The sequence below is a fragment of the Kitasatospora aureofaciens genome, from assembly GCF_001188955.3.
Lineage (GTDB): Bacteria > Actinomycetota > Actinomycetes > Streptomycetales > Streptomycetaceae > Kitasatospora > Kitasatospora aureofaciens.
The window spans coordinates 1-57,384 of record NZ_JPRF03000037.1; the positions used below are offsets into that span (position 1 = coordinate 1).

General features: G+C 72.8%; 48 protein-coding genes, 4 tRNA genes and 1 pseudogene (1 of these 53 only partly in view). 27 read left to right on the top strand and 26 right to left on the bottom strand.

Going from position 1 to position 57,384, the window contains the following annotated elements; all coding sequences use genetic code 11:
- A partial coding sequence (locus HS99_RS47880; protein ID WP_170066674.1) for an AAA family ATPase occupies positions 1-1,492 on the bottom strand: 1,492 nt, incomplete at its 3' end.
- Between the two features lie 224 nt (positions 1,493-1,716).
- Between HS99_RS47880 and HS99_RS24370 the strand changes: the two genes are divergently transcribed.
- The 7 genes from HS99_RS24370 to HS99_RS24400 all read left to right on the top strand — a co-directional run bounded on the left by HS99_RS24370 (position 1,717) and on the right by HS99_RS24400 (position 12,877).
- Complete coding sequence (locus HS99_RS24370) at positions 1,717-3,993, top strand: TOMM precursor leader peptide-binding protein (RefSeq protein WP_030555334.1); 2,277 nt, start codon at positions 1,717-1,719, stop codon at positions 3,991-3,993.
- 21 nt (positions 3,994-4,014) lie between these two features.
- Positions 4,015-5,523 carry a SagB family peptide dehydrogenase gene (locus HS99_RS24375; protein ID WP_050366650.1) on the top strand — a complete coding sequence of 503 codons (1,509 nt, stop codon included), beginning with the start codon at positions 4,015-4,017 and terminating at the stop codon, positions 5,521-5,523.
- The gene (locus tag HS99_RS24380) at positions 5,520-6,332 is read left to right on the top strand and encodes a biotin/lipoyl-containing protein (protein WP_030289804.1); all 813 of its coding nucleotides are present in this window, start codon (positions 5,520-5,522) and stop codon (positions 6,330-6,332) included. The genes HS99_RS24375 and HS99_RS24380 overlap by 4 nt, the downstream gene beginning before the upstream one ends.
- A gap of 12 nt (positions 6,333-6,344) precedes the next feature.
- Positions 6,345-8,612 carry an NHLP family bacteriocin export ABC transporter peptidase/permease/ATPase subunit gene (locus HS99_RS24385; RefSeq protein ID WP_046385445.1) on the top strand — a complete coding sequence of 756 codons (2,268 nt, stop codon included), beginning with the start codon at positions 6,345-6,347 and terminating at the stop codon, positions 8,610-8,612.
- Positions 8,609-11,551 carry an NHLP bacteriocin export ABC transporter permease/ATPase subunit gene (locus HS99_RS24390; protein WP_141763796.1) on the top strand — a complete coding sequence of 981 codons (2,943 nt, stop codon included), beginning with the start codon at positions 8,609-8,611 and terminating at the stop codon, positions 11,549-11,551. Before HS99_RS24385 ends, HS99_RS24390 begins: the two co-directional genes overlap by 4 nt.
- A 33-nt stretch (positions 11,552-11,584) precedes the next feature.
- Positions 11,585-11,938 carry a YciI family protein gene (locus HS99_RS24395; RefSeq protein ID WP_030289807.1) on the top strand — a complete coding sequence of 118 codons (354 nt, stop codon included), beginning with the start codon at positions 11,585-11,587 and terminating at the stop codon, positions 11,936-11,938.
- Positions 11,939-12,157: 219 nt separating this feature from the next.
- Positions 12,158-12,877, top strand: coding sequence for a G1 family glutamic endopeptidase (locus HS99_RS24400; protein WP_030289808.1), 720 nt, complete (start codon positions 12,158-12,160; stop codon positions 12,875-12,877).
- A gap of 51 nt (positions 12,878-12,928) precedes the next feature.
- On the opposite strand, the gene HS99_RS24405 is transcribed toward HS99_RS24400, so the two are convergent.
- Positions 12,929-14,119, bottom strand: a complete 1,191-nt coding sequence (locus tag HS99_RS24405; RefSeq protein ID WP_232543061.1) for an MFS transporter — start codon at positions 14,117-14,119, stop codon at positions 12,929-12,931.
- A gap of 143 nt (positions 14,120-14,262) precedes the next feature.
- Here HS99_RS24405 and HS99_RS48470 point away from each other — a divergent pair, with 143 nt between their 5' ends.
- Positions 14,263-14,355: a DUF397 domain-containing protein gene (locus tag HS99_RS48470; RefSeq protein WP_157846584.1), complete on the top strand. Its 93-nt coding sequence runs from the start codon at positions 14,263-14,265 to the stop codon at positions 14,353-14,355.
- A gap of 55 nt (positions 14,356-14,410) precedes the next feature.
- Positions 14,411-14,578, top strand: coding sequence for a hypothetical protein (locus tag HS99_RS45170; RefSeq protein WP_157846583.1), 168 nt, complete (start codon positions 14,411-14,413; stop codon positions 14,576-14,578).
- A 60-nt stretch (positions 14,579-14,638) separates the two neighbouring features.
- Here HS99_RS45170 and HS99_RS24415 read toward each other — a convergent pair whose 3' ends face one another.
- The 7 genes from HS99_RS24415 to HS99_RS24445 all read right to left on the bottom strand — a co-directional run bounded on the left by HS99_RS24415 (position 14,639) and on the right by HS99_RS24445 (position 21,075).
- Positions 14,639-15,412, bottom strand: a complete 774-nt coding sequence (locus HS99_RS24415) for an alpha/beta fold hydrolase (RefSeq protein ID WP_030555320.1) — start codon at positions 15,410-15,412, stop codon at positions 14,639-14,641.
- Positions 15,405-16,346, bottom strand: coding sequence for a Rieske 2Fe-2S domain-containing protein (locus HS99_RS24420; protein WP_030555318.1), 942 nt, complete (start codon positions 16,344-16,346; stop codon positions 15,405-15,407). Before HS99_RS24420 ends, HS99_RS24415 begins: the two co-directional genes overlap by 8 nt.
- An 11-nt stretch (positions 16,347-16,357) precedes the next feature.
- A complete protein-coding gene (locus tag HS99_RS24425; protein WP_141763797.1) occupies positions 16,358-17,554 on the bottom strand; it encodes a flavin monoamine oxidase family protein in 1,197 nt (398 codons plus the stop codon).
- Positions 17,551-18,741 carry a cytochrome P450 gene (locus tag HS99_RS24430; RefSeq protein WP_050366651.1) on the bottom strand — a complete coding sequence of 397 codons (1,191 nt, stop codon included), beginning with the start codon at positions 18,739-18,741 and terminating at the stop codon, positions 17,551-17,553. Before HS99_RS24430 ends, HS99_RS24425 begins: the two co-directional genes overlap by 4 nt.
- A gap of 19 nt (positions 18,742-18,760) precedes the next feature.
- Complete coding sequence (locus HS99_RS24435) at positions 18,761-19,624, bottom strand: ABC transporter permease (RefSeq protein ID WP_078867625.1); 864 nt, start codon at positions 19,622-19,624, stop codon at positions 18,761-18,763.
- Positions 19,621-20,613, bottom strand: a complete 993-nt coding sequence (locus tag HS99_RS24440) for an ABC transporter ATP-binding protein (RefSeq protein WP_046385443.1) — start codon at positions 20,611-20,613, stop codon at positions 19,621-19,623. Before HS99_RS24440 ends, HS99_RS24435 begins: the two co-directional genes overlap by 4 nt.
- Positions 20,614-20,706: 93 nt before the next feature.
- Positions 20,707-21,075 carry a hypothetical protein gene (locus tag HS99_RS24445; RefSeq protein ID WP_223886012.1) on the bottom strand — a complete coding sequence of 123 codons (369 nt, stop codon included), beginning with the start codon at positions 21,073-21,075 and terminating at the stop codon, positions 20,707-20,709.
- Positions 21,076-21,440: 365 nt separating this feature from the next.
- Between HS99_RS24445 and HS99_RS24450 the strand changes: the two genes are divergently transcribed.
- From HS99_RS24450 to HS99_RS24460, 3 genes are read left to right on the top strand one after another with little or no spacing between them, the layout of a single operon-like run.
- On the top strand, positions 21,441-22,817 hold the full coding sequence (locus HS99_RS24450; protein ID WP_141763798.1) for a cytochrome P450: 1,377 nt from the start codon (positions 21,441-21,443) through the stop codon (positions 22,815-22,817).
- Entirely contained in the window at positions 22,814-23,677 is an 864-nt protein-coding gene (locus HS99_RS24455; protein ID WP_030289435.1) for a class I SAM-dependent methyltransferase, read from the top strand. Before HS99_RS24450 ends, HS99_RS24455 begins: the two co-directional genes overlap by 4 nt.
- A 38-nt stretch (positions 23,678-23,715) precedes the next feature.
- Positions 23,716-23,901, top strand: a complete 186-nt coding sequence (locus HS99_RS24460; RefSeq protein WP_030289436.1) for a hypothetical protein — start codon at positions 23,716-23,718, stop codon at positions 23,899-23,901.
- Positions 23,902-24,002: 101 nt separating this feature from the next.
- Here the strand turns inward: HS99_RS24460 and HS99_RS24465 are convergent, their stop codons facing one another.
- Positions 24,003-26,012 carry a carbamoyltransferase C-terminal domain-containing protein gene (locus HS99_RS24465; RefSeq protein WP_051747224.1) on the bottom strand — a complete coding sequence of 670 codons (2,010 nt, stop codon included), beginning with the start codon at positions 26,010-26,012 and terminating at the stop codon, positions 24,003-24,005.
- 296 nt (positions 26,013-26,308) lie between these two features.
- Here HS99_RS24465 and HS99_RS24470 point away from each other — a divergent pair, with 296 nt between their 5' ends.
- Positions 26,309-26,884: a TetR/AcrR family transcriptional regulator gene (locus HS99_RS24470; RefSeq protein WP_030289438.1), complete on the top strand. Its 576-nt coding sequence runs from the start codon at positions 26,309-26,311 to the stop codon at positions 26,882-26,884.
- A gap of 314 nt (positions 26,885-27,198) precedes the next feature.
- Positions 27,199-27,357 carry a hypothetical protein gene (locus HS99_RS45175; protein WP_157846582.1) on the top strand — a complete coding sequence of 53 codons (159 nt, stop codon included), beginning with the start codon at positions 27,199-27,201 and terminating at the stop codon, positions 27,355-27,357.
- Positions 27,358-27,795: 438 nt separating this feature from the next.
- On the opposite strand, the gene HS99_RS24475 is transcribed toward HS99_RS45175, so the two are convergent.
- From HS99_RS24475 to HS99_RS24485, 3 genes are all read right to left on the bottom strand, one after another.
- Positions 27,796-28,314 carry a F0F1 ATP synthase subunit B family protein gene (locus HS99_RS24475; protein WP_043388541.1) on the bottom strand — a complete coding sequence of 173 codons (519 nt, stop codon included), beginning with the start codon at positions 28,312-28,314 and terminating at the stop codon, positions 27,796-27,798.
- Between the two features lie 120 nt (positions 28,315-28,434).
- A tRNA-Lys gene (locus HS99_RS24480) sits at positions 28,435-28,507 on the bottom strand.
- A gap of 49 nt (positions 28,508-28,556) precedes the next feature.
- Positions 28,557-29,363, bottom strand: a complete 807-nt coding sequence (locus HS99_RS24485) for a nucleotidyltransferase domain-containing protein (protein WP_078938997.1) — start codon at positions 29,361-29,363, stop codon at positions 28,557-28,559.
- 155 nt (positions 29,364-29,518) lie between these two features.
- Here HS99_RS24485 and HS99_RS24490 point away from each other — a divergent pair, with 155 nt between their 5' ends.
- From HS99_RS24490 to HS99_RS24500, 3 genes are all read left to right on the top strand, one after another.
- Entirely contained in the window at positions 29,519-30,736 is a 1,218-nt protein-coding gene (locus tag HS99_RS24490) for a DNA glycosylase AlkZ-like family protein (RefSeq protein ID WP_030289448.1), read from the top strand.
- Between the two features lie 10 nt (positions 30,737-30,746).
- Entirely contained in the window at positions 30,747-31,508 is a 762-nt protein-coding gene (locus tag HS99_RS24495; RefSeq protein ID WP_030289450.1) for an SDR family oxidoreductase, read from the top strand.
- Positions 31,509-31,594: 86 nt separating this feature from the next.
- Entirely contained in the window at positions 31,595-32,290 is a 696-nt protein-coding gene (locus HS99_RS24500; RefSeq protein ID WP_030289451.1) for a tyrosine-protein phosphatase, read from the top strand.
- A gap of 23 nt (positions 32,291-32,313) precedes the next feature.
- Here the strand turns inward: HS99_RS24500 and HS99_RS24505 are convergent, their stop codons facing one another.
- On the bottom strand, positions 32,314-32,787 hold the full coding sequence (locus tag HS99_RS24505; protein ID WP_046386984.1) for an RICIN domain-containing protein: 474 nt from the start codon (positions 32,785-32,787) through the stop codon (positions 32,314-32,316).
- Positions 32,788-33,186: 399 nt separating this feature from the next.
- Between HS99_RS24505 and HS99_RS46910 the strand changes: the two are divergent.
- Positions 33,187-33,372 (top strand): annotated as a pseudogene (locus tag HS99_RS46910) (hypothetical protein); the annotation flags it as partial.
- A gap of 11 nt (positions 33,373-33,383) precedes the next feature.
- Here HS99_RS46910 and HS99_RS24515 read toward each other — a convergent pair.
- The 6 genes from HS99_RS24515 to crcB (HS99_RS24540) form a co-directional block, all read right to left on the bottom strand.
- Complete coding sequence (locus HS99_RS24515) at positions 33,384-34,217, bottom strand: TIGR02452 family protein (protein WP_030289457.1); 834 nt, start codon at positions 34,215-34,217, stop codon at positions 33,384-33,386.
- 163 nt (positions 34,218-34,380) lie between these two features.
- On the bottom strand, positions 34,381-36,642 hold the full coding sequence (locus tag HS99_RS24520) for a DEAD/DEAH box helicase (protein ID WP_046386983.1): 2,262 nt from the start codon (positions 36,640-36,642) through the stop codon (positions 34,381-34,383).
- A 195-nt stretch (positions 36,643-36,837) separates the two neighbouring features.
- Positions 36,838-37,503 (bottom strand): hypothetical protein, encoded by a 666-nt coding sequence (locus tag HS99_RS24525; RefSeq protein WP_141763799.1) that lies wholly within the window; start codon positions 37,501-37,503, stop codon positions 36,838-36,840.
- A gap of 185 nt (positions 37,504-37,688) precedes the next feature.
- Positions 37,689-38,063: a fluoride efflux transporter CrcB gene (gene crcB / locus HS99_RS24530; protein WP_030555289.1), complete on the bottom strand. Its 375-nt coding sequence runs from the start codon at positions 38,061-38,063 to the stop codon at positions 37,689-37,691.
- Positions 38,060-38,416 (bottom strand): DUF190 domain-containing protein, encoded by a 357-nt coding sequence (locus HS99_RS24535; RefSeq protein ID WP_030289470.1) that lies wholly within the window; start codon positions 38,414-38,416, stop codon positions 38,060-38,062. The genes crcB (HS99_RS24530) and HS99_RS24535 overlap by 4 nt, the downstream gene beginning before the upstream one ends.
- A complete protein-coding gene (gene crcB / locus HS99_RS24540) occupies positions 38,413-38,880 on the bottom strand; it encodes a fluoride efflux transporter CrcB (protein ID WP_232543059.1) in 468 nt (155 codons plus the stop codon). The genes HS99_RS24535 and crcB (HS99_RS24540) overlap by 4 nt, the downstream gene beginning before the upstream one ends.
- A 70-nt stretch (positions 38,881-38,950) precedes the next feature.
- Between crcB (HS99_RS24540) and HS99_RS24545 the strand changes: the two genes are divergently transcribed.
- The 4 genes from HS99_RS24545 (at position 38,951) to HS99_RS24560 (ending at position 39,697) form a co-directional block, all read left to right on the top strand.
- Entirely contained in the window at positions 38,951-39,292 is a 342-nt protein-coding gene (locus HS99_RS24545; RefSeq protein ID WP_030289472.1) for a metallopeptidase family protein, read from the top strand.
- 101 nt (positions 39,293-39,393) lie between these two features.
- Positions 39,394-39,466, top strand: a tRNA-Glu gene (locus tag HS99_RS24550).
- 55 nt (positions 39,467-39,521) lie between these two features.
- Positions 39,522-39,595, top strand: a tRNA-Asp gene (locus tag HS99_RS24555).
- A gap of 28 nt (positions 39,596-39,623) precedes the next feature.
- Positions 39,624-39,697, top strand: a tRNA-Phe gene (locus tag HS99_RS24560).
- Positions 39,698-39,971: 274 nt separating this feature from the next.
- Here HS99_RS24560 and HS99_RS24565 read toward each other — a convergent pair.
- On the bottom strand, positions 39,972-42,395 hold the full coding sequence (locus HS99_RS24565) for a helicase-associated domain-containing protein (protein WP_141763800.1): 2,424 nt from the start codon (positions 42,393-42,395) through the stop codon (positions 39,972-39,974).
- 429 nt (positions 42,396-42,824) lie between these two features.
- Here HS99_RS24565 and HS99_RS24570 point away from each other — a divergent pair, with 429 nt between their 5' ends.
- Entirely contained in the window at positions 42,825-44,543 is a 1,719-nt protein-coding gene (locus HS99_RS24570) for an RICIN domain-containing protein (protein WP_223886015.1), read from the top strand.
- Between the two features lie 137 nt (positions 44,544-44,680).
- Here the strand turns inward: HS99_RS24570 and HS99_RS24575 are convergent, their stop codons facing one another.
- The gene (locus HS99_RS24575; protein WP_141763801.1) at positions 44,681-46,195 is read right to left on the bottom strand and encodes a glycoside hydrolase family 28 protein; all 1,515 of its coding nucleotides are present in this window, start codon (positions 46,193-46,195) and stop codon (positions 44,681-44,683) included.
- 289 nt (positions 46,196-46,484) lie between these two features.
- Here HS99_RS24575 and HS99_RS24580 point away from each other — a divergent pair, with 289 nt between their 5' ends.
- Entirely contained in the window at positions 46,485-48,920 is a 2,436-nt protein-coding gene (locus tag HS99_RS24580; protein ID WP_050366653.1) for a non-reducing end alpha-L-arabinofuranosidase family hydrolase, read from the top strand.
- A 318-nt stretch (positions 48,921-49,238) separates the two neighbouring features.
- The gene (locus HS99_RS24585) at positions 49,239-49,784 is read left to right on the top strand and encodes a Uma2 family endonuclease (RefSeq protein WP_030289478.1); all 546 of its coding nucleotides are present in this window, start codon (positions 49,239-49,241) and stop codon (positions 49,782-49,784) included.
- Between the two features lie 149 nt (positions 49,785-49,933).
- Here the strand turns inward: HS99_RS24585 and HS99_RS24590 are convergent, their stop codons facing one another.
- The gene (locus HS99_RS24590; protein WP_078867630.1) at positions 49,934-50,977 is read right to left on the bottom strand and encodes an alpha/beta hydrolase family protein; all 1,044 of its coding nucleotides are present in this window, start codon (positions 50,975-50,977) and stop codon (positions 49,934-49,936) included.
- A 23-nt stretch (positions 50,978-51,000) separates the two neighbouring features.
- A complete protein-coding gene (locus HS99_RS24595; protein WP_030555279.1) occupies positions 51,001-51,921 on the bottom strand; it encodes a zinc-binding dehydrogenase in 921 nt (306 codons plus the stop codon).
- A gap of 264 nt (positions 51,922-52,185) precedes the next feature.
- Between HS99_RS24595 and HS99_RS24600 the strand changes: the two genes are divergently transcribed.
- Positions 52,186-53,145 (top strand): LysR family transcriptional regulator, encoded by a 960-nt coding sequence (locus HS99_RS24600; RefSeq protein WP_030556702.1) that lies wholly within the window; start codon positions 52,186-52,188, stop codon positions 53,143-53,145.
- A 199-nt stretch (positions 53,146-53,344) separates the two neighbouring features.
- On the opposite strand, the gene HS99_RS24605 is transcribed toward HS99_RS24600, so the two are convergent.
- Positions 53,345-54,352, bottom strand: a complete 1,008-nt coding sequence (locus HS99_RS24605; RefSeq protein ID WP_030556701.1) for a hypothetical protein — start codon at positions 54,350-54,352, stop codon at positions 53,345-53,347.
- Positions 54,349-54,867, bottom strand: coding sequence for a SigE family RNA polymerase sigma factor (locus tag HS99_RS24610; RefSeq protein ID WP_030289489.1), 519 nt, complete (start codon positions 54,865-54,867; stop codon positions 54,349-54,351). The genes HS99_RS24605 and HS99_RS24610 overlap by 4 nt, the downstream gene beginning before the upstream one ends.
- Positions 54,868-55,043: 176 nt before the next feature.
- Here HS99_RS24610 and hrpA point away from each other — a divergent pair, with 176 nt between their 5' ends.
- Positions 55,044-57,384, top strand: the 5' portion of a protein-coding gene (gene hrpA, locus HS99_RS24615) for an ATP-dependent RNA helicase HrpA (RefSeq protein WP_030556699.1). The gene runs 1,640 nt beyond the window's last position; the window shows 2,341 of its 3,981 coding nt (coding positions 1-2,341); the start codon lies at positions 55,044-55,046; the stop codon falls past the right edge of the window.

The following is a 57,384-nucleotide window of genomic DNA, read 5'->3' on the forward strand; positions in this document are numbered from 1 at the left end:
CGGCGAAGGGGACGGCGGCGGCGCCGGCCGCGCTGAGCGCGAGCACCGGGCCGGCGAACGGCCGTAGCAGTCGGGCCCGTTCGGCCGGGTCGGGGGCGTTCGCGGCGAGCCCGGCGGCGCAGCGGGCGGCGGCGGCCACGTCGCGGTGGAGTTCGACGGTGCCGAGCTGGCCGGTGAGCGAGCGGACCAACTCCGGGTCGGCGGCGTCGGCGAGGGCGCGCTGGAGGTAGCGGGCGGCGTCGTCCCAGTGGCCGTCGGCGGCGGCCTCCCGGGCGGCGGTGCGCAGCACCGGGACGGCCCAGTCCAGTCCGGTGGTGCCGGAGGACATCAGGTGTTCGGCGGTGCGGGCGGCGGGGGCGCCGAGCCGGGCCAGCAGCGCGGCGGCCCGCTCGTGCAGGGCGACCAGGACGCGCGGGTCGGTGCGGGCCAGGACGGCGGTGCGGACCAGCTCGTGCCGGAAGGTCTCGGGCGGGCCGGGCTCGATCAGGTCGGTGCGGTGCAGCGCCTCGCGGGCCTCGTCGGCGAGCAGTTCGCCCTGTCCGGTGAGCAGGGCCGCGGTGGCGAGGTCGGCGTCGGCGCCCAGCACGGCGAGGCCGGTGAGCAGTTCGGCGGCCCGGGGGTGGCTCTGCCGCAGCCAGCTGAGGGTGGTGTCGGCGAGGGTGCCGGCGCCGATCCTGAGCACCTTGTCGAGGTCGGGCGAGCCGGGCGAGATCCGGGCGGCGGCCAGCCGGGCGGTGAGTTCCTCGACCACCAGCGGGTTGCCCCGGGAGAGGTTGTGGCAGACGGCGGCGAGTTCCGGGTCGACCGGGGCGTCGAACTCCTCGGCGACCCGCTCGGCCACGCAGCTGTCGCAGAGCGGGCCGGGGGTGAGGGTGCGGGCGTGGCGCAGGGCGGCGAGTTCGGCGGCCAGCGGGTCGGCGGCCTCGTCGGCGGTGCTGGCGAGCAGGGCGACCGGGAGGCCGTCGAGCCGGCGGGCGAGGTAGGAGAACCACTGCCGGGACTCCTCGTCGGCCAGGTGGAGGTCGTCCACGGCCATCACCACGGGTGTCCGGGATGTGAGCGAACGGGCCGCGTGGAAAAGGTTGTTCAGCACCCGTTCGCGCCCGTTTCCGGTGCTTTCGGAACCTGCCGGGAGGGCCCCCGGGTCGACGCCCGGAAGGGCCGCCGGAAGGGCTTCGGCGAGGAATTCCCCGGGTGATTCGCCCAGGAATTGCGAGGCCGCCGCCGAAGTTCTTGTCATGCGCATGAAAGGATCGAAGAGCTGGCGCACGACGCCGTACGGAAAGTCCCGCTCGTTGTCGTGGCAGCGGGCCCGCAGCACCACCGCCTCGCCCGGCATCCGGGCCAGCGCGGCCCGCAGCAGAGCACTCTTCCCGATCCCCCGCGGGCCCCTGACCAGCACGACCGCGGACCGGCCGGCGCCGGCACCCGCCACCGCACGTGCCAGCTCCGCCAGCTCCGTCTCCCGGTGCAGCAAAACCCCAGTCGGCACCGCAACCCCCCGTCGTACCTTCGCGCGGACACACCAGTATCGCCCTCCGCACCCCCCTGTCAACGCTCCGGCCGAATACGTACGGCACTACGTACCGCCCCAGTGGAATACGCAATTCCGCGCGATGCGTAGGTCGACGGCCCCGCCGAATATGCAGTATGTACATCGCTTTTGACGCCGTGTTCGAATACTCGCAACGACTTGTGAACACAGGGGGATGACTTATGGAGCGTCCGCGGCTCAAGGCCCATTTCCTCACCGAGACGGTGGGAGAAAAGGTCTTCCTGCTCGGAGAGGGGCAGGACTACCTCGTCCCGGGAGCCGCCGCGGTGCGCCTCCTGCCCTACCTGGACGGACGGCGCACCGTCGCCGAGATCCTCCAGGAGCTCGGCGGCGAGGTCGGACTCGGCCAGGCGCTGACCGCGCTGCGCCGCTACGAGGCGGCCGGGCACCTCGCCGAGGGCCGGCCCGCCCTGCCCGACCACGTGCTCGCCTACTGGGACGCCCAGGGCGTCGACCCGGCCGTCGCGCTGGAGGCCGCCCGGGCCACCGAACTGCTGGTGCTCGCACTCGGCGCCGCCGAGGCCGCCCCGCTGGTCGACGCGCTCACCGCCACCGGCCTGCGAGCCCGCGCCGTCACCGAGGACGACGCCGTCGCGGCCGGCCCGGACACCCTGGTCGTCGCCCTCACCGACGACTACCTCGACCGTGCCCTGGAGCGGCTGAACACCGCCCGGCTCGCCGACGGCCGCCCCTGGCTGCTCGCCAAGCCCACCGGCACCTCCCCCTGGCTCGGCCCGCTGCTGCGCCCCGGCGAGACCGGCTGCTGGAGCTGCCTGGCCCAGCGGATCAGCGGCAACCGCCAGGTCGAGCGCTACCTGGCCGGCAAGCGCGGCGAGACCGTGCCGCTGCACCCCACCCGCGCCGCGATCCCGGCCGGCCCGGCGATGACCGCCCAGCTGCTCGCCACCGAGGCCGCCCGCATCCTGGCCGACGAGTGCTGCTCCGCGCTCTCCGGCACCATGGTCAGCCTCGACCTCAACACCCTGCAGACCACCGAGCACACGCTGGTCCGCCAGCCCCAGTGCCCGAGCTGCGGCGACCCGAAGCTGCTCACCGAGCGCAGCCCCAAGGTCGTCCTGCAGCCCAGCCCCGCCCGGCACACCACCGACGGCGGCTACCGCGTCCAGGCCCCGCAGTTCACCTACGACCGGCTCAAGCACCACATCAGTCCGCACCTGGGCGCGATCACCCGCCTCGGCGCGCACGAGGACACCGGCAACGGCATCACCTACAGCTTCACCGCCGGCCACAACTTCGCCATGGTCAACGACAACATGGACCTGCTGCGCCGCAACATGCGCGGCCAGAGCGGCGGCAAGGGCCGCTCCGAGATCCAGGCCAAGGTCAGCGCGATCTGCGAGGCGATCGAGCGCTACTCGGCGGTCTGGCGCGGCGAGGAGCCGGTGGTGCGGGCCGCCTACCGCGACCTCGACCCGGCCGTCGCCGTCCACATGGACGCCCTGCTGCAGTTCTCCGACGCCCAGTTCGCGAACCGCGCCGAGTGGAACGCCGACCCCAAGCACCGGCTCCACCTGGTCCCCGACCCGTTCCCGGTCGACGCCGAACTGGACTGGACCCGTGCCTGGTCGCTCACCCACGACGAGGAGCGGCTCGTCCCCTCCGGCTACGCCTGGTACGGCCACCCCGACCTCCAGCAGCACTTCTACTGCGTCGGCGACTCCAACGGCTGCGCCAGCGGCAACACCCTGGAGGAGGCGATCCTCCAGGGCTTCTGCGAGGTCGTCGAGCGCGACGCCGTCGCCCTGTGGTGGTACAACCGGCTCGCCCAGCCCGAGTTCGACCTCGACTCGCTCAACGACCCGTACGTGGACACCATGCGCGCCTTCTACGCCTCGGTGGACCGCGAGCTGTGGGTGCTCGACCTCACCTCCGACCTCGGCGTGCCGGTGTTCGCCGCGATCTCCCGGCGCAAGCACGAGGTCGAGGACATCATGGTCGGCTTCGGCGCTCACCCGGACCCGAAGATCGCCGCGATCCGCGCGCTCACCGAGGTCAACCAGTTCCTCCCCTTCGTCGACCGCCGGGACGAGAACGGCAACACCCTCTACCGCACCGACGACCTGGAGACCCTGGAGTGGTGCAGGACGGCGACGATCGCGAGCGAGCCCTGGCTGCTGCCCGACCGCGCCGCCCCCGCCAGCACCCTCGCCGACTTCGCCCCGCTCGTCGGCGACGACCTGGCCGGACACGTCCGGGACTGCGTCGAACGCGCCCGGAAGGCCGGCGTCGAGGTGATCGTGCTCGACCAGAGCCGCCCCGACCTCGACCTCGCCGTGGTCAAGGTGATCGCCCCCGGCATGCGCCACTTCTGGCGCCGCCTCGCCCCCGGCCGGCTCTACGACGTGCCGGTGCGCCAGGGCCGGCTGGCCGCTCCGCACACCGAGGAGCAGCTCAACCCGAAGAACGTCTTCTTCTAGGAACGGCCGGGTGCAGACGAGATGACCACCGCCCTTGACGAGATCCACCTGCCCGCCGCCGCCCGTACGGTGCGCCGGCTGCGGCTGCGCCCCGACGGCGCGCTCGCCCCGCTCGGCCCCCGGGCCGTCCGGCTGACCGCGCCGGTCGGCGCGCTGAGCCTGCCCGACCTGGCGCCCGGCGCCATGGAGGCGGTGGCCGCGCTGGCCGCCGGGGAGCAGACCGAGGAGGAGCTGGCCGCCCTGGTCGCGGCCCGGGACGGCGACGCCGGGCTGCTGCGCTGGCAGCTGACCCGCCGCCGGCTCGGCACGGCCGGGATGCTGGAGCACTCCGTCCACCTGGCCGGCGAGGCCGCGGAAGAGCCACTGGCCCGGCTGCGCCCGGTCGGCCGGGGCGCCGCCGAGCCGGGGCCCACCCCGGACCCGACCGGCCAGGTGAAGCTGTCCCGCTTCGCCTCCGCCTCGGTCGAGGGCGGCGCCCTGCTGGTGCGCGCCCCCGGCAGCCCGCTGGCCGTCCAGCTGACCACCAGGGCGGCCGGCCTGCTGGCCGCCCTGGCCGGCTGGACCAGCCCCGCCGCGCTCGCCCAACTCCCCGGCGGGCTCCCACTGGACGCCGTCCGGCAGACCCTGCGGCTGTTCGCCGCGGCCGGCCTGCTGGCCTACGGCTCCCCCGGCGCCGAGCCGGAGGCCGAGGAGCAGCGCTTCGCCCAGTGGACGGCCGCCGACCTCGCCTTCCACTCCCGCACCCGCCGGCCCACCTCCGTGGCCGGGTACGGCGGCACCTACCGCTTCGGCGACCGCTTCGCCCCCGAGCCGGCATCCCCGGCGCCCTTCGCGGGCCGCAAGGTCGCCCTGCCCGTCCCGGACCTGGACGAACTCGTCCGCACCGACCGGCCGTTCACCGAGGTGCTGGAGCAGCGCCGCTCGGTGCGCGACCACGACGAGCGGGCGCCGATCACCCTGGAGCAGCTGGGCGAGCTGCTCCACCGCAGCGCCCGCCGCCGGCAGACCTTCACCGGCGGGGACGGCCAGGAGCTGGCCGACCGGCCGTACCCGAGCGGCGGCGCGGTGCACGAGCTGGAGCTGTACCCGCTGGTGACCTCCTGCACGGGCCTGGAGCCCGGGCTGTGGCACTACGCGACCGACCGGCACGAACTGGAGCTGGTCAGCGAGCCGAGCGCCGCGACCGCCCAACTGGTGAAGAGCGCCCGCGAGTCCAGCCTGATGCAGACCGACCCGCAGGTGGTGCTGCTGGTCACCGCGCGCTTCGGCCGGGTGATGTGGAAGTACGAGACGGTCGCCTACCCGCTGATCCTCAAGCACGTCGGCGCGCTCTACCAGACCCTCTACCTGGTCGGCACCGCCATGGACCTCGCGGTCTGCGGCCTCGGCGGCGGCGACGCGGCCGACTTCGCCGCGGCCAGCGGGCTCGACTACTTCACCGAGGGCAGCGTCGGCGAGCTGGTCATCGGCAGCCGGCCGCCCACGCTGCGCCAGGACGTCGGCGTCCCACGGAGAGAAGCCAGACGATGAAGTTCCGTTTCAAGGCGCTGCAGCGGATGCGCGAGCCGGACGAGCTCGACTCGCCGACCCTGCTCGCCGCGCCCCGGGGCTGGATCGCCCTGTTCGTCGTGATGATCACCATGGCCACGGCGCTGCTGTGGACCTTCGCCGGGAACATCCCGATCACCGTGGACGCTCCCGGCCTGCTGACCCACCCGCACGGCACCGCGATGATCCAGAGCCCGTTCGGCGGGATGGTCCGCACCGTGCTCGCCAAGCCCGCCGACCAGGTCCGGCAGGGCCAGTCGGTGGTGCGGGTCGAGGACACCGAGGGCCACAGCCGGGAGATCACCAGCCCGTTCGGCGGGCGGGTGGTCGGCCTGTCGGTCACCGACGGGCAGGTGGTCGCCCCCGGTTCGCCGGTCGCCTCGGTCGAGCGGGTGGACGACCCGCAGGAGCGGGTGGTCGCGATGGTGTTCGTGCCCGCGACCCGCAGCGTCGGCCTGGAGCCCGGCGACCAGGTGGACCTCAACGTGTCCACCACCCCGGCCGGCACCTTCGGCCTGCTGCGCGGCACCGTCAGCTCGGTCAGCCCGTACGCGCTCACCAGGGAGGCCGTATCCGGCCTGGTCGGCGGCGACCTCGCCGCCCAGCGCTACCTCGGCAAGGACGCGCCCCGGCTGGTCGTCGTCGACCTGACGCCCGACCCGGACACCCCGAGCGGCTTCGCCTGGACGTCCCAGAGCGGCCCGCCGCACCCGCTGGGCACCCAGGTCGCCGTCACCGCCACGATCAACGTCGGCCGGCAGACCCCGTTCAACCTGATCCTCGGCCGCTGAGAGGAGGCTCCGATGACAGCCACGATCCCGGAGACCACCTCCGTCTCCCCGGAGGAGAAGCAGAAGAAGCCCCGCCGCGGCCGCCCCACCCGGGCGGCCGCGCCGCGGCGCTGGCGGCACGCCGTCCCGACCGTCCTGCAGATGGAGTCGGTCGAGTGCGGCGCCGCCAGCCTCGCCATGATCCTCGCCTACCACGGCCGTTGGGTCCCGCTGGAGGACCTGCGCGGCGTCTGCGGCGTCTCCCGCGACGGCGCCCGCGCCTCCACCCTGCTGAACGCCGCCCGTACGTACGGGCTCACCGCCCGCGGCTACCAGACCGAGGCCGAGAAGCTCCGCGACCTCGACGGCCCGGTGATCATCTTCTGGGCGTTCCAGCACTTCATGGTGGTCGAGGGCGTCCGCACCCGGTACGGCCGCACCGTCGTCGCCGTCAACGACCCGGCCAGCGGCCCCCGGCTGATGGAGTGGGAGGAGTTCGACTCCGGCTTCACCGGCATCGTGCTCTCCTTCGAGAAGGGCCCCGACTTCCAGCCCGGCGGCGACAAGGGCGGCATCGGCCGCGCCCTGCTGGAACGCCGGCTGCCCACCGGGCGCGCCATGCCGCTGGTGCTGCTCGCCAGCCTGCTGCTGGTGCTGCCCGGCATCGCGGTCCCCGCGTACACCCGGGTGTTCATCGACCGCGTGCTGGCCGGCAGCGGGAGCGGCTACCTCCTCCCGCTGCTGGCCGCCATGACCGCCACCGCCGTGGTCGTGTTCGTGCTGACCTCCGTCCAACGGCACTACCTGCTGCGGATCGAGATCCGGATGGGGCTGGTCAGCTCCGCCCGGTTCTTCCGGCACCTGCTGCGGCTGCCGGTCGACTTCTTCCTGCAGCGCCGCCCGGCCGAGGTCGCCAAGCGGGTGTCCGGCAACGACGTGGTCGCCGAGATCCTCTCCCGCGACCTCGCGCTCACCGTGATCAACCTCGGCCTGGTGCTGTTCTACGCGGCCGTGCTGATCCGCTACGACATCCTGCTCGGGGTGGTCGGCGTCGGCATGGCGCTGCTCAACGTGGTCGTGCTGCAGGCCGTCGCCCGGGCCCGCACCGACGCCGTCGCCGCGCTGCGCACCGACCGCGGCAACCTCACCGCGACCACCTTCACCACGCTGTCGCTGATCGAGACCGTCAAGGCCACCGGCGCCGAGCAGGACGCCTTCGGCCGCTGGGCCGGGTTCCTGGCCAAGGTCGTCACCGCCAAGCAGAAGCTGGGCATCCCCAGCGCCGTGCTCACCGTGGTGCCGCCGATGCTGGCCGCGCTGAACAGCGGGCTGATCCTGCTGGTCGGCGGCCAGCGGGTGGTGGACGGCGCGATGAGCGTCGGCATCCTGGTCTCCTTCCAGACCCTGCTGGCCGCGCTCAGCCGGCCCGTCACCCAGCTCACCAACCTGGGCGGGCGGCTCCAGGACGTCACCGCCGACATCAAGCGGCTGTACGACGTCGAGCGCTACCCGGTCGCCGCCGCCTTCGCCCGCCCCGAACCGCCGGCCGGGCCCAAGCTGGACGGCACCCTGGAGTTCGAGGACGTCCGCTTCGGCTACAGCCCGCTCTCCGAGCCGATCATCAAGGACCTCAGCCTGACCGTCGTCCCCGGCCGCCGGATCGCCGTGGTCGGCGGCTCCGGCAGCGGCAAGTCCACCCTGGGGCGGCTGCTCACCGGCCTCTACACCCCGTGGTCCGGCCGGATCCTGCTGGACGGGCGGCCGCGCGAGGAGATCTCCCGCACCGTCCTGGCCTCCTCGCTGGCCTACGTCGACCAGGACATCTCGCTGTTCGAAGGAACCGTCCGGGACAACCTGACGCTCTGGAACGACGACGTCCCGGACGAGGCCGTCACCGCCGCGCTGCGCGACGCCGCCGTCTTCGACACCGTGATGACCCGGCCCGGCGGCATCCACAGCCCGGTCCTGGAGGGCGGCCGCAACTTCAGCGGCGGCCAGCGCCAACGACTCGAACTGGCGCGGGCGTTGGCCAGCGAGCCGACCCTGCTGGTGCTGGACGAGGCGACCAGCGCACTCGACCCGGAGACCGAGCGGGTGATCATGGACAATCTGCGCCGCCGGGGCTGCGCCTGCCTGATCATCGCGCACCGGCTCTCCACCGTCCGCGACGCCGACGAGATCATCGTGCTCCACGAGGGCTCGATCGTCGAACGCGGCACCCACGACGAGCTGTTGGCGCTCGGCGGCCACTACACCGCGCTCATCGAGTCCGCGCGCCGCGAGGAGGAGGACGAACTGTGAGTCTTGCCGTGGAGGTCTTCTCGCCGTTCCTCACCGAGGCAGCCGAGGCAGCCGAGCCCGCGGGTGAGCGCTACCTCGTGCTCGACGACCCCGGGCGGATGCTGCTGGTCCGGTCCGGCGCCGTCGACCTGTTCGCCGTCCGGCTCGACTCCGGCACGCCCCAGGGCCGTTGGCACTTCCTCTGCCGGATCGAGGCGGGCACGCTGGTGCCCGGCACGGCGGCGGCCGGGGCGCGCCGCGGCATCGTCGCCCGGCCGGTGCTCGGCGCCGAACTGTCCCACCTCGCCACCTCCCGGGTCGAGGGACTGTCCGGCGGTGCTTCCGGCGGTGCTTCCGGCGGTGCTTCCGGCGCCGCCCCTGCCGCCTCTGCCGCCTCCGAGCAGTTCCTCGCCGGGCTGGCCCGCGGCCTCACCGCGCTGGCCGGCGCGCTGCGCGACACCCTCCCGCCGCGCGAGTTCACCCCGCTCGACCCGGCGGAGCCGACCGTCCTCAAGAAGGGCCAGGCCCTGCGCTCCGTGGACGGCCTGCAGTGGGTGCGGGTCGAGGAGGGCACCGTCGAGGCACCCGAGGGCGCGGGCGAGTTCACCGAGGGCGCCGAGGTCTGCCTGACCGAGCGGGACTGGCTGGTCGCGACCGGCCCGGCCACCGTACGGGCCCGCTCCCCGCGCGAACTCCTCGACCGGGGCGGCCTGTGGGAGCGCCTCGCCGCCCACTGCGGGCGGCTGCTGGACGCCGTGGACCGCCGGATCGAGGGCCGCCGCACCGCCGAGACCGCGCAGATCGCCACCCGCCGGGAACGCGACGCCGGCACCCTCGCCGACTCCGCCCGCGGCTTCGAGACCATCCTGCGCGACACCGCCTCCCGGCTGCGGATCGGCGACGCCACCGGCGACGAACCGACTCTGGCCGCCGCCCGGCTGGTCGCCGCGCACGAGGGGTTCAGCGTCACCGCCCCGGTGGCGGGCAGCGGCCACGACCGCCGGCTCGACCGGCTCCAGGCCATCGCGCTGGCCTCCCACGTGCGCACCCGATCCGTCCGGCTGGACGGCAGGTGGTGGCAGAACGACCTCGGCGCGATGGTCGGCTACCGCAAGGCCGGCGCCCCGGTCGCACTGCTCCCGCTGGGCAACGGCTACGTACTGGCCGAGGGCGGCAAGGTCACCCCGCTGACCCCGAAGCTCGCCGCCGAACTGCAGAACAAGGCCACCGTGCTGTACCGGCCGCTGCCCGCGGCCGTCCGCACCGTCGCCGGGCTGCTCCGCTTCGGCCTGCGCAACAACCGGCAGGACCTGTGGATGTTCACCGGCATGGCCGCCCTCGTCGCACTGATCGGCCTGCTCGTCCCGGTGATGACCGGCGAGGTGCTCGGCACCTTCGTCGCCCACGCCCAGCGCAACCTGATCACCGAGGGCGCGCTGGTGGTGATCGGCTCCGCGATGGCGGTGGCCGCGCTGTCCATCGTGCAGAACATCGCGGTACTGCGGATCGAGAGCCGCTCCACCGCCGCCATGCAGGTCGGCGTCTGGACCAGGCTGCTGTCGCTGCCCGCGCCGTTCTTCGCCAACTACTCCACCGGTGAGCTCGGCACCACGGTGCTCGGCGTCAGCGCCGCCCAGGAGACCCTCTCCGGGATGATGACCACGGCGACCCTCGGGCTGCTGACCGGTCTCGCCAACCTGGTGCTGGTCTACTTCTACGACCTGCGGCTGGCCGGGCTGGCCACTCTGCTGGTGCTGGTCGGCGTCGGGGTGGGCCTGGCCGCCGGACGGCTGGAGGTCCGCTGGCAGCGCCGGCTGTACGCCCACGAGCAGGCGATGTCCGCCCGGGTCTTCCAACTGCTCACCGCCGTACCCAAGTTGCGCGTCACCGCGGCCGAGGACCGGGTGTTCGGGGTGTGGGCCGCCGAACTCGGCAAGGGCCGCGGCCTGGCCGCCTCCTCGCGCCGGGTGCAGAACGCCGTCACCACCTTCAACGCCGGTTTCCCGCTGGTGTGCTCGGTGGTCATCTTCGGCGTCATCGCCGGACCGCTGGACGGCGACGTTCCGATCCCCGTCTTCCTCTCCTTCTTCACCGCCTTCAACCTGCTGATCGCCTCCAGCCTCCAGTTCACCTCGGCGGCCGTCACCGCGATGGGCGTCGTACCGATGCTGGAACGGCTGCGGCCGATCCTGGAGGAGAAGCCCGAGGTCGACGACACCAAGGCCGACCCCGGCGACCTCTCCGGCCGCCTCGGCCTCAGCCACGTCACCTTCCGCTACGGCGAGGACGGCCCGGCGGCCCTCCAGGACGTCACGCTCAGCATCGAACCCGGCGAGTTCGTGGCGATCGTCGGCCCCTCCGGCAGCGGCAAGTCCACCGTGCTGCGTCTGCTGCTCGGCTTCGAACGCCCGGAGAGCGGCACGGTGCTGTACGACGGCCAGGACCTCGGCGAGCTGGAGGTCTCGGCGGTCCGCCGCCAGTGCGGGGTGGTGCTGCAGAACGGCGCACTGCTCGCCGGGGACATCAAGGCCAACATCGTCGGCTCCACCAACCACACCCTCGACGACGCCTGGGCCGCCGCCGAGATGGCCGGCATCGACAAGGACATCGCGGCCATGCCGATGGGCATGAACACCGTGCTCTCCGAAGGCACCAGCACCCTCAGCGGCGGCCAGCGGCAACGCCTGATGATCGCCCGCGCGCTCGTCTCCCGGCCCCGCATCGTCTTCTTCGACGAGGCGACCAGCGCCCTGGACAACCCCACCCAGCGCCTCGTCACCGAATCCACCCGCCGGCTCAACGCGACCCGGGTGGTCATCGCCCACCGGCTGTCGACGGTGGCCGAAGCCGACCGGATCATCGTGATGGACCAGGGCCGGGTGGTTCAACAGGGCCGCTACGAGGAGTTGTTGGCCGACCGGGACGGGCTGTTCGCCCGGTTGGCGCACCGGCAGATGTAGCCGGTGGACGGGTAGACGGAAGAAGAGAGAACGATGGAATACACCCTGCTCATTCACGGCGACGAGCGGGTCTGGAACGGACTGAGCGAGGCCGAACAGGCCGAACTCGACGCCGCCCACGTGCGGTTCGGGCGCGCGCTGCACGAGGCCGGGGTCACCGTCCGCTACGGCGCCGGGCTGCGTCGCAGCTGCAGCGCCCGGCTGGTGGTGCCCGGCGGCGGCTCCGAGGCGCCGGTCTCGGACGGGCCGTACCGGGAGGGGCACGAGCACCTGGGCGGGCTGTGGGTCATCGACGTCGCGGACGAGGCGGAGGCCGTGTCGTGGGCGCGCTGGATGCCCGCGGCGCCGGGCGACCTGGTCGAGGTCCGGCCGGTACGGGTGACCTGAGCACAGTGGAGCATGAAGGCCCCCGTCCTGGGAAGACGGGGCCTTCATGAGTTCGGTCAATTCTTGGTCGCGCTAAGGCAATTGACGCCTCAACAATGTCCGTGTGGTCTTGCCCCGCTCATGACAGTCGGCAACTCTGTACTGCCACCCCTCAACGGCCGACCCCAACGGCCGGGCTGGCGCGTGCACCTCCTGCTCGCCCCCAACGAAGGAGCCGACATGCGCAATTTCGTCATACGCCTCGCCACCCTCGCGGCGGCCGCCACCACACTCGCCGCCCCCGCGGCACCGAGCACCGCGGCGGCCGCCCAGAGCCTGGCGTTCCGCCCCCTCGCGTACAACACCAACGGCTACAACTGGGGCGGCTACGCCGCCACCGGCAGCGGCTTCACCTCGGTCTCGGCCTCCTGGACCGAACCGGACGCGGTCTGCAACTCCACCAACGACCTCTACGCCCCCTGGGTCGGCATCGACGGGTACGGCTCGTCCTCCGTGGAACAGACCGGCGTCGCGACCGACTGCTCCAGCGGCAGCCCGGTGAACCAGGCCTGGTACGAGATGTACCCGGCGAACCCGGTCTACCTGAGCCTCAGCTCCTACCCGGTCTCGGCCGGCGACCACATCAGCGCCTCGGTCACCTACGCCGGGAGCAACCGTTACACCCTCAAGCTCACCGACTCCTCGCAGGGCTGGACCTACACCACGACCAAGTCCGTCTCCGCACAACGGACCAGCGCCGAGGTCATCATCGAGTCGCCGACCGGCTCCTACCCCGACTTCGGCACGCTGAGCTTCACCTCGGCGACGGTCAACGGCAAGTCCCTCGGGTCCTTCAGCCCGGTCGCCCTCGACCCCAGCGCCAACGGCACCTACGAGGCCCGCACCAGCGGCCTCGGCTCCAGCGGCACCAGCTTCACCGACACCTTCCTGGCGGAATAGCCATCGTATCGAGGAGCAGGAAGTCGGCCGGGCCGACTTCCTGCTCCTCTTCTACGGTTCCCGAGCTGCGGAAACGTGCGCCACCGCTGCGGCGACGAGCGCGACGCACCCGCCGAGCAGCAGCACCGTCGACGGCGACGAGGCGTCGACGACCGCACCGCCGACCAGGGCACCGAGCGAGATGGCGGCCTGGAAGGAGGAGGTGAAGACGACGGTGGCCGCCTCCGGCGCGTGCGGGGCCGCGCGGACGAACCAGGTCTGCGCACAGACCGGGACGGCGCCGTAGGCGAGGCCCCACGCCGCGAGCAGCAGTGCCGCGACCGGCCAGGTGGTCCCGAGGGCGGGCAGCAGCAGCACGGCGGCGGCGAGCAGGCCGATGGCGAGGGTGAAGGTGGCGCGCCGCCGGCCCGCCCAGACTCCGCCCACGACGTTGCCGACGACGCCCGCGGCCCCGTACACCAGCAGGAGCGCGGTGACGGCGTCCGGGCCGGCCTGGGTGACGTCCTCCAGGAACGGGGTCACGTAGGTGTACGTGCCGAAGTGGGCACTCACCAGGAGGAGAGTCACCACCAACCCGGCCCGGACCGACCGCGTGCGCAACAGCCCCCGCAGGACGGCGAGCCTGGTCGGGGCCTCCGGCGGCAGCGGGGGCAGGGTCGCGGCGAGGGCGGCGAAGACAGCGAGGGTCAGCAGCGCCATGGCCGCGAAGGCCGCCCGCCACCCGGCCAGGTGGCCGAGCAGCACCCCGGCGGGCACGCCCAGGACCGACCCCAGCGGGACGGCCGAGAAGATCACCGTGTTGGCCCGGGCCTGCCACTCCGCCCCCGCCACCAGACGCGGCGCGAGTCCGGCCCCGACCGACCAGAACCCGCCGATCACCACTCCGAGCACGATCCGGGCGGCGAGCACCGCCCAGTAGCCGGGCGCGAGCGCACTGACGAGATCGGCCAGCGCGAGGGCCAGCATGAGCCCGCACAGGACCCGGCGCCGGTCGGCCCGCCGAACGGCGACCGTGACGACCGGGGCGGCCACGGCCGCGACGATCCCCGGCAGGGTCATCATCAGCCCGGCGGTGCCGTCCGAGATCCGGAAGGTGTCGCCGATCGGGGTGAGCAGGCCGATCGGCAGGATCTCGGTGGTCACGACGGAGAAGATCCCCGTCATCACGGAGACCACGGCCAACCAGCTGCGCACCGAGGTACGGGCAGCAACGGGCGATGTGAGCAGAGAAGTTGTGGACACGCAGCCAGTCCAACAGCGGTGCCGGGCCCCGGCTGGCGCGATTGCGACCTCAACCTCCGAAGCGTCCGGGGCCGCGAGGTGTGCGGTTCAGGTGGCATCGGGGGCGACGAGGTCGAGTCGGCCCAGACGGTCTTCGCGTTGGGGTGGTCCGCGGCTCCAAGGACAAGACCGGCTCCCACCTCGCCTTCGACCCGTCCGCCCGGCAGGCGTTCGTAACGTTCGCCGCCACCATCTGAATCTGACGCCGGGGAGGACCCAATGGCGGCCTGTACGCAGTGCTCCGCATCTGCGGTGATCGAGGATCTCGACGTGCAGCCGCCGCAGACCTGGTCCCTCGGGTGCGCGACCGCACGCGTGCGGGCCGGTGATCCGATGATCAACTACCGCTCGCTCAACCGCGATAGCGACTACGCACACATCCTGGCCGGTGGCAGCACCCAGGTGTTGCCCTTCGGCTGACGGGCGCACCAGAGCAGCCCGCTCCCTGTCACCGTAGGGAGCGGGCCGCTTTGGTGTGCCTCAGGCCAGGTGGGCGGCGATCAGCTCGGCGCTGGCGTCGGGGCGTTCCAGGAGGGGGAGGTGGCCGGTCTCCTTCAGGGTCTCCAACTGGCAATCCGGGACGGTGGCACGTAGGAGTTCGGCGTTGCGGACGAAGGCGGGCATGTCTTCGTCGCCGAGGACGACCAGGGTGCGGGCGGTGATGCGGCGCAGGTCCTCGGCAGTGTGCTTGTGGGAGGTGAGGGCGTCCATGGCGCGGTTGCCGAGTTCGGCCCAGGTGTGGCGGGCGACGACCTCGCGGAGAGAGGCCCGCAGGGCGGGGTGGCGCTGGGTGCCGGTGAAGATGTCGGGCGGGGACTGCATCCAGAGGTCGGCCAGCTGCTCACCGGGCCCGACCATGCGGTAGAGCATCGAGAGCTGCTGGTAGCGAACCCTGGCGGAGTCCTCGTTGGGGGTGCCGGCGAGGGTGGGGGCGGCGAGGACGAGGTTGTCGACCAACCCCGGCTCCTGGATGGCGAGTTGGATGGCGGACATCGAGCCGAAGGACAGGGCGACCACCGACCTGGCGCCGGTTTCCTTCGCGACCTCGGCCAGCTGCCCGGCCAGGGCGGTGAGCGGCAGCCCCGGGGGGAGCGGGGCGGATCCGCCGTGGCCGGGCAGGTCGATGCCGATGTGGGTCCAGCCGGGGAGGCGGTCCCACAGGGGCTGCCAGGTGGTGGAGTCCATGGTGTAGCCGTGGATCCAGAGCACGGCAGGGCCGCTGCCCCGGCGGCGCAGGTGCAGGGCTTCAGGCATCAGTGCCTCCGGAGAAGTCGGCGCAGAACCGGCGGAAGGCGAGGACCGGCGCGTCCCGGGCGTCGTAGCGCGGGGTCATGGCGTGGTCGAGGTGTTCCCAGACCACCTTGTCCTCCGCCAGAGCCTTCTCGCTGCCGCCGAGCAGGGCGGGCAGCGCGGCGCGCTGGTGCTCGCGGACGCCGATGGCGACGCGGGCGGTGCAGCCGCCACCAGCGGAAGGTACCGAACCGGTGACGATCACCTGTCGTTCCGACTCGGGCCCGAACTCGGTGACGACCACGTTCGGGCTGAACGCCTGGGCGTGGAAGCGCGGCTTGAAGTCCCACCGCACCCGGCCCGTACGAACCGCCTCCCAGCGGATCTCCTCCAGCCGGCGCGCGTCCTGCCAAGGCGAGGCCTGCATCAGGAACTGGCCCTCGATGACCAGCTCCCCGTGTTCACCGATACGGGTGGCCATCCCCTGGTTGCCGGGCACGCCGTGGACGGCCTTGAAGTGGTCCGGGTCGAAGGCGTTCTCCACCACGTACTCGGACGGCACGTCGACGGGCAGGCTGACGGCCGCCACCAGCGGGTAGTCGGTCTTCCAGCCCTTGAGGGACTGCTCGAAGCCTCGGTCGCCCGCCGGGTCGTCGGAGAGCCGGACGAACACGGCGTCGCCCCACTCCAGCACCTGGTGCTCTGCGACCGACCAGTGCTTGGACGAATCCCCGAGGCCGATCCGCTTACCGTGGAACGGGCAGACCACGCAGTCGCCTTCGCGGCGTCCGCCGTAGCCCAGGTGGGCTCCCCGGTGGGGGCAGGAGGCGTCGAGGACGCGCAGCCGCTCGTCCTCCCGGAGGGCGATGAGGCGACGAGGCCCGATCGCCAACGGCGTGATTTCGTCGGCCAGTTCGGATCGGAAGGCCAGCAGGTACCAGCCGCGGTGCACAGTCATGGGGCTCGCGTTCATCGAAGTGCCTTGAGGACTTGTTCGGCGGCCCGCTCGCCGCTCGCCAGGGCGCCCTGCACCCAGGGCAGTTGCTCGCCCGCGACGGTCGCCTCGCCGGCGAAGAAGAGCGTGTCGTCCACCGGCTCGGCCCAGCGGCGGGCGGCTCCCTCCAGCCCGGCCCGGGGTGCGGTGAACGCCCCTCCGGTGTACGGGTCCCGGCCCCAGTCGGCGACCTCGACGTCCAGCACGGCCGCACCGACTGTCCAGGGCAGCGCCGTGGCCAGCAGAGCGGACAGCTCCGAACCGGCCGTGCGCAGGGACGCAGCGGCGTCGGCCTTGGCGACCACCAGCACCTCGGACCGTCCGGCGGCGCAGCGGGTGAAGCCGGTGTGCCCGTCCACGTCGAACACGATCATGGTGTCGGGCGCGACCCGGTCCAGGGTGACCACCGCGCAGTAGCCGTCCCCGGCGGGCAGGTCGGCGGCGGCCGCCAGCTTCCACGCGGGCAGCCCGGGGACCGGAACCGCCGGGGGGACGGTGATCACAACGGCACGGGCGGAGGAAACCCCGGCATCCGTCCGCACGGTGACCCGCCCCGGCTCGTACAGCAGCTCTCGGACGGGCTCCCCGAGCCGTACGTCCAGGCCGTCCGCCAGCCGCTCCGGCAGCCGGTCGAAGCCGCCCTCGACGGCGAACTCGCCCTCGCCGACGGTGTCCCCGCAGTGCGCCCGAGCGATGCCCGCGGCGCTGAGCTCCTCCGGGTCGGCGGCCCAGTTCTGCCGGAACCATTCGAGGACGGCCACCGCCTCGGCCCCGGTACTGCCGAAGGCGCGCAGCCAGCTGGCGACGGACAGCCCGGTGACGCCGGGGCTGCGCTGGAGCACGGCCTCCAGTTGCCAGGGGGCGCGGCGGCCGGAGCTCAGCGCACCCATCTCCCGGTTCGCGCCGTCCTCGACGATCCGGGCGGTGACCCGGCGCGGTACGGCACGGGTGCGGCCGGGGCCGAGCAGCTCGTGCACCGGGTTGCGGTCCCCGTGCACCACCTGGGCGCCGAGTTCCAGCGGCGGGCCGCCGTCGGCCGGCCGGTGGGTGCGGATCCGCCCGCCGAGCCGTTCCCTCGCCTCGTACACCACGACGGACAGCCCCTCCCGGGACACCAGCCGGGCGCAGTTCAGGCCGGACGCTCCGGCGCCGATCACGATCACATCAGTCACGCGGAGCCCCCCAGCTCGATCGGGAGTGCCCGCAGCCGGCGCGGCACCAGGCACTGGTCCCAGTCCGGCACACCGTCCGGCCCCCGCAGTGCGGGGAAGCGGCGGACCAGGCGGGGCAGCAGCAGGGCGGCGGTCTGCCGGACCAGCGGCGCGGCCAGGCAGAAGTGGGGGCCGCCGCCGAAGCCGAGGTGCGGGTTGGGGCTGCGGTCGAGCCGCAGCTCATCCGGGTCGGTGAAGACGGACGGGTCGCGGTTGGCCGCGGTGAGCACCGCGAGCACCCGGGCACCGGCCGGCAGGACGCCGCCGCCCAGCTCGACCCGGTCGGTGGTGACCCGGGCGGTGAACGGGATCGGCGCCTCCAGGCGCAGCAGCTCGTCGACGGCGAGCCGGGCGAGGTCCTCGTCGGCTCCTGCCAGAGAGGACACCGCCGCCCGGTCGGGCAGCAGCAGGTGCAGCGCGTTGCCGATGAACTCGGCGAGCGGCTGCCAGCCCCCGATGACGGCCAGGCTCAGGATGCCGAGCATCTCGGCACGGCTCAGCCGGTCGTCGGCGGCCAGGGCGGCCAGCGGGACGTCGGTGCGGCCCACGACCGAAGAGGCGTGCCCGTCCAGGTAGTGGGTCAACGCCCCGGCGGCACTGCGCCCGAGCGCGGCGCGGGCCGGAGGCACCATCGGGTCGAGGTTGACGGACGCGGCCCGGGCGAGCGCCTCGAAGCGCTTCGACTCCCCTGCGGGCAGCCCGAACAACCGCGCGTACACGGCGGTGGCGAGCGGTCGGCCGATCTCCGCGACCGCGTCGACCCGGCCGCCCACCGGCAGCCGGTCGAGCAGCGCGTCCACGTCCTCCAGCAGACCGGCGGAGAGGGACCGTACGGCCGCCGGCCCCAGGAGCAGCGCCCCCGGGGCCCGGAGCCGGTGGTGGTCCGGCGGGTCGGTGGTGAGCATGGACGGCGGCAGGGCGTCGTCGCGGGCGCGTTCCCGCTGGCCCTGGGCGGCGGAGAAGCGCGGGTCGCGCAGGACCGTGGCGCAGTCGCCGTGGGCGGTGACCAGCCAGAGCCGGGACGCGGCGTCGTAGTGGACCGGGTCGTTGGCCCGGAGCCACCGGTACGCCGGGTGCGGGTTCGCCCGCCCGGCGGGGGCGAACGGGTGGATCAGGTGCTCCGGCAGGCGCACCGGCGCCGTCGTCATGGGTCCGGCTCCTTGGAGTTCAGCGGACCCGGGGCCCGCGCCAGCGGAAGGAGAAGGCGGTCAGCACCAGGCCGGCCAGCGACCAGGCGACGAGCACCATCGCGATGTGCCCCAGCTCCCAGCTCCCGGCCGGTTCCACGGCCTTGAAGGACTCCGGCAGGAAGACCGAGCGGAAGCCCTGGGCCATCCACTTGACCGGGAAGAACGCGGCCACCGTCTGCATCCAGGCGGGCAGCTGGCCGAACGGGAAGAACACGCCGGAGATGAACTGCAGCACCATGAAGACCGGGGTGACGATCGCCGCCGCCGACCGGCTGTTGGGGATCAGCGCCGAGTAGGCGGCGCCGGCCATCGCGCAGGCGACGGTGCCGAGGGCGAGGTCCCAGCCGAGGGTGAACCAGCGCTCGGGGGTGCTGGGCAGCGGCAGCCCGAACAGGGCCAGGGCGATGCCGATCAGCAGGACGGCTTCCAGCACGGTGGTGACGATGACCCGCACCAGCTTGCCGACGAAGTACGCCGACTTGGGCATCGGGGTCATCGCGAGCCGGCGCACCGTACCCGTGTCCCGCTCGATCGCGATGTTGATGGCGAGGCCCGAGAAGGCGGTGCTCATCACGCCGGCGGCGATGATGCCGGCCATGAACACCTGCTTGAGGTCGGTGTCGGTGCCGGCCACCTTGCCCGAGAAGATCGAGCCGAAGACGACCAGCAGGATCACCGGGAACATCAGGGTGAAGACCAGCGACTGCTTGTTGCGGAAGAAGGCGCGCAGCTCGACCTTGGAGCGGGCCGCGCCGGCCCGCCAGATGCCGGGCATCCGGCCGGTGCGCCGGGGCGTTCCGGCGGTCACCGCGTCGGCAGCGGGGGTCTGGGTGAGGGTCATCGGGTGCCCGCCTCGGAGATCAGCTGAGTGGTGTCGGCGCCGCGGTCGGTACCGTCGACGTTCTCGCGGATCAGGTCCAGGTAGACGTCCTCCAACGTGGGCCGGTGCACCCGCAGTTCGGGCAGCTCGGCGACGCCCGCCCGGTGCGCCCACGGGACCAGCGCCGCGAGCAGCGCGGTCGGGGCGTGGGTGCCGATCCTGAGCACGCCGTCCGCGCCCACCGGGGCCGGTTCGGCCCCGGGTGGCAACGACGGCAGCGTGCGGCCGGCCAGCTCCGGCGGTATCCGGAAGGAGACCGTGGTCGGAGTCTGCGATCGGCCGCCGAACTCGGCCAGCGGCCCGCACTGGACCACCCGGCCGGCGACGATCACCGCGGCGCGCTGGCACAGCGCCTCGGCCTCGTCGAGGTAGTGCGTGGTGAGCACGGTGGTGCGACCGCGCTCGGAGAAGTAGCGGACCAGGTCCCAGGCCTCCCGGCGAGCCACCGGGTCCAACCCGGTGGTGGGTTCGTCGAGGAAGATCAGGTCCGGGTCGCCGACGATGCCCACCGCGACGTCGAGCCGCCGGGCCTGGCCCCCGGAGAGGTCCGTGCTCTGCTTCTTCTCGTGCTTGCCCAGTCCGACCATGTCGATGACCTGGCCGACCGGGAGCGGGTTCGGGTAGAACGCCGCGAAGTGCTCGACCACCTCACGGACCGTCAGGTCCGAGTAGGCGCCGGTGGTCTGCGGAACGACCCCGATCCTGGCGCGCCACTCGCGCCGGTCCTCGGCTGGGTCACAGCCGAGGACCCGCACGTCACCGCCGGTTCGCTGGCGGACGCCCTCCAGGATTTCGACGGTCGTCGTCTTGCCCGCGCCGTTCGGCCCGAGCAGGGCGAAGACCTCACCCTGGTGGATGTCCAGATCCAGGCCCTGGACCGCGTGCCAGTCGCCGTAACTCTTGCGCAGGCCGCGGACTGAGACGGGGTGCTCCCCGACGGCAGTCGCCACTGTGGATCGCTCCTCTGTGGGGTGTTCAGGCCGACCTGGCACTCAGGTCGACCGGCCGGGCGCCTTGCCCGGCGGGCGGGTTTCCCGGCTCGATCAGGTGCAGCAGCAGCACGGGCAGCAGCAGGAGTTGCCGCCGGCCGCGATGTCCGACAGGTCGCCCTCGCTCAGCTCGGCGGTGTCGATCTGCGGGGTCTCCGGGATGTGGAACTCGTAACGGCCGGTCGCCAGACCGATCTCGTACAGCTCCACCTGCACCTCGAGGTTGCCCTCCTGCTCGCCCTCGGCGGCAGTCTGGACGATGACGATCTCGGCGTCGGCCGGGAGCTCCAGGCCGGCCTCGGCGAGGGCGGCGCGGGCGTCGGTACGCAGGCGGGCCGCGTACTCCTCGCTCGACCAGGCGCTGATCAGGGCGCGGGTGTAGCCGTTGACGAACTCGGCCCGCTTCCTCTGGTCCAAAGCCATGAGAATATTCCTTTTCTCTGGTTACCGGATTGTCGGCGGACCTCGGCACTCGGTGCCGAACACTTGGTGACGGGCACCCGGTGCTTTGCACTTCCTGCTTCCCGGCGCCGCCGACGAATGAAGAATGTCACGGCCGCAATTGGCCGCCAAGACCTCACTTCCGACGCCTGGACTAAGTATTGAGCACGTGCGGCGGGTGCGGTAGATTTCAGCCGTCACGCACCCATGAATACGCATCAGAATACGTATCGGAATACGCATCCGAATGCGTACCGGGAAATGCGTACGTACGCATTCGGGGATCGCGTACGCATTCCGGAAGTCCCGGGTGAGCATCGAGAGGAAACACGGGGGTGGTCCGCACCGTGCCTACGCACACCGTCCCGCCAGGCCCTGCCGACGACGTCGACATGGCGCTGATGAGGGAGTCGCCGCTCGACTTCATCACCGGCCTGGCCCGCACCTACGGCGACGTCACCCGGCACCGGGCCGACGGCGACACCGTCTACCTGCTCAACCGCCCCGAGTACGCCAGGCACGTCCTGAAGGACAACGGCGCCAACTACACCAAGGAGGGCACCCCGGACGACGCCATGCTGCGCCCGCTGCTCGGCAACGGGCTGCTGACCAGCAACGGCGCCGACTGGGCCCGCCAACGGCACCTCACCGCACCGGCGTTCCGCCCCAGCGCCGTCCGCACCTTCGACACCATCGTCACCGACGCCACCGCCGGGATGCTGGAGCGCTGGCGCCCCTCCGTCGAGGCCGGCACCCCGCTGGAGGTGGACCAGCACCTCACGGCGCTCACCCTGGGCATCCTCACCCACGCCATCCTCGGCGCCGACATCGACGGCATCGGCGAGGGCTTCGGCCGCGCGGTGGACGCCGTCAACCGCTGCATCGGCCACTACGTACCGACCCCGGACCCGGACCCGGCCGACACCGCCCGCCGGTACGCCGACTTCGGCCGCGCCCGGGTCTTCCTCAACACCGTCACCCGCACCCTGATCGCCGCCCGCCGCGCGGGCGGCGGCAGCACCGCGGGAGGCCGCGCCCCGGGCAGCAGCACCGCAGGCGGCGGCAGCGCGGGAGCCGGCGGCGACCTGCTGGACACCATGATGTCCAGCCACCACCTGGTCTCCGACGAGGACCTGCGCGACCAGGTGCTGACCATCGTGATGGCCGGCCACGAGACCACCGCCAAGTCCCTGACCTGGACGCTCTACCTGCTCGACCGCCACCCCGAGGAGCTGGCCAAGGTCCGCGAGGAGGTCGACCGCGTGCTCGGCGGCCGCCCGCCGACCGCCGCCGACCTGGCCGACCTCCCGGCCTGCCGCCGGGCGATCCAGGAGGCGATGCGGCTCTACCCGCCGGTCTGGCTGATCTCCCGCCGGGCCGCCGGGCCCGACGTCATCGGCGGGTACGACGTCGAACCCGGCACCCTGGTGTGCGTCAGCCAGTGGGTGCTGCACCGCCACCCCGAGTACTGGACCGAGCCGGACGCGTACCGCCCGGACCGCTTCGACGGCGCCGACCTGCCCAGCCATCTCTACCTGCCGTTCGGCGGCGGGGACCGGATCTGCGTCGGGCAGCACTTCGCGATGCTGGAGGCCGTCCTGGTGCTCGCCTCCCTGCTCCAGTCGGTCCGGCTCGAGCTGGTCGAGGGCTTCCCGGTCGAACCCGAGGCCCTGGTCACCCTCCGCCCCAAGCACGGCATGACGATGATCGCGAGGCCCCGATGACCACCGCTCCCGCACGCCCCGACGAGAAGCGCCCGCTCGGCGGCTCGTACGACCCCGCCCGCACCACCGGCGGCGGCCTGGGCGCCGAACTCGACCGGCTGGAGGCGCAGGCCGCGCTCTCCTTCCCCGAGGAGCTGCGCATCCTGCGCGAGCTGGGCCTGCCCACCGGCGGCACCGTGCTCGAGCTCGGTGCGGGGCCCGGCGCGGTGACCCGTCGGCTGCGCGCCGCGCTGCCCGCCGACACCGCCCTGATCGCCGCCGACATCGACGGCGAGCTGCTCGCCCACGCTGCCGGCCCCGGGGTGACCCTGCTGGTCGCCGACGGCGCCGAACTGCCGCTGCCGGACGCGAGCGTGGACTTCGTGCTGCTGCGCTACGTCCTCCAGCACGTCCCCGACCCGGTCGCGGTGCTCGCCGAGGTCCGCCGGGTGCTGCGCCCGGGCGGCCGGGTCGCCGTGACCGAGGTGGACTCCGCGCTGTGGGGCGCGGCCGAGCCCTCGTACCCCGAACTCGCGGGCGTGCACGCCAAGATGGCCGCCGCCCAGCGCGCGGACGGCGGCGACCGCTCGATCGGGCGCCGGTTGCCCCGGCTGCTGCGCGCGGCCGGGTTCGGGCAGCCGGTGCTGCGCCCGTTCGCCACCACCAACGACGACCACCCCACCGACGCCTTCGCCCCCCAGCTCGGCCCGCAGCGCCTGGAGCCGCTGGTCGCCCGGGGCGTCCTCTCACTGGCCGAGCTCGCCCTCGCCGCGGACCGCTGGAACCGCTTCCGGTCGGACCCCGACGCCTGGGTGATGCTGCTCGGCCTCACCGTCGCCGCGACCGCACCCGCGGGCCGCGGACCGCAGGAAACCGCCTGACCCACCACCCGTACCGGACACCGGAAAGGAACACCTCCATGCACCCCAAGGTGAAGATCTTCATCACCATCTTCTGCTACATCAGCGCCGTCGCCGGCCTGGTCACCGCCGTGATGGACGCCAGCCAGAAGCCCGCCGACACCACCTCCGCGGTGGTCGCCGGCGTGCTCGGGGTGGCGTTCCTGCTGGGCGGCCTGGCGCTGACCCGGAAGCCGCGCTACTGACGGTGGGGTCGACGCCGAGCGGCTTAGGTACTCGAGCAGCACAACGGGTCGGGGGGTAAGGCTTCGAAGCCTTACCCCCCGACCCGTTCCGGGTTCCGCTGCTACTTGCCGTTTCGCCGCAGCGGGTTGATCACCCCGAACGCCCCGGTCAGCGTGGACGGGTCGACGAAGGAGCCGCCCGGCCCGTGGGTGCGGCGGAAGTTGTTCACCAGCCCGGAGAACGACGGGTCCACCTTCGCCCGGTAGGCGGCCAGCAGGTTGACCCGCTCCGGTGTGGACAGCTCCTGCTCGGCCCGCAGCTGGTGGCTGCGCGAGAGGTGGTACATGCCCTCGACGGTGTAGCCGGCGTCCAGCCAGCCCTGCCACAGCGCGTCCCGGTCCGCCTCCTGCCCGGCGAAGTACTCCAGGGCGCGCGGCCGCGGCTCGGTCGGGGCCGCCACGGCCGGCACCGGTTCGGTGCGCAGCTCGACCCGCCGCCCGCACAGGTACAGCACCCGAACACCCTTGCGGACACAGAAGTTGAGCGCCTGCGCGGCCTGGTCGACGACCGCCTCGGCCTTGTCGTTGAGCGAGGTGTTGCACAGGATCGGCACCCCGGTGGCGGCCCGGAAGGCGTCCAGCGCCCGGTGCAACGCCGGGTTGGACTCCGCGGTGACGGTCTGGTGCCGGGCCGAGCCGTCCAGGTGGACGATCGCGGGCACCAGCTCCCGTACCTCGGGCCGGACCTGCACCGCCTCCAGCATGTACGGCGACTCGCGGTCGGAGGCGAACCACTCGCCCGCGTGCTCGGCCATCACCATCGGCGCGACCGGCCGCCACCACTGGCGCCGCTTGTACTCGTTCAGCAGGTCCTTGACCTTCTGCGAGCGCGGGTCGCCGAGCAGGCTGCGGTGGCCGAGCGCGCGCGGCCCGAGTTCGGCCCGGCCGTCCACCCAGGCGATCACGCCGTCCGAGACGTCGGCGACGAAGCGCTCGTCCTCGAAGTCCGTGACCGAGACGATCCACGGCGCGAACTCGGCCAGCGCCTCCTCGGTGTCCAGGACGTCCCGGCCGTAGTACGGGGAGACGATCCGCAGGTCCGAACCGTCGAGCGCGCCGGCCCCGTACAGGCCGAGCAGGCCGAGGCCGATGCCCTGGCCGGAGTCGTTGGCGCACGGCGGGGTGACCAGGCCGCGGAAGCCGAAGCGGTCCATCAGCAGAGTGTTGGTGGGGCAGTTGAGCGCGTAGCCGCCGGTGGTGGCGAGGTGGGTGTCCTCGGCGCGGAGGCCGCCGACCTCCAGCAGCCGTTCCACGTTGCGGACGGCGACGCCCTCGCAGCAGCGCTGGATCACCTTCATCACCGCGCTGCGCAGGTGGTCCTCGCGGCTGAGCGAGTCGTCCAGCTCGGCGTCGGCGAGCTGCTCCTCGGCGGCGTCCACCACCGAGCGCACCAGGTCGTGGGCGGCCTTCCAGGGCTGGGTCGCCGAGCCGCCGAAGAAGGTGACGTCGGCGATCGCGGCCTCGGCGTCGAACTCGATCGCGGCGGTGGAGGCGGAGGCGAGCGCCATCAGCGAGCCGGGCTCCAGCCCGAACACCGTCTCGGCCGCGGTGTAGAGCGGCCCGGGGGACTCCACCGGCTCGAAGGTGATCCGACCCTGCTTGACCACGCAGCCCGCGTACCAGTACGGGTTGGGGCGGCTCTCCTGCGCGTAGTCGGGCAGCGCGTCGATGGCCAGGCCGACGATCTGCCCCTCGCGGAACAGCGGGACGTCCCGCAGCACGCCGCTGAACAGGTGCGCCAGGCTGTGCAGCGGGAAGTCCTCCGCGCCGACCGGCTTGGGCACCGGCTGCGCCTTCGGCAGCCCGGGGGTGCCCCAGGTGGCGGTGACGTCGTCGAGGGTCAGACCCTCCTCCGCCAGCAGCGCGGACAGGAAGGCCTCGGAGCGGCCCTCCGTGTACAACGGCCAGAAATGGTGCTTCTGCCCGCTGACCCGTTCCAATTCCCAGACCCGGACCAGTTCGACGTCGGCGCCTTCCCGGCGCCACAGAGCGACGTTCTGGTCGTGCCGGACCGAGAAGACCGCACCCGGCCCCGGCGGCGTGAGATAGGCGGAAAGGAAATGCTCGGCCACGGTTACCTCTTTTTCCTCGGTCTGCCAGGTTCTGTCAGGACGAGGTAATTCCGGCCCGTACGCGAGGGGATTTCCCGCACCCCGCCAGGGCCGGCCGCCTGCCCCCGGCGCCAGCGACTACCCGGCCATTCGACCACGCGTCCGGACGGGCGGTACATACTGAAATCGCCGTTTACGCACGTCCCGGGGCCGGGGCGTACGCATGCGCAGCAGGGCCCGGGCCCGACCGGCCGAGCCCCGGGACATGATCCGACGGGGTTTTTGATAAGTAAGCCAACAACTGTCACGATCCTCCCATGGCACGCCCGAGGAAGTTCGACACCGAGACCGCGATCGACGCGGCCATGAACACCTTCTGGTCCAAGGGGTACACCGCGACCTCGACCGACGACCTGGCCGAGAGCACCGGCATGCTGCGCGGCAGCCTGTACAACGCCTTCGGCGGCAAGCGGCAGCTGTTCGAGCTCGCGCTGCGCCGCTACCGCGAGGGCGGCACGGCCGGGAGCAACCCGGCGCCCGCCGACCTGCCGCCCCTGGAGCTCATCCGGCAACTGCTGCTGACCGGGGTGGACCAGACCTCGACCGACCACCGCGGCTGCCTCGCGGTCAACACCGTCACCGAACTCGCCCTGCGCGAACCCGAGTTGGCCCAGCTGGCCCGCCAGGCCTTCGTTCCGCTGGAGGCCACGCTGACGACGGCGGTCGAGAACGGCCGGCTCCGCGGCGAGATCCGCGCGGACCGCACCCCGCAGGTGCTCGCCCGCCAGGTGATGGCCGGGTTCCACGGCCTGCTGCTGCAGGCCAAGGCGGGCTTCGAGCCCGAGTCGCTGCACGCGACCGTCGACGCGATCGTCGAGGACCTGCGCGCCTGATCGCCGCGGCCCCGGGCCCTTGAGATTCCACCCGGGGCCGCCCGGGCTTCCTCGCGCCCAAGTTTTTGGCACTTCCACCAACAAAAACACCAGTCGGAGGCCACACCCCATGCCCCTCCTGCCCGTCATCCTGGCGGCCTTCTTCATGGCTCTCCCGTGTCACCGCGGCCCCCGCCCCGGCCCCTGCCGCTGCCCCCAGCGCTCCCCTCCCGGCGCCGGCCCGGCAGTGACCCATCCCCGAGCAGGCCGCCCGCCCCCGGTCAGGCGGCCTGCCGGACCTTGACGCCCCCCCGACCAGCGAGTACGAGCGGACCGTGACCACCGCGCCGCCGGGCTCACCGGCCACGCCCTTGCTGCGGCCGCCGAGCAGCGAGAACCCGCTGACCTCCACCGCCGTCCCGGCCGGAACGGTCAGGTCGACCCCGCCGAACACCGAGAACGCGTCCACCTCGGCCGAGGCACCCTCCGGGTAGGCCAGCTCCGCGCCCCCGACCAGCGCCGCCTTGACCAGGTGCGTCCCGTCCGCCGGAAGCACCGCCCCGGTGTGGTCCAGCTTGGCGCCGCCCACCGCGGCCACGTGCACCGTGCGCTCGCGGGCCGTGAACCCGCCCCGGTGCTTCAGGCCGCCCAGCAGGGCCAGGCTCCACTCGGTGCGGCGGGCGGTGGTCTCGGCGTTCTTCGTGATCTCCATGCCCTGAAATCTACGGCCGGGCCCTGAGCCCCCGTCAGTGCCGTGGAGCACGACTGCCGTATGACAAACGTCATCATCCGCACCGGGCGCCACCTGCGCGTTTCCCTCCACCCGCGCCACCCGCTCCGCCCGCCGAAAACGGCCCGGGCCCCGGGGCAGTGGCTGGACCACTGCCCCGGGACCCGGGCCGTTGGTGGGGAAGTACGAAGGGGTGGGGACGTCAGGCGCGGGTGCCGGCCCGGGCGTCCTTCGCGTCCTGGGCGGCGAAGAACTCCTCGGCGATCGCCCGGGTGCGCGGCAGCTCGGCGACCGGCTCGCCGATCACCCGGCCCGCGAGCTCACCGGCCAGCCGGATCACGTCCTCCCGCAGCTCGGCCTCGGCCAGCACCCGGTCCGTCGCCAGCTGCACCTGCGCCTCGGCCAGCATCCGGTCCCGCAGCTCCTGCCCCTCGGCCCGCAGCTGCGCGATCAGCGCCGCCCCCTCCTCGGTGGCCGTCTGCCGGATCAGCGCCGCCTCGTGCCGTGCCGCGACGAGCTCCGCCTGGAACTCCTCGTACACCCGCTGGGCCTGCGCCCGCGCCTCCTCGGCCCGCTCCGCACCACCCTCGGTGGCGTCCCGGCGCTCCCCCAGCAGCTTCTCGATCCGCGGCAGCAGCACCGCCCCGAGAACGCCGAATATCAGGAAGAAGCAGACGAGTCCGACGACGACTTGAGCAAGATCCGGCTTCAAAGGTCCCATGGCCTCAAGATAGTTGAGTCGCCGTCGCCCAACTCCGGCGGGTCCGTCCCCGGCTCCGGGAACGACGAAGGGCGCCCTCCCCGAAGGAAGGACGCCCAGGTCGGAAGCACTGCGGCCGTGTGGGGCATCAGGGGCTCGAACCCTGAACCTACGGATTAAAAGTCCGCAGCTCTGCCAATTGAGCTAATGCCCCGCGGCTCTCCGTACCGGGCTGGTCCCGGGTGGGGAGGGCCACCGCGATCCTACCCGGTGGGCCCCAGGGCTCCGCCAGTGGATTGGCCGGGCGCGCCGGGGGCGCAGGGCACGGCCGGGAGCGGGTTGTAGTGGGCGGCCCGGACGCGGCGCAGCCAGGCCTCGGCGGGGCGGGGGTCGGGGGCCTCGGGCAGGACGCCGGGGCGGGAGAGGCGGTCGGCGGCGTCGGCGAGCAGGTGTTCGGCGGTGCGGGGGCGGTCGGCGATGCGTTCGCCCAGGTCGCGGACGCGTTCCGGATCGGACAGCCGGATCAGGTTGTGGCCGGTGCGGTGCAGCCGGACGGCCTGCTCGACCAGCCGGACGAGGTGGCGGGCGTGCTTGGCGGCCCGGCGGCGGGTGGCCGGGTCGGTGGTGTCCCGGGTCAGCAGCTTGCGGAACTGCTGGTCCGCGTAGCCGAGATAGGCCCTGCGGACGGCCGGTGCGCTGAGGAAGCTCGACCGGATCCCGACCAGTTCGCGACCGAGCGGGGTGACGGTCTCGTACAGGTCCTCCGGCAGCCAGACGAGCTCGGAGGCGGTCGGGTTGCAGGACAGTGCCAGTCGGCACCACTTGGCGGCCTCGTGCAGGGTCACGTCGGGCGCGGTGGTGACGTGCGACTCGACGGGGCGGTGCAGGCCGTGCAACTCCTCGGTCGGGGTGGCGAACAACCCCAGGCGGTCGAGGTCGGAGCCGGCGTGGGCGAAGCCGTACGCGGTGGAGCCGACGATGCCGGAGAGCAGTACGGTGCCAGCGGGCGGAACGGCGCCGGAGGGCAGCGCGGTGCCGGAGAGCGGCACCGCGCCGGGGGCGGTGGGCATGGACGGGCTCCTCCCGAACGGGCTGCTCACGAGCGGGCTGCTCACGAGCGGGCTGCTCACGAGCGGGCTGCCGGAGAGCGCATCCTCCCCCGGGCGGGCCGCGCCGGGCGAGCGATTTCCGGAGCGGCGACCGCCCCGCCGCCGATACTGGCCCCATGCAGCACGCTCCCCTCCCGGAAACCGTCGGCGTCGAGAGACTGCGGGCCTGGTGGTCCCACCGGCAGTGGCTGGACCGCCCGCACACCGGGGCGTCCGCCGCCGAGGTGCTGGCCGCCACCGGCTGGGCCCGCTCGGTCGGCGGCGCGGCTCCGTACCTGGGCCTGTTCGCCCGGGCCGGGCTCGGCCGGGCGGCGGTGGACGCGGCGGTGGCGGGCTTGCAGGTGCACGAACTGCCGGCCGCCCGCGGCTGCACCTACGTGCTGCCGGCCGCCGACTTCGCGCTCGGCCTGGCGGTCGGGGCGGCCGCCCCGGAGGGTGAACTGGCCGCCGCGGCGAAGCACCTGGGGGTCGGCCGGGACGAGGTGGAGCAGCTCTGCCTGGCCGTCGAGCGGGTGCTGTCCGACGGCGGTCCGCTGGACCCGACCGCGATCCGGGAGGCGGTCGGCGACGCCGTCCGGCCGCTCGGCGAGGCGGGCCGCAAGCGCGGCCTGTCGACCACCCTGCCGCTCGCCCTCGGGCTGATGCAGTCGCGCGGCCGGATCCGTCGGGTGCCGGTCAACGGCCGTCTGGACCAGCAGCGTTACGGCTACGTCGGCTGGGACCAGCCGGTCGCGGGGAACGCCGTCGACCTGGCCCGCCGCTACTTCTCCTGGGCCGGGCCGGCCACCCTCGGGCACTTCCGCTGGTTCTCGGGCTTCACCGCGGCCACCGCCCGCCGGGCCGTCGCCGAGGCCGGGGCGGTCCCGCTCACGCCCGGCTCCGAACTGCTACTGCTGCCCGAACTGGCCGAGGCGTTCGCCGAGTTCGAGGTGCCCTCCGAACCGCACTACACCCTGCTGGCCGGCATCGACGGCATCCACCTGCTGCACCGCGACCTGTCCCGGCTGCTCGACCCGGCCGACGCCGCCCGCCCGCTGCCCGCCGGCCGGGCCGGGCGCACCTTCGGCGGCGAGGCCGACCCGCAGACCCATCTGGTGCTGGACCGCGGCCGGATCGTCGGCCTGTGGGAGTACGACACCGAGCGGGCCGAGATCGTCCACCAGTCCTTCGTCCCCCCGGACGACGCGCTGCGCGAGGCGGTGGCCCGCACCGAGGCGTTCGTCCGGGACGAGCTCGGCGACGCCCGCGGCTTCAGCCTCGACTCGCCGAAGAGCCGCGCCCCGAAGATCGCCGCGCTGCGGGCGGCCGCACTCGCGCGGCAACAGGCCGGATAGCGTACGGCCCATGTCGACCACCACCACCGACGAGGTCCTGATCGTCACCGGCGCCGGCCGCGGCATCGGCGCCGCCACCGCCCTGCTGGCCGCCCGCCGCGGCTACCGGGTGTGCGTCAACTACCGCACGGACGAGGCCTCGGCCACCGCCGTCGTGGACGCCGTCCGGGCCGCGGGCGGCACCGCGATCGCGGTCCGGGCCGACGTCAGCCGCAGCGCCGACGTGGAGCGTCTGTTCACCACCGTGGACGCCGAACTAGGGCCGCTCACCGGGCTGGTGAACAACGCCGGCACGCTGGAGCGGCAGTGCCGGCTGGAGGAGATCGACGAGGACCGGCTGAACCGGATCTGGGCCGCCAACATCACCGGCCCCTTCCTGTGCGCGGCCCAGGCCGTCCGCCGGATGTCCACCCGGCACGGCGGGCGCGGCGGCGCCATCGTCAACGTCGGCTCGGCCGCCTCCCGGATCGGCTCGCCCAACGAGTACGTCGACTACGCGGCCGCCAAGGGCGCGGTGGACTCGATGACCCGCGGGCTGGCGTTGGAGGTCGCCGACGAGGGCATCCGGGTCAACTGCGTCCGTCCTGGCCTGATCCACACCGGCATCCACGCGCTCGGCGGCGAGCCGGGCCGGGTCGACCGGGTCGCGCCGGGCCTGCCGATGCGGCGCGGCGGGGAGCCGGAGGAGGTCGCCGAGGCGATCCTGTTCCTGCTGTCACCGGCCGCCTCGTACACCACGGGGGCGTTCCTGGAGGTCTCCGGCGGGCGGTGAACACCCTGTCCGGCGTCCGCCGGACGCCGAACGGTCCTCTCCGGTTTCCTTCCCCCCGCGCCGTCCGCGCCCGTACGGTGGAGGCCATGACCGCTGCCTTCATCGACATCCCCGGCGTGCGCAACTTCCGTGACGCGGGCGGGATCGGCGCCCTGCGCCGGGGCGTGCTGTACCGCTCCGGTTCCCTCCACACCCTCACCGAGGAGGGCGCCCGGAAGCTCAAGGACCTCGGTCTGCGGACGGTGGTCGACCTGCGCAGCCCGTTCGAGCTGGAGACCTGGCCGGACCAGCGGTACGGCCTCGACCACGAGTCCCTCAACCTGCCGACCCTGCCCGCGAACCGCGGCGACCTCGACCGCCCCTGGCCCGAGGACCAGGCCGGCCTCTACACCTTCATGCCGGAGACCGCCGGCCCCTCGCTCAGCGCGGTCATCCGCCGGCTGGCCGACCCGGAGGCCGTCCCGGTGGTCGTGCACTGCGCGGTCGGCAAGGACCGCACCGGCCTCACCATCGCCGTCCTGCAGTCCCTGCTGGGCGCCTCGGACGCCGACATCACCGCCGACTTCCTGCTCTCCAACCTCGGCCTCGGCCTCGACGAGGGCCCGATCCCCTACATCGACGAGACCGGCAGCGAGCGCCTCTCCCGCCCGGTCGCCGCCGAACACATCGCCGCCTCCCTCGACTGGATCCGCACCCAGCACGGCACCGTCCCCGGCTACCTCTACTCCCACGGCCTCACCGACGCCGACCTGGACGCCCTCCGGGCCAACCTGTCGGCCTGAGGCGCCGCCTCCGGGGCTACGGGCTACCCCTGCCGCTCGAAGCGCCACCACTGGGTGGGCGAGTCGACGTCCTCCCACTGCTGGACGACCCCGTCCGGGGCCTCCGGGGCGGTCAGCGGCTTGCCGCTGATGAAGCTGGTGACGGTGTACGTCTCCGGGGCGTCGACGTGGGCCTCCAACAGCCATTCCTGGGCGCCGAAGGCGTTGGCGGACCACTGCTGGATCGGGACGCCGTCCTCCGGGGAGGCACCGGTGACGTCGAGGCGCTTGCCGCTGCCGGCGTTCTCGACGTGGAACAGCGCGCCACCGGGGTGGACGGCGACGAGCTGCCAGAGCTGGGCGTCGGAGCCGTCGTCCGTGCCCAGGCGGATGCGCGCGCCGCTGCGCCGGGAGGCCTCGGCGACCTCCAGCAACAGTCCGCTGCCGACGTTGCGGATCCGGTACCGGCCGTCGGTCACCGCCCGGTCGGCCGGGCTGCCCCCCACGCTGTCAGTCATGCCCGCAGTCTCCCATCCGGGACTGACAACGGGCCGCCGTCAGGCACCGACAACGGGCCGCCGTCAGGCAACCGACAACGGGCCCGCCGCCAGGCGCTGCCGGCCGGGTCCGCCATCAGGCGCTGCCGGCCGGGTCCGCCGGGGCGCGGCGGACGGCTTCGTATCCGAAGACCGCGACCACGGGGGGCGTTTCCGGTGGACGGACCGTGCCGCCTATGCTGCGGCGAATGTCCACCGAGCAGAGCCCAGAGCAGACGTCCGCCGCCGTCCCGTCACGCCGTCAGCAGCCCACCCTCCTGGAGGCGGTGGCCGAACTGGAGGCGGTGGTCGCGGCCGGCGACGACGAGCGCTTCGGGCCGGCCCTCGGCCTGGTCGGCGGGCTGTTCGGCCCGGCCGGGCCGGCAGTGGCGCCGCAGCTCGGGCACGGCCGCCGCGGCGGCGCTGACCGGCCTGTACGTGGCGGCCTTCGGCGGCTCGCACCCGCTGGCGAAGCGGATCGGCGCCTGGCCCTCGGTGTTCGCCGTCACCGGGGTGGTCGCGGCGGCCTCCGCGGCCGCGACCGTGCTGTCCGCCCGCAAGCGCTGATCAGCGGGCGTTCACCGGACCGCCGCGCCGAACCGCGCCTCGAAGGCGGCCCGGTTCGCCGAGACCGGTGAGCGGTCCCAGACCGCGAACACCACCTGCTCGAACGCGCCCCCGTACCGGGCCAGCGCGCCCTCGAAGGCCTCGGCGACCTGGGCCGGGTCGTTGCGGAACACCCCGCAGCCCCAGGCGCCGAGCACCAGGGCGCGGACCTCGTGCCGGGCCGCCGCCGCGAGCACCCGGACGGCCCGCTCGGCGAGCACCCGCCGGACGTCCGTACCGGCGGAACGCCGTTCCAACTGACCGGCGTTGGGCGCGGGCGAGGTCAGGAAAGTGACCGGGTACGGCCGCGCCTGGAGCTCCCCCCGGCTGCCGCGGATCACCGGCACGGCGGGCGAGACGATCACCCGGTGGCTGTACCGCAGGTCCGTCGACGCCCGGTGCGCCTCGTAGTAGTCCGGGGCCTCCACCAGGCAGCTGTACAGCAGCGCGCTGCGGCACAGGTCCTCCTCCTGGGCGCGGGCGCCGCGCAGGTAGCCGCCGCCGGGGTTGCGCGCGGAGGCGAAGTTCAGCACCCCGACCGGTCCGACCCCGGCCGTGACCAGCCGCCGGGCTGCCTCCATGCTGCCCTCGGCCGTCACCTCGATCCGCCCGCCCGCGGGCCCCGGCCCGCGTTCCCCCGCCGCCAGCAGCGCGTCCAGGTCCGCCGGCGCGTACGACACCGTGCCGGCCCTGGCCGCCGCCAACTGCTCCCCCACCTGCACGAGTTCGCCCCCGGCCGTCCGGTAGCTCCCCCGCTCGGCGATCTCCTCGTTCACCCGTGCCACTTCGTGCAGTCTGCTGCTCATGTCCGTGACGCTACGGGACTACCGCCATCGCGCGCCACAGGTTATTCTCACCCCAAGAACAACACCTCGGGGGGCGAGCAGCAGCGAGGTGTTCGGGGGAACGGGGGAACACGAAGGGCCCGCTCCGGGGGACGGAGCGGGCCCTTCGTGTGTGCTTCAGGCGTCAGTTCTTCCAGCGCGGCTTGCGGTCGTCGCGGTTGAAGCCGCCGCCGTTGAAGCCGCCGCGGTCACGGTCGAAACCGCCGCGGTCACGGTTGAAGCCACCGCGGTCGGACTGCGGACGGCCGCCGGAGCGGTGGTCGTCACGGCGCGAGAACGGACGGCTGCTGCTGCCGCCGCGCTCGTCACGGTCCCGGCCGAAGGACGGGCGGTCGCCGAAGGAGCGGGCCGGACGGTCGCCGAAGGAGCGGCCGCCGCGGTCGTCGCGGTCGCGGTTGAAGCCACCGCGGTCGCCGCGGTCGTCACGGTTGAAACCGCCCGAGCGACGGTCGTCACGGTCACGGCCGGCACCGAAGCCACCACGGTCGCGGTTGAAGCCACCGCGCTCGCCGCGGTCCTCACGGTTGAAACCGCCCGAGCGACGGTCGTCACGGTCACGGCCGGCACCGAAGCCACCACGGTCGCGGTTGAAGCCACCGCGCTCGCCGCGGTCCTCACGGTTGAAACCGCCCGAGCGGCGGTCGTCACGGTCACGGCCGGCACCGAAGCCACCGGAACGGCGGTCGTCACGGTCGCGGCCGCCGAAGCCACCGGAACGGCGGTCGTCGCGGTCGCGGTCGCGGTCGCGGCTGAAGGCCGGACGCTCGGTGCGCGCCTCGCGGTACGACGGGGTGCGCTCCTCGGCCTGCGGCGCGGCGGCGGCCGGAGCCTCCGCAGCGGCCGGGGCGTCGGCCGGGGCGGTCTCCTCGCCGGCCTCGGCGGACGCGGCCGGGGCCTCGTCCTCGATGCCCAGCTCGACCCGCTCGCGCGCCGCACGGGCGGCCAGGCGGTCGGCCTCCTCGCGCAGCTCGGTGGCGCGGCGCTGCGCGCGCTCCAGCTGGCGGGTCATGTCGGCGAGCTCGCGCTCGGCGGCACCGGCGATGTTCGCGGCGCTCTCGGCCTGCACCTCGGTGAGCGAGCGGGCGCCGGTGATCTTGGCGACCTCGGCGTCGAAGGCGTGGTCCAGGATGTGGCGGCTGGCGTCGACGCCCGCGTCCTCCATCAGGCGGAAGACGCCGCGGCGCTGGTGCGGCAGCACCAGGGTGACGACGGCACCGGAGCGGCCGGCGCGCGCGGTGCGGCCGGAGCGGTGCAGGTAGTCCTTGTGGTCACCGGCCGGGTCCACGTTGAGGACCAGGTCGATGCCGTCGACGTGGATGCCGCGGGCGGCGACGTCGGTGGCGACGACGACGTTGACGTAGCCGTCCTTGAAGTCGCCGAGGACGCGGGTGCGGGCGCCCTGGGTCATGCCGCCGTGCAGCGCGTCGGCCTTCACACCGGCCTCGATCAGCTGCTCGGCGACGCGGTCGGCGCCCATCTGGGTGCGGACGAAGATGATCGTGCGGCCCTTGCGGGCGGCGATCGCGTTGGTGATCGGCGCCTTGTCCTTGGGCTTCACCACGAGGATGTGGTGGGTCATGGTCGTGACGGCGCCGGCCGACGGGTCGACCTCGTGGGTGACCGGGTTCTTCAGGTAGCGCTTCACCAGGGTGTCGATCTCGTTCTCCAGGGTGGCGGAGAACAGCAGGCGCTGGCCGCCGGCCGGCACCTGGTCGAGGATCTCGGTGACCTCGGGCAGGAAGCCCATGTCGGCCATCTGGTCGGCCTCGTCGAGGACGACGGTCTTGACGTCGTCCAGCTTGGCCGAGCCGCGGTTCAGCAGGTCGCGCAGACGGCCGGGGGTGGCGACCAGGATGTCGACGCCGCGCTCCAGCGCGTAGATCTGGTTCGACATCGAGGTGCCGCCGCAGACGACCTTGAGGCGCAGGCCGAGCACCGAGCCGAACGGCTCCAGGGCGTCGGCGACCTGCATGGCCAGCTCGCGGGTCGGGACCAGGATCAGACCGCGGGGGTGCTTGGCGCGGGTGCGCTCGCCGTCGGCGAGGCGGGTCAGCAGCGGCAGGCCGAAGCTCAGGGTCTTGCCGGAGCCGGTGCGGCCACGGCCCAGCACGTCCTTGCCGGCCAGGGCGTCCGGGATGGTCGCGGCCTGGATCGGGAACGGGGTGGTGACGCCACGCTTGGCGAGGGCACGGACGACGTCGTCGTGCAGGCCCAGGTCACCGAAGGTGATGGTGGGCTCGGTCGCCTCGGCCGTCTCCTCGAGGGTCTCGGCGGTGATCTCCTCGGCCGACTCGGCGGCCTCGGTGATCAGATCGGTGGAGTCGGTGACATCGGCGGCGGCCTCGTTCGCGGGCATGGCGAAGCGGGCGTCGTCAACGAGAGACATGCAAAACCTTCCGGAAGTGGCACGCGCCAAAGTCCGGGGTTCTGTTTCACAACCGCCTCTATGCGGTCAGCCACGGATCGCCGGAACGCGCCAAGGGCGCCAGTTGGGAATAGGGCGCCAGTCAAATGGATCAAACGAACGATCTACCACCATAGACGACCCTCGGGAACAGAGGCAAATGCCCAGGCCAGTCCGCTAGTGCGCACCCGCATGAGGGCTCGGGGCCGAGGAACCGGAGCTGCCGGAGGAGGGGTCCGGGACAGGCGGGACGGTGGCGGCGGGCGTGGTGCGCTCGGGCTCGGGGGTGCCGGACGGGTGGCCGCTCGGAGTGGCCGACGGAGTGCCGGAACCGCCGCCGGAGCGGCCCTCGCCGGTGCCGCCGGTGCCGCCGGTGCCCGTCGAACCGCCGCCCGAGCTGCCACCGGGGTGCGGCACGGGGCTGGAATTCGCGCCGCCCGCCGAGGCGTTGCCGCCCGGCGCGCTCTCGGGAGCGGGCGCCCCCGGCACCGGGACCACGCCGGCCACCGGGCCGTTCACGCCGGGCGTGAGCTCGCCCGGCGCGGCGGTCGCGGCCCCGGCCGGCGCATTCTCGGCCTGCAGGCCCCCCTGGTGCTCCGCGCGCCCCGACGCACCCCCCGGGTGCCCGGCGCCCGGCGAGGCCGAGGGACCGCCCGACGCCCCGGGCCGACCCGCCGGACCGGCCTGCCCGACCGGAGCCACCCCGCCGTGCTTCTCCTCCGCCGCCGGACCGACCGACATGCACCCCGTCAGCCCCAGCCCGGCCACCGCCAGCACCGCCGCCGCCCGCACCGCGCGCGACCGCAGCGCGACCGCCTCCCGCACCGCCGCTTCCGATCCCACCGCCCGCACCGAAGCCACCGCGCTCACTCTCCTGCCGCCCCACCCGGGCCGCCCACTGGCGCGCGGCCGCTTTCGGTGCCCAACGCGCGCCGGGCCCGCGGGACACGGTTCGGTACGGCAGTTCTCCGCCGCCACGGCACGCCGAAACCCCCGGACCCCGGCTCCGGAACCCCGGCCCCAAAACCTCAGCCCCAGATGGCCGAGGCCAGCTCCGCCCCCGCGTACACCGCGGTCAGCCCGGCCGCCAGGCTCCCGGCCACGTTCGCCAGCGCGTACCGCCCGGCACCGGACTCGGCCAGCCGCAGCGTCTCGTACGAGAAGGTCGAGTACGTGGTCAGCGCCCCGCAGAAGCCCGTGCCGACCAGCAGTTGGACGTGCGAGGAGGCCGCGCCGGCCGTCACCGCCCCGGCCAGCAGACCGAGCACCAGGCAGCCGAACACGTTCACCGTGAAGGTGCCCCACGGGAACACCGAGTCGTGCCGGGACTGCACCGCCCGGTCGGTCAGGTACCGCAGCGGCGCGCCGGCCACCGCACCCGCCACCACCAGCAGCCAGTTCACCCCCCGCCCCCGCCCGCACCCCGGCCCCGGTAGTGCACGACCTCGCAGCGGTCCAGCAGCACCAGGCCCTCCGCGACCAGTTCCTCCAGCTGCGGCAGGAACGCCCGCACCCGGTCCTCCTCGTCCACGATCACCACCGCCACCGGCAGGTCCTCGCTCAGCGACAGCAGCCGCGCGGTGTGCACCAGCGAGGAGGCGCCGAACCCCTCGATCCCGCGGAACACGCTCGCTCCGGCCAGTCCGGCCGCCCGCGCGCGGTGCACGATCTCGCTGTACAGCGGGCGGTGGTGCCAGGTGTCGCTCTCACCCACCAGCACGGTCAGCCGCAGCGCCGGCCCGCCCAGCCGGCTCACCGGGCACCGCCGCGGTGGATCACGCGCCGCGTCAGCGCCGCCGCCGCCCACACCGCGCCGAGCGCGCCCACCAGGGTCAGCCCCAGGTACGCCAGCCCGGGCCCGGGCCGCCCGGCCTCCAACAGCCGGCGGATGTCCACCGAGTACGTCGAGAAGGTGGTGAACCCGCCCAGCACCCCGGTGCCGAAGAACGGCCGCAGCAGCGGGTGCGCCGGACGCCCCTCGGTGACCGCCACCAGGAACACCCCGATCACCGCGCAGCCGAACACGTTGATCAACAGCGTCGTCCACGGGAAGGCCGACGGCCCGGTCTGCCAGCCCAGCCCGGCCGCGTACCGCGCCACCGCGCCGATCGCCCCGCCCACCGCGACCACCGCCACCGCCGGCCCTTGCCCGCGCAGCACCGACGGCCATCCGCCCACCGGCGCCGGCGTGCTCTCCACCGTGTCCTCCGAGGTCGTCACGAACCCATCAAACACCGCTGTTCGCTGCCTGGCACACCGTCACCCGAGACCCGACAATGATCCGGTGGAAATGACCCGGGAAGAGTTCGAAACGCTGGTCGGCGACGCCCTGGACCGGATTCCCCCGCACCTCGCGGCCATGATGGACAACGTCGCGGTCTTCGTCGAGGACGAACCCGACCCGAGCGACCCGGAGCTCCTCGGCCTCTACGAGGGCACCCCGCTCACCGAGCGCGGCGAGTGGTACGCGGGCGTCCTGCCCGACCGGATCCTGATCTACCGCGGCCCCACCCTGCGGCACTGCGAGACCCGCGAGCAGGTCGTCGAGGAGGTCCGCACCACCGTCATCCACGAGGTCGCCCACCACTTCGGCTTCGACGACCACGAGCTCGACGAACTCGGCTGGTCCTGACCCCCGCCCCACCCGGCCCAAACCCGTTTTGGCGATCCGCCCCGCATCCCATATGCTTCTCGACGTCCCCGGAACGCTGGAAACAGCCGGACGGGCCGCAAGCCCTCATCGTCTAGTGGCCCAGGACGCCGCCCTTTCAAGGCGGTAGCACGGGTTCGAATCCCGTTGGGGGCACGCAGTACCGTAGTAAAGTGCAGTGCCGCAAGACCTTAGTGGTTCGCCACTACCAGGTCCCGTGGAGCAGTTGGTTAGCTCGCCACCCTGTCAAGGTGGAGGTCGCGGGTTCAAGTCCCGTCGGGATCGCTCCGTCTCGCAAGAGACGGCGCAGTACGGCCAGGTAGCTCAGTTGGTACGAGCGTCCGCCTGAAAAGCGGAAGGTCGCCGGTTCGACCCCGGCCCTGGCCACATCGCCTGAAAAGGCATGATGCCCTCGAAGCAGCTCGCTTCGGGGGCATTTTCGTGTCGTTTGACGCCAACGGGACGGCGGACGGTCACCCTCCTTCCGCCCGACAGCGAGTACCGACAGTTCTGGACCGGGGGCCACTGACACGCTGCCCTCGCCGCCGATGCGACGCGCCCGGCGTGCCAAGCTCCCACCCCGGGTCCGGGAGCTACGAGGTGACCTCACCACCGAGGGCGGCGCACGCCGCCCTGCTCGAGCCCTTGGGGCGGTCCCCGGTCACCGGCCGGCCAGCAACGCGCCCGCCAGCGACTGGGCGGTGCCCGGTCCCTGGCCGCGGCGCGGTCGCGCTCCGGACAGCGACGGCATGCGCTTGGGAGCGCGTTCCTGGCGGGCCTTCTCGATGACCGTCGTCCCGGTCTCCGCCTCCAGCACGGGGGCGTAGCCGGCAGCCCGAAGCGCGGCAAGGGTTGCCTCGGGATCGGCGGTACTGATCAGCACGGTCGGCGCGATCCTCCGCAACCCGAGCTTGGACAGCGCACGAGCCGCGGCGAGCTCCGACACCAGTGACTCGTCGTCGGAGCGGATGCAGCAGGCGGAGCGCACCACTCGCATCCGGCCGTGGGTACGCGCGGTGTCCTTGACCAGGTACTCCAGGGGCTGCGGAAGCGGCCGTCCGCCCTCGGAGACGTCGGCCAGCCGAGCCAGCAGGTCGGCGGCGTCCAATCCGGAGTCCAGCGCCCGGCGGACCGCCGCAGGGGTGATCCGCCACACCACGGCACGGCCCTCCGACTCCCGGTCCGCACAGGCGGCCAGCAGGTCGGTCAGCTCTGATGCGGCGGCTCCGGCGACCACGGCCGTAAGGTCCGCCTGGAACCGGGCGGTGGTCTGCGGCGCGGGCAGCAGGGCGTCCAGGGCCGCGGACAACCGCCGAACCGCGTCGTCCAGAGCAGGACGGTCGCGCAGTGCCGGCCCGGCGCCCGGGACGGCGGGGAAGTGGCGGTGTGCACCCGCCCTCAGGAACCCGAGCACGGCGTGCCCGAGCGAAGTCAGCGCTCCGTGGGCGACGACCCCGAGCAGCTCCGCCTCCGCCAGGGTCGCCTCGACCCGCTCAGTCTCCCCCGCACCCTGGGTGAGGGCGGTGGGGCGGAACCAGGCCGCCGTAGCGATGAGGGCGGCGAGAGCGGTCGCCCGCCCGCGAGCGGACTTGCCGGTGGCGACTCCGTGTCCGGCCGGAAGGGTGGCGAGGGCCTCCAGCACGGCATGGCGCAGATCGACGGCCTCGCCGTCCTCCGGCGCGGTCAGCGCGACTGGGGTGTCATTCTCGTCCGGCCAATGGCTGAACACCTCGGGCACCACCGCCCAGGTGGCGACGAACGGCAGCAGCCGCCGAGCGGGTGGAGCCGCCAGCCACTCGTCGTACCGCTCGGTGGGCAGCATCCGGGCAGGTGGCTGGGATTCCGGCCGACGCGCGCGGCCCCGTCCTCTCGCCGGGGCCTCCGGCTCCTCGGCGCAAGGGGCGATCAGGTCCGCGTTGTTCGCCAGGTCGAGCCACAGTCGGGCTTGTTCCTCCGGCATGCCGACCGCCTTCGCCAGCCGGCGGGTGTCCCGGACCGCGATTCCGCCCGCCTTGCGGACAGCCGGCGGTTGCACGGCCACCTGGCGGAGCATCAGCTCGACCCGGGAGGCCGCCTCGGCCAACGCCGCCTGTGCCTGGCTCTCGACTGCACCGTCCGGGATCTCCACCGTGCCCCCGACCGGAGGCGGGACGGACAGGTAGCTCGGCGCGCGGTCGTGGTCGCGCAACGCGTCAGCCGCCTCGCGCGGCAGTTCCACCAGGTCCTCATCCACCGGAACGACCAGGCCGCGAGCGGCCAGCCAGTCCGTGCCGGGATCTCCCGAGCCGCCTTCCCGGAAGGTGAACTTGCCTCCGGAGCCCGGGTAGAAGCCGCCGCCGTACCGCGAGACGAAGCAGTGCGTGCGCAGCAGTGGCGGGCCCGGAACCAGTTTGTCCAACAGGTCCAAGGCCGCGGGCGGCGCCTCGGCGGCCATGGCGCGCACACGCTTCGCATCCCTGAGCACGTCCACGATCTGCCGCTGCGCCTCGTCTCGAGTCCGCGCCTTCGCGAGCCCCAGCCCCTGCGCGATCCGGTGAATCTCCGGAGCGTTGAAGGCCTCGGTGAGCAGTTGTTCGGCGGGCCGGCCGTAACCGCCGCCGCCCGCCTGACGGTGGAACAGGATCGGAACGGTGACCCTGATTCCGGACGAGGGCAGCACCAGGGCCCGCTCGGTCAGCCGGGACAGCGCGGCCTCGGCCGCAGACCGACCCGCGTCGTCGAGTCGCAGGAATCGGAAGAGCTGGTCCCGGGTCACGGACCGGTCAGCGGGGTCGACCGCAGGCGCGTCGAGGCGCGGCGAACGGCCGCCGTAGCCCATGAACAGGTGATGGGCGGACGGGACGGCCGGTAGCGGACCGTGCAACCGTTCGGCCAAGGTCGCCACAGCGAAGAGCAGTTGAATGTCCCCGAGACTGATCTCGTTCAGCCCCAGGGCCGTCGATTCGTCCGTCAGCAGGTGGCCGGCCAGGTCGGCCAGGCTCGCCACCCTGGCCGCGTGGGGAAGTTCGCGCTGCTCCAGCAGTTCGGTCAGCTGCGAGGGAGTACGGTCGGCCAGCCAAACAGCGAGGCTTCGTGCTGCTTTCACCGCACCAAGCGTAGTGAGTCGCCGGCGGGAACGGGACCAGAGATGTGAAACAGGGGACCCTGGCACAGCTCGGCCCGCACCCGGCAATGGCACCGGGTGTACGCACTCCCGGCTGGTGAACGCGGTCCGGTCGAAGCCATCGGCGAGCCCCGCGCGGTCACGACGGAGAATCTCCGGCTCTTCGCGGCAACCTTTTCGACCTCCGCGGCCACTCAGTGCTGTCCGGCCAAGTGGTTCGGTCAGATGCGACGGCTGAAAGAGAGCACAGACGTGTCCCTTGAACGAGAGCGCAGAGATGTCCCTCGCCCACCCCACGCCGTCAGTGGCGTCGCGCGGGTGGGCGGCCACGGGCGCGGAGCCCGTCCGTCGCATCGCGCCCGTCGGCTGTACCAGCGCCGGGGTTTCTGGGCGGCTGTCGGCCTGGCGGTCGTGGGCGCCTCCGTGGCCGTGGTCAACACGGCCTCGGCGGGCACCGTGTCCGTGGACACGAGCCCCTGGTACCTGCTGGTCAACCGCAGCACCGGCCAGGTGCTGGACGACTACGGCTACGGCGCGTACGACGGCGCCCCGGTGGTGCAGTGGAGCCGCACCGGCGCGGCGAATCAGCAGTGGAAGTTCCTCGACGCGGGTGACGGGAACTACCGGCTGCAGAACCGGTACTCCGGAAAGGTGCTGGACGACTACGGCTGGTCGAAGGCCGAAGGCTCCCAGGTGAGGCAGTGGCGTGACCTCAACGGCGCCAACCAGCAGTTCCACCTGGAGAAGTCGTCGGACGGATACGTGCGTCTGATCAACACCTTCAACGGCAAGGCCGTCGAGGTCCCGCTCGGCTCCAAGACCGACGGGGGCCAGATCGCCCAGTACCACGACTGGAACGGCGCCAACCAGCAGTGGCAGCTCGTCCCGGCCGGCGGCGCGGGAGGCACCGGGAACACCGGGGGCTCCGGCAGCAGCGCCACGCCCCCCAAGCCCGCCACGCCGGGCGGCAGCGCTCCGACGAGCCAGGCCCCGGGTGGTAACCACCCGACGTCGGCGCCGCCGGCGGCTCCGGCCGGCGGCGGCAACAACTCGGCGAAGAGTTTCATGGGCAGCAACACGGTGCTGATCGGCGGCTCGATGTCCGACGCATCGGCGAACGCCGCACCGTTCGACGTGCAGTACGCCTACGTGCACAGCCAGCCCGCGCCCTCCTCGGACTACTACACGGCGGCCCGCTGCCAGGACGGGTGGACGGGCTGGTGGGGTTGCTGGAACGGCAGCACCACGGCACCCGGCACGTACGTGACCTGGCGGGACGCCAAGGCGGCTCAGGAGACCTACCAGGGCAAGCCGCGTCCGCAGAAGTTCCTCTGGACCTGGTACTCGCTGCGTGACCTCGGCGACGCGGCGGGCCAGGGCGACGGTCCGGGCGAGGTCCAGGCCATCAACAGGGCCGACCTGCTCACCCGGTACCTGAACGACTACCGCTTCTTCCTCCAGAAGATCGGCACCTCGCACGACATGATCGACCTCGAGCCCGACTTCTGGGGCTACGTCCGGTCGCTCGGCGACCCGCACCACGTCGCCGCGCAGGTCACGGCCGCGGACCCGACGGACTGCGGATCGCAGGAGAACAGCGCCGCCGGACTCGCTCAGTGCCTGATCTCGATGGCGCACAAGTACGCTCCGAACACCGCCGTCGGCATGCACCTGTCCTGCTTCGACTGGCAGCAGAACACCCCGCAGTGTGTGAAGGACTACGCCCAACTCGGCGCACAGAACGCCGACTTCCTGGCCACCGACGTGTCGGACCGCGACGCGGGCTGGTACGCGCAGCCCGCCCACGGCGGCCTCGACAAGTTCTGGACCGACCAGAAGGCCGCCGCGCAACTGTCGTTCTACAAGACGATGGCCGAGTCGGTGGGCAAGCCGGTGGTCCTGTGGCAGATCCCCGTGGGCAACATGGCGCAGAACAACACGCTCAACCACTACAAGGACGACAAGGTGGACTGGTTCTTCGCGCACATGGACCAGGTGGCGAACGCGCACATCGCCGGTCTGCTCTTCGGCGCGGGGCAGCAGGAACAGACCACGGCCGAGACCGACGGCGGAAACCTGATCAACAAGACGATCGCGTACCACAACTCCGGCGGTGCAGCGCTCAAGTAGGCGGAGGAACGGCCGTGGCCCCGTCCTTCGGCGGGGCCACAGTCGTTCTTCTGGTGCGCGGCCGGGGCCTCGAGGGGCATGCCCCGAGTCTTCCCCATGAGCCCGCAGGAGCTGGTGCGGCCCGGCCGGTGGTGGTGTCAGAGGGCGGGGAAAGCGGGGAAGGTGCAGGTGGGGGCCGCGCCCGGGCCGTTGGTGGTGGTCAGGGTGACGTCGGGGCCGGACGGATGGAGGTTGGTGTCGGTGGCGGTGATGCGGGCGTTGGCGGCGGTCGCCGTGGTGACGTCGAGGTTGACGTGTTGCAGGGTCAGTTCGAGCGGGCGGGTCCTGTCCAGTCCGACGAGAGTGGATTTCGCGCCGCTGGGGGAGTGGGTCGCGGTGACGCCGTCGACGGTGATGCCGGTGAACCAGGGTGCGTTGGGGCCGCTGCCGCCGGAGTAGTGGGTGTCGAAGACGAGCGGGGCGCGGACGGCGTCGAGGCAGGTGTTCAGGTAGGTGACGCCGGTGACCCTGCCGCCGTTGGCGGGCGAGCTCTTGATGCGGATGCCGGTGCTGGAGCCGCTGGTGGTGCCGAGGGCATCAGTTCCGGTGAGGGTGTTGTCGCGGAAGAGGACGTTGGTCACGCCGCTGGTGGTCTCGCTGCCGATGGAGATGCCGTGAGTGCCGTAGAAGTGGTTGTTCGTCACGGTGATGTTGCTGCTGGACCTGTTGCCGCCCTTGATGGCGATGCCGTCGTCGCCGTCCATGATGAAGGAGTCGGTGATGGTGACGTTGGTGGCGCCGGCCGGGTCGATGCCGTCGGTGTTGCGGGCGCCGGCGGGGGTCTTGATGCGTACGCCCCAGGCGGTGAAGCCGTTGCCACCGTTGTAGACGACGTGGAAGTTGGGGGAGCTCAGCAGGTCGACGTGGTAGAGGGTGAAGTTGTCGGAGTCGTCGGCCTGGATCAGGCGGGGGTTGTTCTGGTTGGATCCGGCTTTCTGGGCGTCGGTGGCGAGCTGCCACCAGCTGGTGGTGGTGCCGAGGACGGTCTGGTCGCCGCGGCCGTCGATGCGGCCCTGGCTGCCGTCGGCGGCGCGGACGGCCTCGATGCCGGCGTTGGCTCCGGCGACGCTGATCAGTGGTTTGCAGCCGCCGCCGGAGGAGGCGAGGGTGCCGCAGCGCGGCTTGCCGCTGATCTGGTAATCGGCGGGGTTACGTGAGCCGTAGAGGGTGACACCACTGTCCAGCAGCAGGACCTCGCCTCGGTGGACGGCCAGCGGTCCGGTGAGGAAGGCGTTGTGGCCGGAGTCCGTCGCCTGCAGCCGGACGGCCACCGTCTGCTGTCCGGTCTGGGCACAGGTGTCGAGGGCATGCTGGATGCGGATCGTGTCCGGTGGGGTGGTTTCGCTGCCCTGGTCGGTAGCGCGGGTGGGCATGGTCCGGGCGGCGGGAACGGTGGCACAGACGGTGGTGGGCAGTGCGGGCTCGGTGACATGGCGGGTGTCACCGGTCGCTGTTCCGGCCGGCACGGTCGATCGCATGTGGGCCTTCGGGGTCAGCGTGGCCTGGGCGACCAGGGGGACGGCGGCGCCCATGACGGCGAGGACTCCGGCGGTGGCGAGCACGCGACGGGTCGCCGGGCGTCGGCGGTGTGTGCGTCGGTCGAGATCTGGCAACGGTCCGTCCTTCTGGAGCGGCGGCCCGCGGGCGCGGGCCGATTCTCCATCAGTTGCCGTCGGTGGATGAAAGGTTGCCGTGCCGAAGTGTGTTCCTCCTGCCGGGCGCGCCGCCGCCGGGTGCACGTCTCACCGCGGGGAGGATAGGTGCCCCCGACGGGATGAGGGCCGCGCCGGTCCGCTCGACGGAAGATTCTTCTTCCCGAACGGCAACCTTTCGATCCGGCAAGGCAACTGACGGGTAACCGGGGCACTAGACGGAGGCCCCCAGCGCCAGAAGGACAAGCCTTTGTCAGATCAGAACCGCTCTCATCGCCGCCGTCCGGCAACCCGCCGCGTCCTCGCCGCCGCCGTTGTCCTCGCTGCCGTGGGTGCCGCCGTACCGCTGGTCGCTCAAGCCGCGTTCACCTCGAACTCCAGCACGCCGACCACGCTGGGCGCGGGGGCGGCCGGCAGCGGCCGCTACTTCGGCACGGCGGTGGCCGCGGGCAGGCTCGGGGACTCGACGTACTCCACCATCCTCGACCGGGAGTTCACCGCGATAACCCCCGAGAACGAGATGAAGTGGGACAGCACCGAACCCTCCCGGGGCTCGTTCAACTTCGGCCCCGCCGACGCGATCGTCGACCACGCCGCCGCGCACGGCCAGAAGATGCGCGGCCACACCCTGGTCTGGCACTCCCAGCTGCCCGGCTGGGTCGGCTCGATCAACGACGCCAACACCCTGCGCAGCGTCATGGACAACCACATCACGCAGGAAATGACCCACTACAAGGGCAGGATCTACGCCTGGGACGTGGTGAACGAGGCCTTCGCCGACGGCCCCAGCGGCCAGCACCGCAGCTCGGTGTTCCAGAACGTGCTGGGCAACGGCTTCATCGAAGAGGCGTTCCGCACCGCCCGGGGCGTCGACCCCGGGGCGAAGCTCTGCTACAACGACTACAACATCGAGAACTGGTCCGATGCCAAGACCCAGGGCGTCTACGGCATGGTCAAGGACTTCAAGTCCCGTGGCGTGCCGATCGACTGCGTCGGGTTCCAGAGCCACTTCGGCGCGGGCGGGCCGCCGGCGAACTTCCAGACCACGCTGTCGAGCTTCGCCGCGCTCGGCGTGGACGTCCAGATCACCGAGCTCGACATCGCCCAGGCCCCCGCGAGCGCGTACACCGACACCGTCCGTGACTGCCTCAACGTCGCCCGCTGCACGGGCATCTCGGTGTGGGGCATCCGCGACAGCGACTCGTGGCGCGGCGGCGAGAACCCGCTGCTGTTCGACGCCAGTGGCAAAAAGAAGCCCGCCTACGCCGCGGCGCTCACCGCCCTCGGCGGCGGCAGCAGCGGTGGCGGCGGCACCCAGGGCGGAGGCATCAGCTCCGGCACCGTCTACTCGCTCTCCGCGGCGGTCGGCGGGCGCGTCCTGGACGAGCCCGCCGGGCAGAACGGCAACGGCACCCCGCTTCAGGTGTGGGACGCCAACGGCGACGCGCCCAACCAGCACTGGCGCGCCGACCGCAACGCCGACGGCTCCTACACGTTCACCAACCTCGCCAGCGGCCGGGTCCTGGACGAGCCCGGCGGCCGGACGGCCAACGGCACGAAGCCGCTGGTCTGGGACGCCAACGGCGGTGCCAACCAGCACTGGCGTGCCGACCGCAACGCCGACGGCTCCTACACCCTGATCAACGTCGCCAGCGGCCGGGCACTCGAACTCCCCGGCGGCCAGAGCGCCAACGGCACCTCCGTCCAGATCTGGGACTCCTGGGGCGCCGCCAACCAACACTGGAACCTCGGCTCGTCCGCACCGGCGGCCGGCGGCACCTGCACCCTCCCGTCGACGTACCACTGGTCCTCGACGGGAGCGCTGGCGCAGCCGGCGAACGGCTGGGCCGCGGTGAAGGACTTCACCGACGTGGTCTACAACGGCAAGCACCTGGTCTACGCGTCGAACGTGAACGGCTCCTCGTACGGCTCGATGATGTTCAGCCCCTTCACGAACTGGTCGGACATGGCCTCGGCCGGGCAGACCGGGATGAACGAGAAGGCGGTGGCGCCCACCCTGTTCTACTTCGCACCGAAGAAGATCTGGGTCCTGGCGTACCAGTGGGGTCAGTGGCCGTTCGTCTACCGCACGTCCAGCGACCCGACCAACCCCAACGGCTGGTCCGCGCCGCAGCCGCTGTTCACCGGCGGCATCCCCAACTCCGGCACCGGTCCGATCGACCAGACGCTGATCGGTGACGACCAGAACATGTACCTGTTCTTCGCCGGTGACAACGGCAGCATCTACCGGGCGAGCATGCCCATCGGAAACTTCCCGGGCAACTTCGGCTCCTCCTACACCACGGTCATGAGCGACTCGGAGAAGAACCTCTTCGAGGCCCCGCAGGTCTACAAGGTCAAGGACCGAAACCAGTACCTCATGCTCGTCGAGGCCCGCGGCGCGAACGAGCAGCGCTACTTCCGCTCCTTCACCGCCTCCAGCCTGAACGGCTCCTGGACCCCGCAGGCCGCCACCGAGGACCACCCCTTCGCGGGCAAGGCCAACAGCGGTGCCACCTGGACCAACGACATCAGCCACGGCGACCTCGTCCGCAACAACCCCGACCAGACCATGACCATCGACCCCTGCAACCTCCAGCTCCTCTACCAGGGCAAGTCCCCCACCGCGACCGGCTCCTACGACCGACTGCCGTGGCGGCCCGGCGTCCTCACCCTCCAGCGCTGACCCCGCCTGATCCACGGTGATCGCGATCGGGTGCGGCCCGCCGGCGCGTAACCGAGCGGTTCACGCCGCGGGCGGCTCCACCCGCTGACCGGCACTCGCCGCATCGAGGAACCCCAGCCGTGCGCCGGCTGGGGTTCCTCCTTCGTGGACCTCCGCCGCGGGTAGCCGAAGCGTTCAGCCGCAGCACGTCGCTCTCGTCCCGGGCGTGGGGCGAAAACGTCCGCGGGAGTCTCGGAACACCGCGCACGAAGGCCGTCACAGCCCCAGCGCCGGACTACTCTGAGGGTGTTGCCCGGCACACCCCAGGAGACACCGCGCATGAACCCGGAGCACTTCGCACTTCTCGAAGAAGCCCGCCGGAGCCTGCCCGACGGATTCAAGGTGGAGATCTCGGGCGACACCATCGTCATGATGGTCAGCCCCTCGGGCATCCACCAGCGAAACCTGCTACTGGTCCGCCGCCAGTTCGACAGGCACGCCCCGGTCGACCTGCTGCCGAGTGAGAACACCGACCTCGTCTCGCCCAACGTCGGCAAGAGCCGCAATCCGGACCTGACATACCTTCCGAGTGAGGCGTTGGAAACGTCCGACAACCAGGTCCCGTCCGAGCTCGCCGCGGTCGCCGTCGAGCTGGTCTCCCCCTCGAACCCGGAGAACGACTGGGTGGGGAAGGTTCGCGACTACCCCCTGATGGGCATCCCGCTGTACTTGCTGGTCGACGCCAGGCAGAAGACCGTGACCCTGTTCAGCCGACCCGACGGTACGAAGTACCACCGCCGTGAGGACGTCGACTTCGGCGAGACGCTGCGCATCCCCGAGCCGTTCGACTTCGACCTGGTCACGAGCGACCTGCTGCCGTACTGATCCGCGCCGGCTCGTGCTCCCCGCCGCCGGTTGACGCCAACGCTGACGCCAACCGATCCGGACGACGGCGCTCGACAGCGGCCTTCCCCGGACGGCAGAGGTGATCAGGCCGGGGGCGTTCCCCTCCTCAGCCGCCGCCCGACCGCCCCTCACCGGGCGAGCCGGGCGGCGAGCCAGTCCGCGGTGGCGGGGAGCCAGTCGGGCAGGGCGGTGCCGAGCAGGTGGTTGCCGTGCGGGACGAGGAGGAGCTCGGCGTTCGGCGCGTGCTCGGCGAGGACGGTGGCGTTGGTGACGCCGGGGATGCGGTCCTCGCCGCCCTCGACCACCAGCAGCGGCAGGGTGATGGTCGGCGCGAGCCCGGTCAGGTCGAGCCGGTCGGCGAAGGCCCGGGCCGCCTCGGGGCCGCCGCAGCGCTGGCCGAGGGTCTCGGTGACGAACGGCACCAGGTCCGCCCAGTCCAGCCGGTACGGACCGCTGACCGCCACGGCGGCGCGCAGCCGCGGCTCGTGGGCGGCGGCCATCGCCGCGTAGTAACCGCCCAGGCTGAGCCCGACCACGGCGGTGCGGCCGAGGTCCAGGCCGTCGTGCGCCGCGAGCGCGTCCAGCGCCCGGCCCACCACCCGGTGGTAGTCCGGCTCCGGCGCACTGGTGGCCGCCAGCACGCCCTGCCCGGGCCCGTCGATCGCCAACACGGCGATCCCCCGGGCCAGCAGCGCGTCGGCGAGCGCGTGGAACTCCTCCTTCGAGGAGTCCATGCCCGGCACGATCAGCACCACCGGACCGCCGGACTCCGCCGGGCGCCGCAGCCAGCCCGCGAAGCCCTCGCCCTCGACCCGCGCCGCCTCCGGCTCCAGCAGCGCCAGCGACTGCCGCATCGCCTCGTCGGCCTCGGCGGCCAGCCGGGCGGCGCCCGCCCGGTCGGGGTGCGGCATCAGCCCGGCCGCGTGGAACCAGCGGGCGGCACTGCGGTAGGCACCACCCGCGGTGACCGTACGACCCTGGGCAGCGGCGATCCCGGCCTCAGCGGCGTACCGGCGCCCGACCGCGCCGAACGCGGCCGGCCAGTCGCGCAGCGAACCCAGCGCCCCGGTCACCCGGTCGTACTCGTACAGGTCGAGACCGGCGCCGTGGGCACGCGGTCGGGTCTCCGCGATGAACGCGGGCAGCAGACCGGGGGTGTCGACGAAGGACACGATGAAAGCTCCTTTTCCGGCAATCAGGCGACGGTCAGCACGGCCTTGCCGCGGATCCGCCGGTCACGCAGGTCGGTGAGGGTGGTCGCGGTCCGCTCCCAGGGCGCGACCAGGCCGATCTCCGGGGTCAGCCGGCCCGCCCCCACCAGGCGCACCAGGGTGGCCAGGTCCTCGCCGTCCGGGACGTCCGAGTCGGCGTAGTGGAAGTGCCGCAGGGCGGCCGACTCGGGACCGGCGAAGAAGTCGAAGAAGTTCAGCGTGGCCGGCGTGCGCGAGGCCTGGCCGAACCAGACCAGCGTCCCGCGCCGGTCCAGCCGGGCCAGCGCCAACGGCAGGTTGTCCCCACCCGTGGACTCCAGCACCAGGTCGTACGGGCCCCGGGCCTCACCCAGCCCGTGCACCACCTCGGCCGCCCCCAGCTCGGCCAGCCGCCGGCCGCGCTCCGGCGAAGCGGTCACGACGGTCAGCTCGGCCCCCGCCGCCGCGGCCAGCTCGGTGAAGTAGTGCCCCACCCCACCGGACGCCCCGGTCAACAGCACCCGCCGCCCGGCCACCGCCCCCACCGTGCGCAGCAGCCGCAACGCGGTCAGCCCCGCCAACGGCAGCGCGGCCGCCCGTACGGCATCCACGCTGTCCGGCAGCTCGGCCAGCGAGGACACCGGCACACACACGTACTCGGCCCACCCCGCCGCCGGCGGATGCCCCACCACCCGCCGACACACCGCAGGCCCCGACCCGTCAGCCGCAGCCTGCACCACCAGCCCGGCCACGTCCTTCCCCGGCCGCCACCCGTCCCTGGGCGCCTCCAGCTGGAACGTCTCCCCCCGGTTCACCGAGAAGGCCTCCACCTTCACCAACACCTCCCCCGGCCCCGGCTGCGGCTGCTCCACCTCCGCGAACCGCACCGGCTCCACCGCGTCCCCCGTCGCCACCAGCGCCTTCATCCCCGCTCCTCACCTCGTCGGAGCCCCCACTCCACCGCCCCCACCGCCCCCCGGTCCAACAACCACCGGACAGCGACGACAACCATCAGCTGTCACAGCCGCACCCCACCCCTCCCTCGTGGGCGCTCAGGGCAAAGCCCGCGTGCCCACCGCAAGCCCCCACCCGCGCCCCACCCAACCAGGGCGAGAGGGGTGCGCCCCGGCGTCACCCACCCTCCCGGGAGCCCCCACCCCCAACGACAACCCCCCGCTAGGGTTCCCCAGGTGGATCTGGATCTGGGACAGGTACGAGCCTTCGTGACCACCGCCGAAGAACTCCACTTCGGCCGAGCCGCCACCCGCCTGGCCATCAGCCAACAAGGCCTCTCCAAGCGCATCGCCCGCCTCGAGGCCGCCCTCGGCCTGCGCCTGCTGGAGCGCGACGCCCGAGGCGTCGCCCTGACCGCAGCCGGCACCCGCTTCCTGGGCCCCGCACGGCGAGTGCTCACGCAGGGGGACCTGGCAGTGGCCGCCGCACAGGAAACCGGACGGCCGTTGCGGATCGACGTGTGGGGACACCTGTACGCCCCGATGCGCACCCTCGCACAGGCGGTGGACGCGGCACCCGGCCTGGAGGTGGAGCCGGTGCCGGGGCGGGACCTGCCGTCGGTGGCGGCGGCGCTGCTGCGCGGGGAGGCGGACGCCGGGTTCGGCCGGGTGCACGCCCTGCCGGACGGCGCCGACGCCGGGCTGACGCACCGGCTGGTCCGCCTGGAACCGGTGGACGCGCTGCTGAGCGCGGACCATCCGCTGGCCGACCGCGACACCCTGAGCCCGGCGGAGCTGCGCAGCAGTGTGCTGCGCTATCCGGCGGCGGTGGACCGGCTGGACTTCCTGACCCGCTTCGCCGCCCGGTTCGACGTCACCGCCCGGGTCGGCTCGACCAATCTGGGCCTGGAGCACTTCCTCGATCAGGTCGCCGCCGATCCGGGCTGCTTCTCCCTGGTGCCCGCCGACGGCCCGCTGCCGGACCGCCCGGGTGTCCGCACCGTCCCGCTGGCCGATCCGACCCCGCTGTACGCCTGGTCACTGCTCTGGCGGACCGACCGGGCACCCGAGAGCGACGGCCAACTGGACCGCCTGTTGAGGGCGTTCACCGCCGAGGCCGCCCGAAGCCGGTGGCTGGAGTACGACCCGTCCCGCGACTGGCTCCCGGACGCCGACGAAGCCGCCCTCCGGCCGTAGCGGCCTGGCGAGGCGGACCCGGTGCCGGCGGTGGTCACGGAGACCCCGAAGCCCCACCCGGCCGACCGACAGGCCCGTCGCCACGCTCATCGACGGCCGCCTCCCGCACAGTTGACACCCGGTCACATCCGGGGCCCACTGTGCCGCACGGCACGGACAACCGGGTGCGGCGGTGGCTCGACCCGTGTCCCGCCGCCGGTCACCACCAGGTGTTCCGGACCCCCAGCACCGACCCGTCCGCGGCGAAGGAGGTGGCGGTGTTGCCGGTGTTGCCGGTGGAGCCCAGCCTGCGGACGACGGCGTACCAGTGCACAGGGGAGTCCCCGACCGCGACCGGGACCGCGGCCACGGAGCCGCCGGTCTTCCAGCTGACCACGACCCTGGCGACCTCCGGTCCGACCGAGACGGCCACCATGTCCGGCCGGCTCGCCTCCCCGGTCACCCGGTTGAGCATCACGCCCTTGGTGGGGCCCGTGTCGTCCTTCGCCGTCCCGCCCGGAGCGGTGGTCGCGTCCACGAAGTCCCCGGGCTGCCGCTTGCCGTCCGCGACCAGGTAGACGTCGACCCGGTCGGCCTGCAGGTCCCAGACCGGGTTGCCGCTCTCCGCGGGGTCGGCCGGCAGCGTCGGGTCGGCGGCACGCCGCTCCGTCCAGATCAGCTCACCCTGTTTGAGGCCGTCCTCCGCGGTCCGGGCCGCCGGCCACAGGGCGACCCAGACCTCCATGGTGTGTCCGTTGACGGCGCCCTCGCCGATCTTGGCCCGGACCGGGGTGAACGGGTCCCGCGGGGTCCGCGACGAAGCGGCCGAAGCGGTCGGCGTGACCGTCGGGATGGCCGCCGGGGTGGCCGTAGCCGCTGGTGCGACCACCGGGGACGGCGAGGCCACCGGCGAGGGGAAGGCCGAGGCCGACGGCGTGCCCGACACCGATGACCTGCCCGGAACGAGCGCGGCCGCGGAGGACACGGCCGCCACCGAGGCGCCGCCGGCCTCCCGCCCGTACCCGCCGATCGCCGTCCCCGCCCCGGCCACCGCCACCACCAGCACCGCGCCCGCGCCACCGGTCAGCAGCCGCCGGCGCCGCAGCCTGCGCCGGCCCCCGGCCAGCAGCCGGTCGTACGGGACGGCGCCGATCTCGATGCTCTCGGCCACCTCGCTCAACCCGTACGACGCCGCGGCCTCGGCCCCGGCCATGTCCTCGTTGCTCATCTTCCGCCTCCGACGGTCGTCAGCTCGCTGAGTGAGGAGGTCTCCCGGAGCTTGGCCAGCCCCCTGGCCGCCTGGCTCTTGACCGTGCCGACCGAGCAGCCCATGGCCGCCGCGGTCTGGGACTCGCTGAGGTCCTCCCAGTACCGCAGCACGACGGCCTCCCGCTGGCGGGGCGGCAGGGCGGCGAGCGCGGCGAGCAGCACGGCCCGGGCGTCCGGGTCGGGCCCGGTCGGGGCGGGCCGGTCGGGGAAGGCCTCGACCAGGTACTCGGCCGGTCTGCGCCGGAACCGCCGGGCGTGCTCGTTGACCAGGATCCGGCGCACGTAGGCGTTCGGGTCGTCCGCGGCGCGCACCTTGGTCCAGTGGACGTAGGCCCGTTCCAGGGCCTGCTGGACCAGGTCCTCGGCGCCGTGGCGGTCCCCCGCCAGCAGGTACGCCGTCCGCAGCAGTCGTGACCACGCGCTGCCGGCGAACGCCCGGAACTCGTCGTCCCGGGCGGTCTTCTGGGCTCCCATGAGCACCTCCTCGAACCCCCAGAGCCCGGAATCGCCGCCGATCGTTGCCCGGCGTCCGCGACCAGTCGTTCGCGATTCGTGACCAGTCGTTCGCGATTCGCCACCGGCGGCTGTGACACTGGAGGGGCTCGAAAACCGAGGTGCGCTCCGCCGTGCCTCCTTGCGAACCTAGAGGGATGCCCGCAGTGAGTTCTCCCGCAGTCCAGTCCGCCCCCGTACCCGCCGAGGGTCCCGGAATCGGTGAGCTGGCCGCCCGCCTGCCCGAGCTGACCCTGCGCGACGAGGTGCGGATCGGGCGCCGGCTGGAGGGGGCCCGCAGGGTCCGCAAACCCGAGGCCAGGCAGAAGATCGCCGCCGAGATCGCCGCCGACATCGACCGCGCCGAGCTGCTGGTCGAGCAGCGCCGGGGCGCCGTGCCGAAGATCACGTACCCGGCCGAGCTTCCGGTCAGCCAGAAGAAGGACGACATCCTGGAGGCCATCCGGGACCACCAGGTGGTGATCGTCGCAGGTGAGACCGGGTCCGGCAAGACCACCCAGATCCCGAAGATCTGCCTGGAGCTGGGCCGTGGCGTGCGCGGTCTGGTCGGTCACACCCAGCCGCGCCGGATCGCCGCCCGTACGGTGGCCGAGCGCGTCGCGGAGGAGCTGGACACCCCGCTCGGCGAGGCGGTCGGCTGGAAGGTCCGGTTCACCGACCAGGTCGGCCAGGACACCCTGGTCAAGCTGATGACGGACGGCATCCTGCTGGCGGAGATCCAAACCGACCGCGATCTGCGCCAGTACGACACCCTGATCATCGACGAGGCGCACGAGCGCAGCCTCAACATCGACTTCCTGCTCGGCTACCTCAAGCAGCTGCTCCCCCGCCGCCCCGACCTCAAGGTCGTGATCACCTCCGCGACGATCGACCCCGAGCGCTTCTCCCGGCACTTCGGCGACGCTCCGATCATCGAGGTCTCCGGCCGGACGTACCCCGTCGAGGTCCGCTACCGCCCGGTGATCGACGACGGCGAGGACGAGGCCGACGAGGCGGACCGCGACCGCGACCAGATCCAGGCGATCTGCGACGCCGCCCAGGAACTGCAGGACGAGGGCCCGGGCGACATCCTGGTCTTCCTCTCCGGCGAGCGCGAGATCCGCGACACCGCCGACGCCCTCACCAAGCTGAAGCTGAGGAACACCGAGGTCCTCCCGCTCTACGCCCGCCTCAGCTCGGCCGAGCAGCACCGGGTGTTCCAGCGCTCCAACCTGCGCCGGATCGTGCTGGCCACCAACGTGGCCGAGACCTCGCTGACCGTCCCCGGCATCAAGTACGTGATCGACCCGGGCACCGCCCGGATCTCCCGCTACAGCCACCGCACCAAGGTGCAGCGGCTGCCGATCGAGGCGATCAGCCAGGCCAGCGCCAACCAGCGCAAGGGCCGCTGCGGCCGCACCTCGGACGGCATCTGCATCCGGCTGTACTCGGAGGAGGACTTCCTCTCCCGCCCCGAGTTCACCGACGCCGAGATCCTGCGCACCAACCTCGCCTCGGTGATCCTCCAGATGACCGCGGCCGGCCTGGGCGACATCTCCGCCTTCCCGTTCCTGGACCCGCCGGACTCGCGCAACATCAAGGACGGCGTCCACCTGCTGCACGAGCTGGGCGCGCTGGACCCGGACGAGAAGGACCCGCGCAAGCGCCTGACCGCGCTCGGCCGCAAGCTCGCCCAGCTCCCGGTGGACCCGCGGATGGCCCGCATGGTGCTGGAGGCGGACCGCAACGGCTGCGTGCGCGACGTCATGGTGATCGCCGCCGCGCTGTCCATCCAGGACCCGCGCGAGCGCCCCGCCGAGAAGCGCCAGGCCGCCGACGAGCGGCACCGCCGGTTCTCCTCGGAGACCTCGGACTTCCTCTCCTACCTGGCGATGTGGCGCTACGTCCGGGAGCAGCAGAAGGAGCTCTCCTCCTCGGCGTTCCGCCGGATGTGCAAGTCGGAGTTCCTCAACTACCTGCGGATACGGGAGTGGCAGGACGTCTACACCCAGCTGCGCACCGTCGCCAAGCAGTTGGGGGTGACGATCGAGGAGCCTCACCCCGATGCCGAGCCGGACGCCGACCGGATCCACCAGTCGCTGCTGGCCGGGCTGCTCTCCCACATCGGCCTGTTCGACGTGGAGAAGCGCGAGTACGGCGGCGCCCGCGGCGCCCGCTTCGCGGTCTTCCCGGGCTCCGGCCTGTTCAAGAAGCCCCCGCGCTGGGTGATGTCGGCCGAGCTGGTGGAGACCTCCCGGCTGTGGGCCCGGATCAACGCGAGGATCGAGCCCGAGTGGGTCGAGCCGCTGGCCGGGCACCTGATCAAGCGCAGCTACAGCGAGCCGCACTGGGAGAAGAAGGCCGGCGCCGTGCTGGCGTACGAGAAGGTGACCCTCTACGGGATGCCGATCGTCGCCCAGCGCAAGGTCAACTACGGCCGGATCGACCCGGAGCTCTGCCGCGAGCTGTTCATCCGCAACGCGCTGGTCGAGGGCGACT

What these genes read in the sequence shown, in the direction of transcription:
- HS99_RS24445 (WP_223886012.1), bottom strand. Translation starts at nt 21,075, where the DNA reads ATGGCTTTGGACCAGAGGAAGCGGGCCGAGTTCGTCAACGGCTACACC.
- HS99_RS24455 (WP_030289435.1), top strand. Translation starts at nt 22,814, where the DNA reads ATGACCACCGCTCCCGCACGCCCCGACGAGAAGCGCCCGCTCGGCGGC.
- HS99_RS24495 (WP_030289450.1), top strand. Translation starts at nt 30,747, where the DNA reads ATGTCGACCACCACCACCGACGAGGTCCTGATCGTCACCGGCGCCGGC.
- HS99_RS24490 (WP_030289448.1), top strand. Translation starts at nt 29,519, where the DNA reads ATGCAGCACGCTCCCCTCCCGGAAACCGTCGGCGTCGAGAGACTGCGG.
- HS99_RS24485 (WP_078938997.1), bottom strand. Translation starts at nt 29,363, where the DNA reads ATGCCCACCGCCCCCGGCGCGGTGCCGCTCTCCGGCACCGCGCTGCCC.
- HS99_RS24605 (WP_030556701.1), bottom strand. Translation starts at nt 54,352, where the DNA reads ATGAGCAACGAGGACATGGCCGGGGCCGAGGCCGCGGCGTCGTACGGG.
- HS99_RS24435 (WP_078867625.1), bottom strand. Translation starts at nt 19,624, where the DNA reads ATGACCCTCACCCAGACCCCCGCTGCCGACGCGGTGACCGCCGGAACG.
- HS99_RS24395 (WP_030289807.1), top strand. Translation starts at nt 11,585, where the DNA reads ATGGAATACACCCTGCTCATTCACGGCGACGAGCGGGTCTGGAACGGA.
- HS99_RS24610 (WP_030289489.1), bottom strand. Translation starts at nt 54,867, where the DNA reads ATGGGAGCCCAGAAGACCGCCCGGGACGACGAGTTCCGGGCGTTCGCC.
- HS99_RS24520 (WP_046386983.1), bottom strand. Translation starts at nt 36,642, where the DNA reads ATGTCTCTCGTTGACGACGCCCGCTTCGCCATGCCCGCGAACGAGGCC.
- HS99_RS24430 (WP_050366651.1), bottom strand. Translation starts at nt 18,741, where the DNA reads ATGACGACGGCGCCGGTGCGCCTGCCGGAGCACCTGATCCACCCGTTC.
- HS99_RS24380 (WP_030289804.1), top strand. Translation starts at nt 5,520, where the DNA reads ATGAAGTTCCGTTTCAAGGCGCTGCAGCGGATGCGCGAGCCGGACGAG.
- HS99_RS24415 (WP_030555320.1), bottom strand. Translation starts at nt 15,412, where the DNA reads ATGCCTGAAGCCCTGCACCTGCGCCGCCGGGGCAGCGGCCCTGCCGTG.
- HS99_RS24585 (WP_030289478.1), top strand. Translation starts at nt 49,239, where the DNA reads ATGAACCCGGAGCACTTCGCACTTCTCGAAGAAGCCCGCCGGAGCCTG.
- HS99_RS24470 (WP_030289438.1), top strand. Translation starts at nt 26,309, where the DNA reads ATGGCACGCCCGAGGAAGTTCGACACCGAGACCGCGATCGACGCGGCC.
- HS99_RS24460 (WP_030289436.1), top strand. Translation starts at nt 23,716, where the DNA reads ATGCACCCCAAGGTGAAGATCTTCATCACCATCTTCTGCTACATCAGC.
- HS99_RS24370 (WP_030555334.1), top strand. Translation starts at nt 1,717, where the DNA reads ATGGAGCGTCCGCGGCTCAAGGCCCATTTCCTCACCGAGACGGTGGGA.
- HS99_RS24545 (WP_030289472.1), top strand. Translation starts at nt 38,951, where the DNA reads ATGACCCGGGAAGAGTTCGAAACGCTGGTCGGCGACGCCCTGGACCGG.
- HS99_RS24400 (WP_030289808.1), top strand. Translation starts at nt 12,158, where the DNA reads ATGCGCAATTTCGTCATACGCCTCGCCACCCTCGCGGCGGCCGCCACC.
- HS99_RS24505 (WP_046386984.1), bottom strand. Translation starts at nt 32,787, where the DNA reads ATGACTGACAGCGTGGGGGGCAGCCCGGCCGACCGGGCGGTGACCGAC.
- HS99_RS24500 (WP_030289451.1), top strand. Translation starts at nt 31,595, where the DNA reads ATGACCGCTGCCTTCATCGACATCCCCGGCGTGCGCAACTTCCGTGAC.
- HS99_RS24595 (WP_030555279.1), bottom strand. Translation starts at nt 51,921, where the DNA reads ATGAAGGCGCTGGTGGCGACGGGGGACGCGGTGGAGCCGGTGCGGTTC.
- HS99_RS24475 (WP_043388541.1), bottom strand. Translation starts at nt 28,314, where the DNA reads ATGGGACCTTTGAAGCCGGATCTTGCTCAAGTCGTCGTCGGACTCGTC.
- HS99_RS24385 (WP_046385445.1), top strand. Translation starts at nt 6,345, where the DNA reads ATGACAGCCACGATCCCGGAGACCACCTCCGTCTCCCCGGAGGAGAAG.
- HS99_RS24375 (WP_050366650.1), top strand. Translation starts at nt 4,015, where the DNA reads ATGACCACCGCCCTTGACGAGATCCACCTGCCCGCCGCCGCCCGTACG.
- HS99_RS24515 (WP_030289457.1), bottom strand. Translation starts at nt 34,217, where the DNA reads ATGAGCAGCAGACTGCACGAAGTGGCACGGGTGAACGAGGAGATCGCC.
- HS99_RS24420 (WP_030555318.1), bottom strand. Translation starts at nt 16,346, where the DNA reads ATGACTGTGCACCGCGGCTGGTACCTGCTGGCCTTCCGATCCGAACTG.